Below are 49568 nucleotides of genomic sequence, written 5' to 3'. Positions count from 1 at the left end.
AAGGGGTCACACCTGTTCCCATACCGAACACAGAAGTTAAGCCCTTCAGCGCCGATGGTACTTGGTTGGAAGCGACCTGGGAGAGTAGGACGTCGCTGGTTTTTTATTTTTTGAATAAGCATACATACAATATAAAAAGACATGTTATAGATGGACTTCATCTGCAACATGTCTTTTTTATGCTTTTGGCTTCGTGGTTTGTAATCTCTATAGCTTATTTATCAATCCAGATATTTAGTAATAGACCTGTTCTAGAAAAAGCCCCTGAGCGGGAACTGTAATTCCGGCTGAAGCTCGAATATTGGAGCTAAAAACTTTATCTATATGAGAGATATCCTTTTCGCCCAGACCTATCTCTAGAAGGCTTCCGGTTATAATTCTGACCATATTGTAGAGGAATCCGTCTCCTACAAAGTCTATTCTGACCATATCGCCGTCTAAATGTACACTTAGCTCCGAGATAGTCCGCACAGTGGACTTCTTGCTCTTCTTAAGCGATGAAAAGCCTAGAAAGTCATGAGTGCCCACAAACTTAGAGGCGGCACTTCTCATATCATCCAGATTCAGAGGCTTCTCCACGTAATAAGAGTATTTTCTGTTGAAGGCAGAAGGCACATCGCCGTTCCAGATATAGTAGCTGTACTTTTTAGATACAGCATTGTACCTGGAATGGTATCTTTCGCCGACGTCTTCCACGGACTTCACGACTATATCTCTAGGAAGATAGGTGTTTAGATAACTTCTCATTTCCAGCACATCCATATCAGATTTTGTCTTGAAGTTTGCCACTTGGTTTCTAGCATGGACTCCTGCGTCTGTCCTTCCAGAACCAGTTATCTCGGTTTCAGCCCCGACCATCTCGGAGATAACCCGCTCCAGCTTCCCCTGTATAGTATTGTCGCTGTCTTTAAGGCGCTGCCAGCCGCTATATCTTCCTCCATCATATTCAACTACAATTTTTATATTTCTCATAATACACCTCTTTCTATAAAGATTATATCAGCTATTCCGGATTTTTTAAATTAAATAGATCAGAGATATATTGCCTAGAAATATGCGCTATGATATATTTATATACAGGTGACAAGACAGCTATATTAACAGCGAGGAGATGGCAAATTGAAAAACATATTAGATGAAATAATGGAACTGAAAAAAGAGAGAGATGCTATAATACTAGCTCACAACTATCAGATACCTGAAATACAGGACATAGCAGATGTAGTGGGAGATTCCCTAAAGCTGAGCCAGGTAGGAAAAGAGAGCGAGCAGAGGACAATAGTGCTCTCGGGAGTGCGCTTTATGGCAGAGAGCGCCAAGATACTTTCTCCGGAAAAGACGGTGCTGCTTCCAGCAAGCGACGCTGGATGCCCTATGGCAGATATGATAGATATAGACAAGTTAAGAGCTTTCAAGGCGGAGAACCCAGGAGTTCCAGTTATGTGCTATGTGAACTCATCGGCCGATGTAAAGGCAGAGAGCGATATATGCTGCACTTCGGCCAATGCGCTGAAGATAGCTAGAAGTTTGGAGAGCGACAAAATACTATTCGTTCCAGATAAATGCCTTGGAGGGTATATAGCCAAGATGATACCGGAGAAGGAGTTTATACTGTACGACGGATACTGCGTGACGCACAACAGGATAAAGAGGGAAGAGGTCTTAAAGATAAGAGAGCTATATCCGGAAAGCCCTATACTGGTTCATCCGGAATGCTCGTCTGAGATAGCTGATATGGCTGACTTTGTAGGAAGTACTTCACAGATAATAAGCTATGCTAAAAACTCGGACAGCAGAGAGATAATTATTGGAACAGAGATGGGGGTAATGCACAAGCTTCAAAACGACAACCCAGACAAGAGCTTCAAGCTGCTCTCACCGTCGCTCATATGCCCTAATATGAAAAAAACCACATTAGAGGATATAAGGGATGCGCTTAAGTATGGAAGAGAAGAGATAGTCTTGGATGAGGACATAAGGGTTAGAGCGGAGAAGAGCCTAGACGATATGCTGAAATTAAGTTGAGGAGATGTTGAAATTTGAAAAGTCACTATGACGTTATAGTAGTCGGAACAGGGATAGCAGGGCTTTTCACAGCCATAAACATAGAGAAGAAAAGCGTGCTTCTGGTTTCAAAGTCCAAGGTGTTCAGCGGGAACACACCCCTTGCCCAAGGTGGCATAGTGAGCTGCATATACAAAGACAGCCATTTCAGTGACACTGTGAAGGCGGGCTCGTACTACAACAAAAAAGAGGCTGTGAAGGCGATAGAAGAGGACTCAAGGGAAAACATACAGAAACTGATAGAGCTTGGGGTGAACTTTGAAAGAGACGAGAACGGGGAGCTGAAGTACACCAGAGAGGGTGGACATAGCGAAAATACGATTCTCTACGTAAAGGACAGAACGGGCCGAGAAATAGTGGAGACTATTGCGGAGACGGCGCGCCAGAGAGAGAATATAGAGATTCTAGAAGACACAATGGTCACAGAGATAGTAGAAGAAGGCGAAAGAGTCGCTGGAGTCAAGCTCATATCAAAGTCGGGGAGATACTTCGAAGTAGAAACAGATCATCTTGTCTTGGCCACAGGCGGGATAGGAGAGCTTTACTTGAACACCACGAACTCAGCTGAAGCCACAGGCGATGGGATAGCCATAGCCTATAGATCAGGGGCGAAAGTCAAGGACATGGAGTTTATACAGTTCCATCCAACTTCTTTTTATCTGGAGAGTGAAAGCAAGAGATTCTTGATTTCGGAGTCTCTGAGAGGGGAAGGAGCCAAGCTGATAAATGAAAACGGCATTAGGTTTATGGACAATTACCATGAGATGGGTGAGCTTGCCCCTAGAGATATTGTTTCACGTGGAATATACAGAGAGCTGTCTGAGGGCAGAAAAGTATACTTGGATATAAGGCACGAAAGCGAGGAGCATCTAAAAAACAGATTCCCGACAATATATGAAAACTGCCTGAGGGTGGGGATAGATATCTCCAGGGACTTGATAGAGGTCAGGCCCGCAGAGCACTATATAATGGGCGGAATAGAAACCGATCTAATGGGTAATACTAATATAACCGGACTCTACGCCTGCGGAGAGTGTGCCTGTACAGGGGTGCACGGAGGGAACAGGCTCGCAAGCAATTCCCTTTTGGAGGGGATAGTCTTTGCAAACAGGATAGCTCAAAATATAAACAAGCTTGAAAAACTGTCTTTCGAAGAGCAAGAAATTGAAGGACGTGGAGAAGTACAGGGTGATGAACTAGGCTCGGAGTTCTACAATCAAAAGAGAGCTTTAGTTAAAAATATCATGGAGTCTAAACTCGGGATAGTTAGAACCGACATGGGAATATCTGAGGCGATAGAGGAGCTTAAATCCTTAGAAAGTTCGCTTTTAGGCAGAGAGTCCTGCACGGTTGAGTACAATGAAATCCTGAATATGATAACTGTGGCTAAGCTTGTGGCCTATTCTGCAAAGTGCAGGAAAGAGAGTCTGGGAGCACATTATATAGAGAGGGGAGAAATGATATGTTAAATAAACTAGCTGTAAACAAGATAATAGAGGTTGCAATACTTGAGGACATAAACGGGATAGACAATACAAACGACTACCTTCTAGACAGGGAGAGCATGGGAGAAGCGTCGGTTATATTCAAGGAATTTGGGATAGTATCAGGGCTAGATGTGCTTAAATGGGTTTTCGAGATGGTAGACGAGGAAATAGAGGTGGAGTTTAAAAAGTCCGACGGAGATATAGTTCAGAGCGGGGAGGAAGTAGCAGTCATAAAAGGAAGGCTTATAAGTATACTCAAAGGAGAGCGAGTTGCGCTCAATTTCCTCCAGAGGATGTCGGGGATCTCGACTATGGGTTACACTCTCTCAAGCCTTGTAGAGGACTACCCTGTGAGGATATCGGACACCAGAAAGACTACGCCTGGGCTTAGGCTGCTTGAAAAGTACGCCGTCAAGATAAGCGGTTGCTACAACCACAGGTACAGCCTTTCGGACTCGGTGATGATAAAAGACAATCACATAAAGGCTGTGGGGAGCATAGAGGAAGCGGTCAAGAGGGTCAGAGCAGAAGTGTCCCACACAATAACAGTTGAGGTTGAAGTAGAGAGTTTGGATCAGCTGAAAGAGGCCCTAAAGGCGAAGGCGGATATAATCATGCTTGACAATATGACGCTTGAGGACATGAGAATGGCCGTCTCAATAAACAAGGGAAGAGCAGTGCTAGAGGCTTCGGGGAATATAAGCGAGGAGAATATAGTCAACATAGCGCAGACAGGGGTGGATATAATATCGGTTGGAGCCCTTACTCATTCAGCGAAAAGCATAGATATATCGCTAAATATAGTCTAGAGGTGAGAAGTTTGAACACAGAGGAAAGAAGAAGATGCATAGGGGAAGAGCTAAATAAAAGCGAAGGTCCGCTTAAGGGTACAGAGCTTGCCAAGCTATTTGGAGTCTCAAGGCAGGTTATCGTACAGGATATAGCAATACTCAGAGCAGAAGGGCTACCGGTTATAGCCACTCCGAATGGATACATAATAATAAAGCCTTCGGAGAACAATCTATTGAAAAAGGTGGCTGTAAAGCACTCTAGGGAAGGGCTTGCAGACGAACTTGGCATAATGCTGGACTATGGAGCCAGGATAATAGACGTAGTGGTAGAGCATCCTGTATACGGGGAGATAGTGGGAAATTTAAATATAAACTGCAAAGAGGACTTGGTGGACTTTATGGATAGGATATCAAAGCAGGACATAGAGCCGCTTTCAGCTCTTACAGAAGGGATACACATCCATACAGTGGAAGTCCCAAACGAGGAGACTTTCGAGAAGATGATGGACGAGCTTAGAAAGTATAATTTTTTGGTCTAAGGGGTGGAAATTTGAAAAATAAAAACATAAGAGAGTACGCTATAAAAGTCCTGAACGGAATGGCGCTTGGGCTTTTCTCATCGCTTATAATAGGGCTTATATTAAAGCAAGTTGGGATTTTCACAGGACTTGAGCTTCTAGAGAGGCTGGGGCAGCTTGCCCAGTACACAATGGCTCCAGCGATAGGCGCAGGGGTGGCGTATAGCGTGGGAGCGTCTCCACTTGGAATATTTGCAGGAGTCGTGGCTGGATCGATTGGCGGCGGAGGCATAAGCATAAACCCTGAGGGTGTGGCGAGTATATCCATAGGGGAACCTGTGGGGGCACTGCTCTCCTCGCTTGTAGGAGTGGAGATCTCAAAACTCGTGAGTGGCAAGACAAAGCTGGACATAATACTAGTGCCTGCAGTGACCATAGTTACAGGAGGGATAGCCGGATACTACCTTGCTCCGATAATATCTTCGTTTATGAAAGCCGTAGGGGAAGTCATAAACTTTGCAACCATGCAGCAGCCGGTGGTTATGGGCATACTTGTATCTGTGATCATGGGCTTTATACTTACCATGCCCATAAGCTCTGCTGCAATCGGAATATCACTTGGTCTCAGTGGCCTGGCTTCAGGAGCTGCCATAATAGGCTGCTCCTGCCAGATGATAGGTTTTGCTGTGATTTCATTTAGGGAAAATGGGTTTGGAGGCTTTATAGCCCAAGGGCTTGGGACATCTATGATACAGATATCCAATATAGTCAAAAATCCAAAGACGCTTATACCACCGATAGTGGCATCGGCAATACTTGGTCCTGTTGGGACTACTGTTTTCAAGATGGAGGGTGACAGCATAGGTTCAGGAATGGGGACAAGCGGACTTGTAGGCCAGTTTTCCACATTGAGCGTCATGGGACCCGAGAGCATATACAAGATAGCTCTGCTTCACTTTATACTGCCAGGAATAATCTCCTACGCAGTTTACAAGGTTTTAAAGAAAAAGAACTGGATAAAAGACGGAGACTTGAAACTATACAGTCTGCAAAAAGAATAGCAGCTAGGGATATTCCCTAGCTGCTATATTTATATACTAGAACTTCGGTTCTTCAAGTTTTACGCCGGCTACGTATCTTTCAACTATGTTTCTGTCGTCACCGATGTAGATATATCTCTGAAGTCTTTCCTCTATCGATCTTTCGTTTACGTCAGCAAGGCTTGAGTCGTCTATTACAAGCGCATCGAACTCATAACCGGATTCGAAAGATCCCACTTTGCCGAAGAACTCTCCGCCACCTTTAGTTGCAAGGTAGAACAGCTCTGGAGTGTTTAGAGGCTTGTAGTTTTCATCCACATAGACCCATCTCATGTTTGAAACTTGAGCAGATACAGCTATAACCGAAGCCATGGACACATCATGTCCACCTGATATGTCAGTTGCAAGCCCTACAGGTATGCCTTTAGTTATAAATTCCCTTACAGGAGCTATACCGCTTGAAATGTTCAGGTTAGAATAAGGAGAGTGTGCTACAAACACCTTGTTCTTGGCCATAAGTTCCATCTCTTCAGCCGTATTCCATACACAGTGAGCCATTACAGTGGGAACATCTCCACCGAATAAGCCGTACTTCTCATACACACCTGCATAAGAAGAGCATTCAGGGTGAAGTTCCTTGACCCACTCAACTTCTCCTCTGTTTTCAGACAGGTGAGACTGGACCTTTACACTGTACTTTCTAGCAAGCTCTCCTAACCCTTCCATAAGCTCTCCAGTACATGTAGGCACGAACCTAGGCGTTATGATAGGCTTTATGTTCTCATACTTGTCTATAGTGGCCTTTATGAAAGACTCAGTGTCCTCTATAGATTTCTGAGTGTCCTCTATATAGAAGTCAGGACAGTTTCTGTCCATATTCACCTTTCCTACTAGAGCTCCTAGACCAACCTTGTCCATAAGATCCATAAGCAATATAGTTGACTCATTGTGTAGCGTTGCAAATACTACAGATCTTGTAGTTCCATGCTTCCAAAGCTCGTATACAAAGTTTTGATAAGCTTTCTTGGCAAAATCGATGTCCTGGTACTTAGACTCCTCTGGGAAAGTGTAGACTTTAAGCCACTCTAGTAGCTCCTTGTCTATACCAAGCCCTCTGTTTGCAAACTGAGGAGCGTGAAGGTGTAGGTCTACAAAACCTGGGATTATAAGCTTGTCTCCATGGTCGACTACTTCTGCAGCGGAATACTCTTCTGGCAAGCTCTCAAAAGTGCCTACTACGTTCTTTCCTTCAAATACAACATATCCGTTTTTAACTATTTTATACTCCCCAAATGAAGGAGTGAAAACTACATTCCCTTTTAAAGCTTTTAAATTACTCATTAAAATCACCTCGAATTAGTTTTTGTTTTCAAATACATACCCAAAATCAATACAAAGCTTCTTAAATCGTCATTTAAAACTCCTCTCAATAATGATCCCTCAGCCCAACCCGTACAAATCGTACTAATATTTAGAAAAGAAAAGGAACTTTTCCCTGGAGAAAAATTCCTTCCAACAATATATTCATCAGAAATAATTCAAATATTTTGCATTTTTTAAAACTCTAAGTCAGTACAAGCCTTAGTATGAATATCACCGCTAGAACGTACATAACTGGCGATGCTTCTTTGACTCTACCTGAAAGCAGCTTTGCAGCAGAGTAGCTTATTATACCGAACATAAGTCCGTCACCTATACTATAAGTGAGCGGCATCATTATTATTGTAAGGAATGCAGGGAAAGCCTCTGTGATATCGTCAAAGTCGATAGAAAGCACAGATCCAAGCATAAACGAACCAACCATTATCAGCGCTGGAGCAGTAGCAGCTTCAGGAATCGCAGTGAAAAGCGGTGCGAAGAAAAGCGCTATTGCAAACAGTATAGCTGAAGTAAAAGCAGTAAGTCCAGTTCTACCTCCAACAGAGATACCAGATGCAGACTCTGCAAAAGTAGTTATAGTACTAGTTCCAAGACAAGCACCAAGCGTAGTACCAACTGCATCGGCAAAGAGCGCAGGTCTTACACGTGGAAGCTTTCCTTCGTCGTCTAGCATATTGGCTTTAGCTGCCGTACCTACAAGCATACCTATAGTGTCGAAAAGGTCGACGAATAGGAAAGTCAGAGTTACCATAAACATGTCGAAAGTCAGTATTTCACTCAACCCAACCCTTGTGAACGCGAAAGCCGTAGGCGCAAGCGATGGCGGAAGACTGAAAATCGAAGACGGCATCTGAGTTACCCCTAGAGGTATACCCACTATAGTTCCAACTAGAACAGCTATCAGAAGCGCTCCTTGCACGTTCTTAGCCATAAAGAATATAGCCACTAGAAGTCCAACTATTGAAACTATTACTGTAGGAGAAGTGACTTCTCCTAATGCCACAAAAGTAGCTTCACTTGAGACTATAAGCCCAGACCCTTTAAAGCCTATAAAAGCTATAAAGAGACCTATACCAGCTGAAACAGCGTGTTTCAGTGTAAGCGGTATAGCGTTGACTATTGCCTCACGGACATTTACGAAAGTTAAAAGAATGAAGATTACACCTTCGATAAAGACTGCCGTAAGTGCAAATTCCCAAGAATGACCCATTCCGAGCACAACTGAATAGGCGAAGAATGCGTTTAGTCCCATTCCAGCACTCAGTACAAATGGATAGTTAGCGTAAAATGCCATTATCAAAGTTGCCACTATGGAAGAAACGGCTGTAGCTGTGAAGACAGCGCCTTTATCCATACCAGCGTCCGCAAGTATTAGCGGGTTTACAACTAGAATGTACGCCATTGTTACAAATGTTGTGATTCCAGCTGTAATTTCTACCTTAGAGGTAGTTTGGTTTTCTTTAAGCTTAAATGCTTTTTCGAAAAAACCTACTGAAGCTTGACTCATTGTAAATCCCTCCTAAAAAATAATAGTCCTACCATTTCACTCTATACCCGTTTTCTTTTACGGCAAAAGCCTTTTTTAATATGAAAACCTTTTCATAAAACGAATGATAAGATAAATTTATTTTATCATAGGAAGCTGGAGATTGTGAAGGAAATAATAATTGAGTTTTTGTAACATAAGAGTTTTAAGACATAGATTAATACTATACAAGCTTGCAAAATCTTTAAATATGTCTAAAGAGATGGATATATGATATAATATTGTTCAAATAAAGAACAGAGGAGTGAACTTTACATATGCTAGACATAAAGAGAATCAGATTCAACTTAGAGGAAGTGAAGGCTGGCCTAGAGAAGAGAGGCGGGAACTACAACATAGATAGAGTGGTAGAGCTTGACGAGAGCAGAAGAAATATAATTGCAAAAGTAGAGGAGATGAAGGCAAAGCAAAACGAGGTTTCAAAGCAGATTCCGGCCCTCAAGAAGGAAGGCAAGGATGTGAGTGAAATACTTCGCGATATGAAAGAGCTTTCAAGCCAAGTAGGAGAGCTAGACTCTGAGCTTAAAGAGGTGGAAACTGAAATAGGCGAATTGATACTGACTATTCCAAACGTACCTCATCCTGATGTGGTTAAGGGCGACTCGGATGAAGAAAACATAGAGATAAGAAAATGGGGAGAGCCAAGGGAGTTTGACTTTGAAATAAAGGCCCATTGGGACTTGGGAACAGACCTTGACATACTGGACTTTGAGAGGGCCTCTAAGATAACTGGAGCTAGATTCACGCTTTTTAAAGGTATGGGGGCTAGACTTGAGAGAGCGCTTATGAACTTTATGTTAAACACACATACAGAAGAGCATGGATACAGAGAGGTGGCACCGCCTTTCATGGCGAACAAAGAGAGCATGACAGGAACAGGACAGCTTCCTAAGTTCGAGGACGATATGTTCAAGCTAGAGGGGAAAGACTACTATTTAATCCCTACAGCAGAAGTTCCAGTTACAAACATACACAGGGGAGAGATACTAGAGGAAGATCAGCTTCCAATCTACAACACGGCTTATACTCCTTGCTTTAGACAGGAAGCAGGGTCAGCGGGAAGAGATACTAGAGGAGTCATAAGAAACCATCAGTTTGACAAGGTGGAGCTTGTGAAGCTGGTAGAGCCAAGCACTTCATATGACGAGCTTGAAAAGCTTACGAACAACGCAGAGAAAATACTACAGCTCTTAAAGATACCTTACAGGGTAGTGGCGCTTTGTACTGGAGACTTAGGCTTTTCTTCAGCCAAGACTTACGACATAGAGGTTTGGATGCCTAGCTACAACAGGTATGTAGAGATTTCATCTTGCAGCAATTTTGAGGACTACCAGGCCAGAAGAGCCAACATAAGGTACAGATCTTCAGAGTCAGGAAAAGTGGAATATGTGCATACATTGAATGGGTCTGGACTTGCAGTGGGAAGGGCTTTTGCGGCGGTGCTTGAAAACTTCCAAAATAGGGATGGAAGCATAGATATCCCAGAGGTACTAGTGCCTTACATGGGCGGAATAGATAAGATAAGATAATTCAGGCTATTGATTTTAGATATACCTATTCAGAAGATAAAACTGAATAGGTATATTTGGCATAGGAGGTACGGTTTGAAAAATAAAATATTTCAATGGCTGGTTGTGTTCATGCTTTTATTCACTACAGCAGGGACATCGCTGGCTGAAGACTTAGAGTTAAATACGAATGCTGTGCTTGGAGTGGATTATAGCACTGGGGACATAGTCTACAACTACAATGGAGATGAAAAAATAGCGATAGCTAGTACCACAAAGCTTATGACTTACCTTGTCGTGAAAGACGAGATAGCAAAAGGCAGAAGTAGCTTGAAAGACAGAGTCACAGTTGACTCGGAAGTTGCAAACACCGGAGGGTCTAGCTTTCTCCTGAGAGAAGGTGAAAAAGTGAAAGTGGAAGATCTGCTAGAGGGCATAATGATAGTCTCGGGAAATGACGCCTGCCTGGCCCTTGCAAAGCACTTTGGAGGCTCTGAAGCTGGGTTTGTAGAGATTATGAATCAAAAGGCAACAGAGCTTGGACTCGACAACACTGTTTTCTACACTTCAAACGGACTTCCAGACAAGGATGGAAACGAGAATACTATGACAGCTAAAGAGCTGTACAAGCTGAGCGCCCATATACTCTCAAAGTACCCTGAGATAATAAGTACGACTGAAAAATCAAGTTTGGTAATCGAGGAGAGGAATTTCTCCGGGAAAAACACAAACCCTCTACTCGGAGTCGTAAAAGGGGTGGACGGACTCAAGACGGGGTATACTGACAAGGCTGGAAGATGCCTTGTGGCCACAGCGGAACAGCAAGACGGCAACAGGGTCATAGGGATAGTCATGGGAGCTGACAGTGAGCAGTCAAGGCTTGAGAAGTCCAAGAAGTTGATGGAAACTCTTATAAACGACTACAGCAGAATCAGCCTATATTTAAAGGAAGAGACAGTTGGCGAGCGAAGCATAGGAAGCTCCAAACACCAGAGAATCGAGCTATATCCAGTGGAAGACGTGGAGGTATTCTTGAAAAAAGACGATGACGTCCCAAAGCAAGAGGTTGTAATGAAGTCAGACATAGAGCTTCCAATAGAGCCAGGGGATGTAGTGGGAACTCTACACTTGAGCTATGGAGATGTGGAGAAGGATATAGACCTCACGGTGAAATCAAAGATAAGCAGGTTTAAGCTGATCAGAATAGGGATCTCCAACTTCTTTAAATCGCTTATATAGAGAAATATATTTGACAAAGGTGAGAGTTTAGTATAGAATTATTATCTGTAAGATGTGCTTCCGTAGCTCAGGTGGATAGAGCGTCCCCCTCCTAAGGGGAAGGCCAGGGGTTCAAATCCTCTCGGGAGCACCATTGAAAAGGTGAAAATATGGAGAATTACTTTATGAAGCTGGCCTATGAAGAGGCTAAGAAGGCCTTTGAAATAGGAGAAGTTCCAGTTGGAGCTGTGATAGTAAAAGGGAATAAAGTAGTGGGAAGAGGCTACAATGTAAAGGAAAGCTCGAAGGACCCTACTGCCCACGCAGAGATGATGGCCATAAGACAGGCCAGCAGAACACTGGGTGGCTGGAGACTTATAGGATGCACCATGTACGTGACGCTAGAGCCCTGTCCTATGTGTGCAGGAGCCATAGTGAACTCCAGGATAGACAGGATTGTAATAGGCACAAGAGATAGCAGAATGGGTGCTTGCGGCTCGAATTTGAACTTGCTTCAAAATAGCTTCAGCAACCACAGAGTTGAGATAAAATGGGATATAATGAAAACTGAATGCTCAGGTATACTGAGTGAATTTTTTAAGATACTTAGAGAGACTAAAAATATGAGAAACTATTTTTAGTCTCTTTTTTAATGCAAAAAAAAGTGGCTTTCGCCACTTTTCTATTCGCAGAACTTATGGTGAAGAGCTTTAAGCGCTTCTTCTCCTTTTTCCTTCTCTATTATGCAAGATATCTTGATTTCAGCAGTGCTTATCATCTGGATGTTTATCCCAAGATCAGAAAGCGTCTGGAAGAAAGCAGAAGCTATATCCGCACTTCCGGCTATGCCAGTCCCAACTATAGACACCTTCACCACGTCTTCATCATAAACGACTTTTGTAGCTCCAAGCTCTTCGCTCACTTTAGAAGTAACTGCAAGGGCGTCCTGAAGATCGTCCGACTTTACAGTGAAAGTTATGTCGTTTACATTTTTCTGAGTTACATTCTGTATTATCATGTCAAAGAACACGTTGTTTGCAGCCAGTGCAGAGAAGAGTTTGAACGCTATACCTGGTCTGTCAGGCACCTCTAAAACTGAAATTTTGACTATATTCTCATCCATTGTAACACCGCTTACTATTGCTTTTTCCAAAGCACTCACCTCCACGACTTCTGTTCCAGGATTTTCGTTTAAGCTGGAACGAACTATTAGTTTCATATTGTTTTTACGAGCTAGCTCGACCGACCTAGGGTGAAGTACCCCAGCTCCAAGGCTTGCAAGCTCAAGCATTTCGTCATACGATATTCTGTCTATCTTCTTGGCCTCAGGCACTTTTCTAGGGTCTGTAGTGTAGACACCGTCGACATCTGTGTAGATCTCGCATTTATCCGCCCCAAGTGCACATGCAAGTGCCACTGCAGAGGTGTCAGATCCACCTCTTCCTAGAGTGGTTATGTCGCACTCTTCGTTCATACCCTGGAATCCTGCAACCACCACGATGCCATGGGCTTCAAGTTCAGAGAGAAGTCTCTCGTTCTGTATCTCTGTTATCCTGGCGTTTCTGTGGTAGCTAGTCGTCTTGACCCCGCACTGAGGGCCAGTAAGAGATATGGCATCGTGCCCAAGGCCACCAATGGCCATAGCAAGCATGGCTATTGAAACCTGCTCGCCACTTGAAAGGAGCATGTCCATCTCTCTGCTAGACGGGTTTATATTCACTTCCCTGGCAAGGTCCACCAGGTGATCTGTGGATTTTCCCATGGCAGAGACAACTACAACTACTTTGTTTCCGGCCTCTTTTGTCGCGATGACTCTTCTGGCCACGTTTTTAATTCTCTCGGGAGTTCCAACCGAAGTCCCACCGTATTTTTGCACAACTATATTATCCATATATCAAGACTCCTTTAAGTTAAATGTTCAACTGATCTATTGAAACAAGGCTTTCACTTTCGATTCTAAGGTATGCAAAAGTCTTTTTGGCAAGCCCCAAGTCTTCTTTTGCAAGCTTCTCTATTCTGTTTGAAGAGATTCTCTCAGTCACGATTATTATGTCTCTTTCAAGCTCTTTGTACTTGCACTGCACTCCAGAAGCGTTCAGCTTTTCCACCACAGCGGCCTTGTCCTCTTCTCGGTCTACAGAGACTCTCAGGTAGTGAAGACCTGTAAAGAGATTGCCCTTGTCAGAGGATATAGACTTGTCCACTTCGAACTTAAACTCGCTGTAGTTTTTCAGGATTATATCTATTATGTCCATTACAACTGCGTTTCCAGTAGGCTCTTTTCCAGCTCCTTTTCCGTAGAACTCAAGCTCGCCTAAATTGTCGCCCAGCACGTCCACCAAGTTGAAAGCGTCCTTTACGGATGCGAACATGGAGTTCTCCTCCACTAGTATAGGCTCTACGATTGCAGAGAAAGAGTTGTCTCTTCTAGTAGAGCATCCTAGAAGCTTAGGCACAAAGCCCATCTTCTTGAACTCCACCACGTCGATAGTCCTTATGGAAGTTATTCCGTAGCAGAGCACGTCGTCTATGCTGGCATGTGTTCCGTATGCAAGCGACGCAAGTATAGATATCTTTCTGGCAGCGTCGTATCCTTCAACGTCATCTGTAGGGTCTGCCTCTGCATAGCCGTACTTATGGGCAAGTGAAAGGGCTTCTTCAAAGCTCAAGTCCTCGTCGTACATCTTTGTAAGTATGAAGTTTGTAGTCCCGTTCAGTATGCCCTTTATGTCGTCTACCTTGTTTATCTTCAGGATTTCCTTAAGGTTTTTGATTATAGGGATTCCACCGGCAACGCTGGCCTCGTAGAGCAGCCCGCAGTTGTTTTCCTCTGCAAGCTTGTGAAGCTCTTCCATGTGAAGCGAAATCACGGCTTTGTTGGCTGTAACTACGTGCTTTCCGGCTTTAAGGGCACGGACTATGTAGCTGTAGGCCTTGTCTATGCCGCCCATAACCTCTACAACTATGTCTATCTCAGGGTTGTCCAGTATGTCGTCAGGATTTTCAGTCATAACTCCTTCAGCCACGTCAAGACCCCTGTCCTTTGAGCTGTCTCTTACCAGAATCTTAGCTATCTCTATATCCTCGCCTGTAGCCTTTTTCAGCATATCGCTTCTGTACTTCACTATCTCGTATACGCCAGAACCAACAGTTCCAAGACCCAAAACACCCAATTTAATCATAATATATCTCCTTTCAAATCTGTTATATCGTTAAGCTCGGAAGCGTTCTAAAATAAACAGCTTGAGCTCTCGTGTCAACCGATAAAAAACACTTGTCTTTTACTGAAAAACATTATATCATATATCATATATTATTAAAACAACTTTTTTAAACTATTTGGGCGAGCATATTATAGTATAATAAATAGATAGATTCGAATAAGGGTTTAAATACAACGAGGGGTGAGCATATGAGCATGGAATACAAAAGCACTAGAGGCGGCGCAGCTGTGAACTGCGTGGAAGCCATAATAAAGGGAATAGCAGATGATGGAGGACTTTACATACCGTCTGAAATACCGAAGCTAGACAGAAGCCTTTCAGATTTGAAGACGATGGACTACAGGTCGCTTGCAAAATACGTAATAGGCAAGTTCTTTCCTGATTTTACACCAGAGGAGCTTTCGGCCTGTGTAGAAGGGGCGTATGACGAGAAGTTCAGCAGAGAAGAGATAGTTCCAGTGGAGTCTATAGAAAAAGCCAATTTCCTAGAGCTATACCACGGACCTACGCTCGCCTTCAAGGACATGGCGCTTTCAATACTGCCGTACTTCATAAGCACAGCTATGAAAAAGCTAAGCTATAGCGACGAAGTGGTGATACTCACAGCGACTTCAGGAGACACAGGCAAGGCTGCGCTAGAGGGGTTCAAGGACGTGAACGGAACCAAGATAATAGTCTTCTACCCTAAGTCGGGAGTGAGCGAGGTACAGGAGAGACAGATGATAACCCAAGAAGGGGACAACACCTTCGTAGTCGGAATAGACGGAAACTTCGACGACGCCCAAAACGGGGTAAAAGAGGCATTCAACAACGAAAGCTTTAGAAGCGCATTGAAGGCAAGCGGATATGAGTTATCTTCTGCGAACTCCATAAACATAGGAAGGCTTGTACCACAGGTTGTATACTACTTCTACGGATACATGGAGCTTCTAAGAGCAGGCAAGGTATCGGAAGGAGAGTCTATAAACGTAACAGTGCCTACCGGAAACTTTGGAAACATACTGGCGGCGTACTACGCAAAGTCAATGGGGCTTCCTATAGACAAGCTTGTATGTGCTTCTAACGAGAACAACGTGCTGTTCGACTTCTTCCAGACTGGAGAGTACGACAAGAACAGAGAGCTTAAGCTTACTATATCTCCTTCTATGGACATACTGATATCGAGCAACCTAGAGAGGCTGCTATATGAGATAAGCGGAAAAGACAGCGCAAAAGTTTCTGAGATGATGGAAAGCCTAACGAAAACAGGCAAGTACACATTAGATGAAGATATAAAGTCGAAGCTAGAGGACTTCTACGGAAGCTACACTGACGAAGCTGAGACTCTAGAGACTATAAAGCAGGTCTACGAAAAGCACGGATATGTGATGGACACTCACACTGCCGTAGCCTACGCTGCCTATGAGAAGTACCTAAAAGAGACAGGGGACGACAAAGAGATGCTTATAGCGTCGACGGCAAGCCCGTTCAAGTTCACAAGGTCTGTGGCTGGAGCGCTTGGACTAGATACAGAGGACAAGTCTGACTTTGAGCTCGTATATGAGCTTTCAGAGAAGACAGGACTCGAGATACCTAAGAGCATATACAAGATAGAGGAGCGTGAAATACTTCACAAGGAGCTCTGCAAGAAGGCTGAAATGAAGGAAAAGATAAAGAAACTTTTGAATGTAGGTGAATAAGATGATAGAAGTGATAGTGCCAGCTACAAGCGCAAACCTAGGGCCCGGATTCGACTGTATGGGGCTAGCCCTAAACCTTTATAACAAGTTTACGTTCCAAGAGCTGGAATCGGGGATAATAGTCGAGGGTACTGAGAAGAGCTTCGAAGACGAAGACAACCTTATATATATAGCCATGAAGAAATGTTTTGAAAAAATTGGGTACGAGCCGAGCGGAATAAAGATAACTTCGGAAACAGATGTTCCAGTTTCAAGAGGGCTTGGAAGCAGCGCAACTTGCATAGTGGCCGGAATAATAGGCGCAAACGAGATGACTGGAAGAAAGCTAAGCCGACAGGAGATACTCGAGCTTGCCACAGAGTTAGAGGGGCATCCAGACAATATAGCGCCTGCACTGCTAGGTGGGTGCGTGACGTCTGTATACGAAGACGGCAAGGTTTATTCAAGCAAGGTGAGGGTAAAGCACGGACTCAAGTTCTATGCTCTCATACCTAATTTCAAGCTGTCCACCCAGAAGGCCAGAGGTATACTTCCAAAAGTGGTGAGCTTTGAAGATGCAGTATACAACGTAGGCAGGGTTGCGCTTATGACCTCGGCGCTTGCAAACGGAGAGTTTGAGATGCTGAGAGTCGCCGGAAAAGACAGGCTCCACCAGCAGTACAGAGGCGGACTTATAGATGGATACGACTCCATAATAGAGGAGAGCGAGAATGCAGGGGCCTACGGAGCTTTTCTAAGCGGGGCAGGACCCACTATACTAATAGCTGTAGATGTAAACGACAGAAGCGTCTACACCAAGCTGAGATCCCATGTAAACAATCTAAAATACTACTGGGACATAAAAGAGCTACACCTGGACAAAAGAGGAGCTATAGTAAAGACTTACTAGGGTGGATTCTCTTTTAGACGGTGATGCCTTGGGGGGAGTTATAGAGATGTCTGATAGATATCTAGTTATAGATAAAGAAATACTTCCAGACGTATTTGAAAAGGTCATGATGGCCAAAGAGCTTCTGAGATCTGGAAAGGTCAGAGAAGTTACGGAGGCCACTAGAACTGTTGGAGTTAGCAGAAGCACCTTCTACAAGTACAAGGACAAGGTGTTTTCCTACTCTGAAAATGAAGCTGGAAAAAAGGTCATAATCTCCTTTATGCTGAACCATATGCAGGGAGTGCTTTCAAATGTGCTTCAGGTGATATCGGCAAATGGAGGGAATATCCTTACTATCAACCAGGAAATACCGATAAACCATATCGCCAGCGTCAATATCACGATAGAATCAAACGGACTTACAAAGTCCCTAGATGAGCTTATAGGCGAGCTAGACAGCATACTGGGAGTCCAGTCTGTCTCGGTTCTAGCCATGGAGTAGTTAATAAAATGCAATAAAACTGTTAATAAAATATCAATTCTTGAAAATGAAAACCATATATTATACTATGATGACAGGGAGTCCTAGGATATACATAAGACCTCTATATCAACTGTATACAGGGTTTGCAACTCCCCTGATTTAAAATCAAGACGAAGGTTTTTCATATAAAAAAGGAGGAATTTTGAATGGGTAAAAAAACGGCACTATATGACATGCATGTTAAGCATGGCGGAAAAATAGTAGAGTACGCAGGATGGGAACTATCAAGCGACTTCGCAGGACTAGGACTTGTAGCAGAGCACGAAGCAGTTAGAAATGCAGTTGGAGTATTCGACGTTTCTCACATGGGAGAAATAGAGATCCAAGGGCCAGAGGCTGCTAAATTCATTCAGTACCTTATGACAAACGACCTAGACTCTATAGGAGCAGGACAAGTTATATACACTTACTTCTGTTATGAAAACGGTGGAGTGGTTGACGACCTTCTAGTTTACAAGCGTAGCGAGGAAGATCTTCTTCTAGTTGTAAACGCTGCTAACATAGACAAAGACGTTGAGTGGATAAACTCACACGCTTCAAAGTTCGATGTAACAGTTACAGACAACTCTCCAAACGTTTCAGAGATAGCTGTTCAAGGGCCAAAGGCTCAAGAGACTCTTCAGAAGCTAGTTGACTTTGATCTAGACGAAATAAAATTCTTCCACTTCAAAGAGAACGTGAAGCTTGCAGGAGCTAACGTGCTTATATCTAGAACTGGATACACAGGTGAAGACGGATTCGAGGTTTACTTCGGACACGACGACGCTATAAAAGTTTGGGAAGCTGTATTCGAAGCTGGAGAAGAGTTTGGAATCCAGCCAGTTGGACTAGGATGTAGAGACACTCTTAGATTCGAGGCTAACCTTCCACTTTACGGAAACGAGCTTACAGCAGACAACACTCCTATAGAAGCAGGATTTGGATTCTTCTGTAACACAGCTATAGAAGCTGACTTCATAGGTAAAGACGTGCTTGCTAAGCAAAAAGAAGAGAACAAGAACAAGACTTTAGCTAGAAAAGTAGTTGGATTCGAGATGATAGACAAGGGAATCCCAAGACACGAGTACAGAGTAGAAGTAGATGGAAAAGACATAGGATATGTAACTACAGGATACGCTGCTCCATCTGTAGGAAAGACTATAGGACTAGCTATGCTAGACAAGGACTACACTGCAATTGGAACAGAGATAGAGATAGTTATAAGAAAGAAAAAAGCTAAGGCAGTTGTAAGAGACAGAAAGTTCCTAGAAAGACACAACAAGTCTAAGTAATTTAACCTAAATAGGCATCCGTCTGCAATCTAAAATGTTTGAAACTGTAGCAGAAACGATATATAATGTATTTGGGTTTGAGACGAACCTATAAAGGTGAAAATAAAAAATTAAAACAAAAAATGAGGAGGAATTGCAATGAGCAAAATAGTAGAAGGACTATTCTATTCAGAGGACCACGATTGGGTAAAAGTTGAGGGAGATGTAGCTATAGTAGGTATATCAGATCACGCTCAGCATCAACTAGGAGAAATAGTTTACGTAGAGCTACCAGAGGTAGACGACGAACTATCAGCAGGAGACACTTACGGAGTTATAGAGTCAGTTAAAGCAGCTTCAGACTCACACTCACCAGTTTCAGGAAAAGTTGTAGCTATAAACGAAGAGCTAGAAGACAACCCTGGAGCAATAAACGAAGATCCATACGCTAACTGGGTAATAAAAGTAGAGCTAAGCGACAAGGCTGAGCTAGACAACCTAATGGACTCAAAGCAGTACGAAGGATTCTGTGCAGAATAATTTAAAAATGATTTAACTTTCTAAGTATAGCGACCTTTTTCTAAGTTTCGATTAAGAAATAAATATTAGAAAGAGGTCGCTATAAATAAATATACTTATAATACCGAGGAGGAATATGCATGCATAGATATATACCTAGCACTAGTGCTGAGCAGCAAGAACTGCTTAAGAGCATAGGCGCTAACTCTATAGAAGATCTTTTTGTGGATATACCATCAAATCTAAGATTTAAAGGCGACCTTAACATAGGCGAAGGTCTTTCAGAGCTAGAGCTTACAAAGCACATACAGGAGCTGGCTAATAAAAACGAATCAGGACTGACTTGCTTTATGGGAGCAGGGGCATATGACCACTTCAGCCCTTCTGTTATAAACCACATAGCCCTAAGACAGGAGTTCTTTACAGCATACACTCCTTATCAGCCAGAGATCAGCCAGGGAACTGTTACAGCTATATTCGAGTTCCAGACAATGATGTCAAGACTTACTGGAATGGAAGTTACAAATGCATCTATGTACGACGGACAGACTGCTACTGCAGAGGCTGTTGCACTTGCTTGCGAAAACACTAAGAGAAGCAAGATAGTTGTTTCAGCTGGACTTGGAAAAGACACTATAGAAGTTATAAAGACTGCTGACGAGACTAAGGGAATAGAGATAATAGTTGCTCCACTTAAAGACGGAGCTACAGATATAGAAGCTACAAAAGCACTTATGGGAGATGACGTTGCAGGACTAGTTGTAAAGAGCCCTAACTTCTTCGGAATAGTTGAGGATCTAGGAGCACTAGAGGCTGTAGCACATTCAGACAAGAAGTCTATGTTCATAGTGAACACTGACCCATCTTCACTTGGAATACTAAAGGCTCCAGGAGAGTTCGGAGCTGACGTAGTAGTTGGAGAGGCTCAGACACTTGGAATACCAATGTCATTCGGTGGACCATACCTAGGATTCCTTTCTGTAAACAAGAAACTAGTTAGAAAGATACCAGGAAGAGTAGTTGGACAGTCTACAGACGCTGAAGGAAACAGAGCGTTCGTGCTTACACTTCAAGCTAGAGAGCAGCATATAAGAAGATACAAGGCTACTTCAAACATCTGTTCAAACCAAGGACTTATAATGCTTATGGCTACAATCTACATGAGCCTTATGGGAGAGCAAGGACTTAAGGAAGTTGCTACTCAGAGCATGCAGAAAGCCCACTATGCTTACGAGAAGCTTGTCGCTACTGGAAAGTTCAAGCCAATGTTCCCAGGAAAGCCATTCTTCAAGGAGTTTGCACTAGTTGCTGACGCAGACGTTAAGAAGATCAACGAAGAGCTACTTAAGAGCGGCATACTTGGAGGATATGAGCTAGGAAAAGACTATGCAGAGTATGGAAACGGAGTTCTTATAGCTGTTACAGAGAAGAGAACTAAAGAAGAAATAGACGAGCTAGTTCGTATAATGGAGGCGATCTAATATGAATAAAAGATACAACAAAGTTATATTTGAAGTGTCATCAGAAGGTCGTAAGGGATATAGCCTTCCTAAGCTAGATGTAGAAGAGAAGAGCTTAAGTGAGCTAATGCCTTCAGACCTTTTAAGAGAAGGTAATGTAGGACTTCCAGAGGTAAGCGAGTTTGACGTAGTTAGACACTACACTAATCTTTCTAAGCTGAACTACGGAGTTGACGAAGGGTTCTACCCACTAGGATCTTGTACAATGAAGTACAACCCTAAGGTAAATGAAGACATGTGCAGACTAGAAGGTTTCACTACACTTCACCCACTTCAGCCTGAGTCTACAGTACAGGGAGCTCTAGAGCTTATGTACGACCTAGATATGAAGCTTTCAGAGATAGCTGGATTCGCTAGAACTACTCTACAGCCAGCTGCAGGAGCTCACGGAGAGTTCACTGGACTTATGGTTATAAAAGCTTACCACAAGAAAAACGGAGAAGCAGAGCAGAGAACTAAGATAATAGTTCCAGACTCGGCACACGGAACTAACCCATCTACTGCATACGTTGCAGGATTTGAGATAGCAGAAGTTAAGTCAAATGACGACGGATCTGTAAACGTAGATTCTCTTAAAGAAGTAATAGCTGAGAACCCAGGAGCTATAGCTGGACTTATGCTTACAAACCCAAGTACACTTGGACTATTCGAGAAGAGCATATGTGAGATAACTAATCTAGTGCACAATGCAGGTGGACTTTGCTACTATGACGGAGCTAACATGAACGCAATAATGGGTAAAGTAAGACCTGGAGACATGGGATTTGACGTTATGCACTACAACCTACACAAGACTATGTCTACACCACACGGTGGTGGAGGACCAGGATCAGGTCCAGTTGGAGTTAGAGAAGACCTAGTTGAGTTCCTACCTACTCCTGTAGTAGAGAAGAAGGGCGACGAGTTTATACTAGACTACGACAGACCTAACTCAATAGGAAGACTTAAAGGATTCCACGGACACTTCGGAGTTCTAGTTAGAGCTTACGCTTACGTACTTGCGAATGGATCAGATGGACTTAAGCAAGTAAGCGAGATGGCTGTTCTAAACGCCAACTACATGATGAAGCAGCTTAAAGAGAAGTACAAGCTTCCAATAGACCAAGTTTGCAAGCATGAGTTTGTACTTGGAGGAATAAAGGACACTTCAACAGGAATCACTACTCTAGACGTAGCTAAGAGACTTCTAGATTTCGGATACCATCCACCAACAGTTTACTTCCCACTTATAGTAAACGAGGCGATGATGATAGAGCCTACAGAGACAGAGTCTAAAGAGACTATGGACGAGTTCATAGCTATACTGAACAAGATAGCTGACGAGGCTATATCTAATCCAGAGATACTAAAGTCTGCACCTCAAAACACTCCAGTTGGAAGAATAGACGAAGGTAAAGCAGCTAAAGACCTCGTATTAACTTACCAAGGATAAATTTATACAAATTTCATACAAATTTCGCTATAAATTTCACACAAAAGGTATGGAGAATAAAGCGAATCTATACTATAATAGAAATGTATAGAAAAAACAAATACATTTCTAGGAGGTAATTTTAAATGTTCGCACAAGATGGTAATGTAGAAAAAGCTCTAATAGACAGCTTAACAGCGTCTATAGCTGATAGAAAAGCTAATATATGTGATACTTGAGACGCCGTAACTGTAATGGCACTTCCGTGGGGAGTGAAAGAACCTGTGGCTATAGAGTACTCAGAAGCTGTATCAAAATATATGGAGTCAGTTGACGAAGTAGAAGTTGAAGGACAAAAAGCTAAGATACTAAAAGCTGGTGTAAAAGAGAGAAACGGTGAAGCAACACTTATCTACAGATATCAGTTAGTTTAATGAAGATACCCTCTTGTAACAAGAGGGTATTTTTAATTAAAAATAGGAGATGTTCGAAATTGAAATTACAAGTATTATCTCTCGGAAAGCGTGACTACAACGAAACACTTAAATTGCAGGAAGAGTATTTAGATAAAAGGCAGAAAGATGAAATAGAGGATACGCTTATCTTAGTGGAGCACAATCCAGTGCTGACACTTGGAAGATCTGGCAAAAGGGAAAATATAATAGCTTCAGATGAAGCGCTTAAAAGTGAAGGAATCGAAGTCGTAAATATAGGAAGAGGTGGGGACGTAACCTACCATGGACCGGGGCAGATAGTGGGATACCCCATAATAAATTTAAAGGGACATAGACTTGGAGTTAAAGACTATGTGTACAATATAGAGGAAATGATAATAAGGCTAACTCATAAGGAGTATGGGTTGGAGTCCTACAGAGACGAGATAAACAATGGAGTATGGGTGAACAACAAGAAGATAACGGCGGTTGGATTTTCTGTAAAGAGATGGGTTACCATGCATGGGTTTGCGTTTAATGTGAACACAAATCTGGACCATTTTAAATATATAGTGCCTTGTGGAATAACAGGAAGAGAGGCAACTTCGCTAGAGTTCGAGCTTGGAGCTAAGCAGGACTTCAAAGATGTAAACGAGAAGGTTTTAAAGTATTTCTGTGAAGTATTTAATTATGACGAAGTTGAATTCGTAACGGAGGCGTAGAGATGATTATAAAGAGAAAACCTGAATGGCTTAGAATAAAGAAAAGAGAAGGAGAAAATCTGGGATATGTAAAGCATATACTGGAGGACCTGTCTCTTAACACCGTATGTGAAGCTGCAAACTGTCCGAACAGGGCAGAGTGTTTCAGCAAGAGAACGGCCACTTTTATGATACTTGGAAGAGAGTGCACTAGAAACTGTAGATTCTGCAACGTGAGCAGCAATCCTGTAGAGGCTGTAAATCCAGAAGAGCCTGAGAATGTAGCAGAGGCAACTGTAAAGCTGGGACTTCAGCACGTGGTTATAACTTCGGTTACAAGGGACGACCTAAAGGACGGTGGAGCTGAGCATTTCGCCAAGACTATAAGAGCCATAAAAGAGAAGGATCCAAAGATAATAGTGGAAGTGCTTATACCAGACCTGCAGGGAGATGTAGACGCCCTTAAAGTAGTTGTAGATGCAAAGCCGGATATACTGAACCACAATATAGAGACAGTTCCAAGGCTATACCCTGATGTAAGGCCGATGGCGATATACGAAAGGTCACTTGAAGTGCTTGAGAACAGCAAGAAAATTGATCCTAACATGCTCACAAAGACAGGTATAATGCTAGGTCTTGGCGAGAAAGAAGAGGAAGTAATACAGGTTTTCAAGGACTTGAGGGAAAAAGGGTGCGACTTCCTGACGGTAGGACAGTATCTGCCACCTTCAGATGAGCATGTTGAGCTTGTGGAGTACGTTCATCCTGACCAGTTTGAGAAGTACAAAGAGGAGGCATTGGCGCTTGGATTTAAGTTTGTGGCATCAAGCCCTCTAGTTAGAAGTTCATACAAGGCAGCGGACATGTTTGCTGCTTCGGAATCAGCAGAATAAAAGAGCCTAGGGCTCTTTTTTTCTTAGAAAAGTATTTTAAAACATTTGTAATCTTCTAACTGTGGGTATAATGATGTATAATCAGGTTATTAGGCCGCAAGGCCTTAGAGCAGAGAGGATGATTGTTATAAAAAAAACTAAGTGTATACTCGTTCTAATTGCTCTTGCAATAGGACTCACTGGGTGCAACTGGAGGGTATCGCCTGAAGAGCTGCTTGAGCCTCCAAAATTGTTCGAAGAAGACGAGAGAATAAGCAGCATGCTGGAAGAGAGCTTGTCCGAGGATGCTAAGCTTGAAAATATAAGTTCAGACCAAGGGCTTTCGGCTGTGAAGAAGTCGGATATAGATGGAGACGGGAAAAACGAAGTACTTGTTTTTTACTCAAAAGAACAGGAAGGCTCTCTTCACATGAGCGTATTTGAAGAAAGCGGAGGAAGCTATGAAGTCGTGTTGGAAGAGGAAGTTCCGGGAAGATTGTTTGAAGAAATGATGTTGGCCGATGTGACGGGCGACGGCCTGAAAGAGCTAGTGATAAACACATCGGACAAGAGGTCCCAGACTGGGAGATACAAGATGAGCATATACTCCTACAGAAAGGACCCCAACAAGCTTTTCGAGATAGACTACAGCAAGTACGTCATATACGACCTAGACAAGAATGGAAGCTCCGACATTATAATACTCAACCAAGAGGAGAGGGCTATATCGGTTGACTACTACAGCTTTAATCGAGGAAGCAGTCAGATGGAGTTTATAAGCGAAGATCTTTTAGACAAAAGAGAAGTCGTGGACATGTCGGCAGTTGAGCGAGAAGGTGGAAATGCAAGGGTGGCGCTTGAGTTTTACAGCCAAACAGAGGAAATGGAAAGAGTGTTTCTGGAATTAGATGCAGAGGGTAAGCTAAAAAGTGAGGAGGAGGATTAGAAATGGCCAAGGTTTTAGTTCTAGAAGATGAGGATGATATAAGGGCGTTTATAGTTATAAACCTTAAGCGCGCAGGCTATGAGGTGCTTCAAGCAGGGACAGGAGAAGAGGCGCTTGAAATAGTGGAGCAAAATGACGATATAGACATGGCAGTGCTTGATGTCATGCTTCCAGGCATAGATGGGCTAGAGGTATGCAAGAAGATAAGGGAAAAAGACAGGACCATGGGAATAATAATGCTCACAGCTAAATCCCAAGAGCTCGACAAGATATCAGGGCTTACTATGGGGGCGGACGACTACATGGCAAAGCCTTTCAGCCCAGCAGAGCTTGTGGCGCGGATAGATGCGGTGGTCAGAAGGGTAGAGCTCTTGAAGGGAGATGGCAGCGGGAAGCTGGAGTCAGGACCTTTCAAAATAGATCCGTCTGCTAGGGTAGTCTACAAGAACGGGAAGGAAGTCGACCTTACACAGATAGAGTACTCTATAATAAAGCTTTTCATAGAGAACGAAGAACAGTCGCTTACGAGGGAGGACATACTGAACAACGTATGGGGAGAGAACTACTTCGGAGACCCTAAGATAGTCGACGTGAATATAAGAAGGCTCAGAAGAAAGGTGGAAGACGACCCTTCGAACCCTAAACACATAAAGACCGTATGGGGGTATGGTTATAGATGGAGAAAGGAAGACTAGAGTGCAAGGAATAAAAAAGAGATGGGTCTATAACTATGTGATAATAATACTGGCAGTGCTGATGGTGCTGGAGATAGGCTTTATGATTTTCATAAAAAACTACTACTACGGCGATATATCCAGAAGAGTTTCAGACAGGGCTGTCGATACAACTCAATTCTACCATATATACCTAGACAGCAGCGACTACACTCTAGAGGAGATAGCCGACAGGATGGTCAGAGATTTTCCGAGAAGAGATGACGAAAGCCTTGAATTTCAGATAGTCGATACTTCGGGGGATGTGATAGTGAGCTCGAGCGGGTTCTACGTGGATAGAACAATAGACACAAGCGACTATACAGAGGCACTGAAGGGAAATCTCGGGACCTGGCAGGGCAGGGACCCCGAGACAGAGGAGAGGATAATGGCTGCGTCTAGCCCGATAGAGAGAGCTTCTGGAGAAGTGATAGGCGCCATAAGGTATATCACATCGCTTGAAGAGGCGAACAAGACTATAATAAAGATATTTATGGTGTCTATGCTCTTCGTGCTGCTGACGGTGGCTATGATGATGATGATGAGCGTGCTCTTCAGCAAGTCCATCATAAACCCGCTTAACGAGATAAACGAAGTGGCCAAGAAGATGGCTGAAGGACAGTTTTCCGAACGTATAGAGAAGCACTACAACGACGAAATAGGTGAACTCGCAGACACCATAAACTACATGGCGGGGGAGATAGTAAACAGCGCCAATCTGAAAAACGAGTTCATATCCTCTATTTCGCATGAGCTCAGGACTCCACTCACTTCCATAAAGGGCTGGAGCGAGACAATAGTCACTGGGGACTTCGAGGACAAGGAAGAGGCGAGGCTTGGACTCAACATAATAATAAAAGAGACTACAAGACTTTCACAGATGGTCGAGGAGCTGCTGGACTTTTCAAAGATGGAGAGCGGAAGGATAGTGCTCCACCTAGAGGATGTGGACATAAGGTCGGAGCTAGAGGACATAGTCAGCATAGCCAGGCTGAGGGCTAAAAAAGACGGTATAGACTTGCTATATCATCGGACAGAGGAACTTCCGCTAGTCGTGGGAGACAAGAACAGGCTGAAACAAGTTTTTATAAATATAATAGATAACGCCATAAAGTTCACTCCAGAGGGCAAAGACGTATACGTAGAAGCCGACAGCGACGAGGAATATGTCTACGTGAAGATAAGAGACGAGGGCATAGGGATTCCGAAAGAAGATTTGGACCATATATATGAGAAGTTCTTCAAGGGAAAGAGCAAGAAGTCGGGAAGCGGCATAGGTCTTGCCATAAGCAAAGAGATAATGAATCTGCACAAGGGAGAGCTTAGAGTTGACAGCGAAGTTGACGAAGGAACTACTGTTACACTTGTAATACCCCTGAAAGAGGAGGCCTAGCCTCCTCTTTTTTACTTTAAGTTTAGTTATAAGGCTTCAAGTTTTTTGATCTCCAAAATTTTGCTGTTGTTAGAAAACAAGATATCACTTCCACTTGCTTGACATTGCCCTATGAAGTATAAAGAACATGGCAGTGTAGAGAAGAAAAGATATAAGCTTGTCCTCGCTATACCTTCCCATTCCCCAAAATGTCATCAAGAGTCCGAATAAAGCTGAAAAAGCCGCGCTTACAAGCACGCTTTTAGATTTCTTACTTAATTTCAATCTGATCCCCCATTTCGAATTGTATAAAAAGAGGTTACTACTGCAGGCGGATATTGTCAACTTCACGAGCTATTGTCAACTAAGAATAAATAACGGGTTGACAATGGTTAGGCGAGAGATTAGAATATAGTATAGCTTAGCTGATCATAAAATTTGAAGAGGTGATTTTTTTGAAGACAAAAGACATGATACTTGTGGCGATGTTCGCAGTACTGACAGCAGTTGGAGCATTTATCTCAATACCTATTCCACCGGTGCCTGTGACACTTCAGTTTCTGATGTGCATACTTTCAGGTGCAGTACTGGGAGCCAAAAAAGGCGCTATGTCCCAGATACTCTACGTATTTATGGGGCTTGTAGGACTGCCGATATTCGCAGGGGGAAAAGGGGGAATAGGGCATGTTATGAGCCCGACTTTCGGATACCTTATAGGGTTTGTAGTCTGCGCATTTATAGTGGGAAAAGCTGTTGAAAGCTCAAAGTCATTCAGCATAGCGAGGGCTTTTGGCGGAGCGCTGATAGGGCTTGCGCTTACTTACGTAATAGGAGCATCATATCTATACGCGATACTCAACTACGTCTTAGAGAGCCCTATAGATATAATGGGAGCTGTGAAAGTAGGAGTGCTACCGTTTGCGCTTAAAGACGCCATAATAGCCGGAATAGGTTCGGTAGTGGCCGGTGTGCTGATACCAAGGCTTAAAGAAAACGGATTGATAGGGGAGAAATTGTAGATGAACGAGTACAATCTGATTGATTCTGTAAAGAAAAAAGCTCTAGAGGGGATTGACGTAGACAGGCAAGAGGCCATAGAACTCCTAGAGATGTGCGACAGCGAGGAAGTGCTAGAAAAGCTGTTCGAAGCGTCCGGAGAGGTACACAGCTATTTCAACCAAAACATGTTCAATCTCTGCAGCATAGTGAGCGGTAAGCATGGGAGCTGCTCTGAAGACTGCAAGTTCTGTGCGCAGTCTGCGCACTACAACACCGGTATAGAGACTTACGGTTTAAAGGAATACACTGAGATACTGGGAAGCGCAGGAGAAGTTGAAAGAGAGGGCGTGCGCAGGTTTTCCATAGTCACAAGCGGCAAGAAACTCGGAAGTGGGGAATTTCTAAAGGTCGTGGATCAGTACAGGAAGCTTTCGAAGGACACAGAGCTCCATCTCTGCGCGTCTCATGGAACACTTGGATACGGGGACATGGTAGAGCTTAGGGAGTCTGGAGTTCAGATGTACCATCACAATCTAGAGACAAGCAGAAGCTACTATGAAAAAATATGCACTACGCACTCCTACGACGAGAGGTTAGAGACCATAAAGTCAGCCAAGAGAGCGGGGCTTAAAGTCTGCTCAGGCGGGATATTTGGTATGGGAGAGTCCAGAGAAGACAGGATAGATATGCTGTACCAACTCAAGGCGCTAGACGTGGATTCAATTCCAATAAATATACTCTGCCCTATTCCAGGAACTCCACTTGAGAATATGGAGACCATAAGCCCCATGGAAGTGCTGAAGACCATAGCTGTCTACAGGCTGGTGCTTCCAAGTGTAGAGATAAGGTACGGCGGAGGCAGGAGCAGTCTAGGAGACTATCAGAAGCTAGGGATGAAAATAGGAGTCAACGGCATGATAACAGGTGACTACCTCACAACCACGGGAAGCGACATGCAGAGGGACAAAGAGCTCTTGGAATCTGAAAAATTGAAACTTTTTTAGAGCAGGCATATCTATACTATCTCTTGAGAATGTGCTAGAATATTAACGGGATTATAATTAGCATATGACTGATAGCAAGCTTGAGAGGGGAAATGGATATGAAGAGTTTTTATATACCTGGGCTTGGGGAGCTCAACATAGACTACATAGTCTTTGACTACAATGGAACTATAGCGATAGACGGAAAGCTGATAGACGGAGTTGCGAAAAAGATCCAGATGCTGGCTAGGGACTACGAAGTATACGTGCTTACAGCGGACACTTTTGGAACGGCCGAAGTCGAGTGCGAAGACCTAGATGTGACTATAAAGACCATAAACTCAGAGGATGTGTCTACCTACAAGAGGAAAGTGGTGGAGTCGCTAGGAGATAAAAACTCCATATGTGTGGGGAATGGATACAACGACATAGAGATGTTCAAAGTGGCAGGGCTTTCGATATGCACTATGCAGAGCGAAGGCACTAGCGGCAAGCTTTTTATGTACTCTGACATAGTCACCAAGTCTATTTCAGATGCCATAGATATAATAATGTCTCCGAGCAAGATAAAGGCTACACTTAGAGGATAGGTCTGGATTGACTTATTCTCTAGAATAGTGTATAATTGCCATTGTAAAAGGAAAGATGGCTGAGTTGGTCGAAGGCGCTCGCCTGGAACGCGGGTAGGCAGGTAACTGTCTCGTGGGTTCGAATCCCACTCTTTCCGCCAAAAAAGAAAATATTTTTGCCATGCTAGATGGGGAGGTAGCGGTGCCCTGTAACCTGCAATCCGCTATAGCAGGATTGAACTCCTATTGGAGGCTTGAGTATTTTGGGGTCTGCCCCAAGTAAGTGGTGTTGAAGTTTGGGTCCTACGCAATAGAAGCTCATGAACCCCGTCAGATCCGGAAGGAAGCAGCGGTAAGTGGTCACTTTTATGTGCCGTGGGGTCGCCTGAATGGAGCTAACTGCTTGGGTAACGTTTGGGATCTCAAGTCGAATTTGGGTGCATGGCTCTTAAATAGCTAAATAGAGACTCTATAAGGGTCTCTTTTTTTGTGCATAAAAACATATTAAAAAGTCGAAATATTTTAGTTGACAAAGACAAAGCTGGCTGCTAGAATTAAACCAAGTAATTCGGTAAGAAATTCAGGGAATTGATATGCGGACAGGAGGGAAAAAAATGGACTACAGCAAATACATAGATATATACAGCGATAAAGTTGAAGAGTACAGCGAACTAGGAGAGAGCATACTTCCCTTCAAGAGCTTCGGAGCAAAGTCCGGTGTGTACCAGGAAAGGTGTGGGACTAGCTATATGGTAAGGCCGAGAACTACAGGCGGAGTTATAGACATCGACATACTAAAAGCTGTGAGGGATATATCCTCTAGGTATTCAGACGGCAGCATAAGGCTTTCCACAAGACAGGACTTCCAGTTTCACAAGGTCGAGCTTTTCGACACAGTGAGTGTGATGAAAGAACTTGAACGTGTAGGGCTTTACTCCATAGGGTCAGGCGGAAACACCACTAGAAACGTGGCAGCATCACCTATGTCCGGGCTTCAAAAAGACGAAGCTTTCGACATAACGGAATACACCAAGATAGCTGGAGAATACCTTTCGCAGGACGAGAACAACCTGGCACTTCCTAGAAAGTTCAAGGTTTCATTTTCCTCGGGAGAGCGAGACAGCGGAAGCGTGACTTTTGCAGATATAGGATTCTTGGCGAAAGTCGAGAACGGGAAGAAGCTGTTCAAAGTCTACGGAGGCGGAGGTCTTGGACCTGCGGCAAGGATTTCGATGGTTATAGCAGAGTCGATATATGCATCCGATATGCTCTACTACCTAGACGCAATGGTTGAGTTCTTCAGGGCAGAGGGAGACAGAGAGAACAGGGCAAAGGCGAGGCTAAGGCATCTTGTGAAAAAATACGGAGAAGATGAGTTCAAGTCAAGATATGCTTCATACCTTGAAGCTTCCAGGCAAAAAGACCTCGCATTTAAAGTAGAGGAAATGCCGGAAAAAGAGAGGCCTTGGGCCAGCAAGACGAGAGTCAAAAGCGTATTTCTGGAAGAGACAAAGCAGGAGGGCATATACGGAGTATATATCCATCCTCAGGGCGGAAGGCTTACCAAAGAAACTCTAAACACGGTGGTGGAGTTCCTAGAGAGCTTGGACCATGGTGTGGAGCTTAGAATCACCAATACCCAGTCGCTTCTGCTCAGGGACTTAGGTGGCAGAGAGGCCAAGGATATAATAACGCTGATCAGAAAAGAGATCTCCGACGCTGAGATAATGAAGTCGGTATGCTGCGTAGGCGCAGATACATGCAGAGTTGGAATAAACTCTTCACAAGGGCTCCTAGATGATATATACAGAGAGCTTAGAAAGCTGGACCACAAGATAAGGAGAGAGCTTCCAAAGCTTCATATCTCGGGATGTCCAAGCTCTTGCGGGCAGCATCAGATAGGAGTGCTTTCGTTCTCTGGGAAGAGGAAGAACATAGATGGGGAGTCGAGAGAGTCTTACGCAGTTTACTTCGGAGGACATCTGGGATACGAAGTAGAGCCGAAGTTCGCCGAGCGATACGGCGACATACTTAGGGAAGACATACCTCTCTTCTTGAAGAGCTTGGCAAAGCTTAAGTACAGCTCGGGAATATCCGATATATATGAGTTTTTAGAAGAGAAAGACAGCGAGATAAGAGCGCTGATAGAAAAGTACGGAGTTTAGGTGGTGATATAGTTGAAGAATATAGTTTGGCATAGCGGCAAGGTAGACAGGCAAAGGCGAGAAGAGCTCTTGAACCAGAAGTCAAAACTGCTTTGGTTTACAGGGCTTTCGGGCTCTGGGAAGTCCACTGTGGCGAATCAGGTGGAGGAGAGGCTTCACATGATGGGAAAGCACACTTACCTGCTGGACGGAGACAATCTGAGGTTTGGGCTGAACGGAGACCTTGGATTCTCACTAGAGGACAGGAGAGAGAACATAAGACGTATAGCTGAAGTCGGCAAGCTCTTTTTAGACAGCGGAGCTATAACGCTCTGCACCTTTGTATCTCCAACTAGAGAGATAAGGGATATGGCTAGAGACATGGTCGGTGAGGACTTCGTAGAAATCTACATCAAATGCGATCTAGAGATATGTGCAGAGAGAGATCCTAAGGGGCTTTACAAGAAAGCCATGAGCGGGGAGATAGAGGACTTCACAGGGCTTAATTCGCCCTACGAAGAGCCGGAAAATCCGGAGCTGGTACTGGAGACAGACAGATTCAGCGCAGAAGAACTCGCCGAGAAAGTTATCTCATACCTTGGATACAAGGAGGGTGAAAATGAAGACAGTTAAGCTAGAGACAGATGTGCTGATAATAGGCGGCGGAGCTGCTGGAGCCTACGCAGGCATAAGGCTGGGCGAAGAGAGTGGCAGAAGTGTACTCGTGGTGGACAAGGGGAACATAGTCAGAAGCGGATGCATGGCGGCTGGGGTAAACGCGCTGAACGCCTATATAAACGAAGGGCAGACAGCCGAAGACTATTTGAACTACGTGAAGAGAGAGTTTAAAGACGTGGTCAGAGAAGACCTAGTGTACTCCATGGCGAAAGGGCTCAACAAGGTGACAGAGAAAATAGAGTCGCTTGGGCTGCCGATACTGAAAGATGAAAGCGGAAACTACATTCCAAGAGGCAAGAGAAGCATCAAGATAAACGGCGAGTACATAAAGCCGATACTCTACAATGCACTCAGGGCCAAGCAGAATGTGAGGCTACTGGAAAACACGAATGTGTTTGACTATATCCTAAAACAGGGTAAAACGATAGGAGCATATGCGTTTTCTGTGAAAGACGACATATTCTACGTAATAGAGGCCGGAGCGACCATATGCGCAACAGGAGGGGCTTCCGGAATATACAGGGCCAACAACCCAGGGCACTCAAGGCATAAGATGTGGTACTCTCCATTCAACACAGGAGCAGGATATGCCATGGGACTTAGAGCAGGCGCCGAGATGACTTCGCTCGAGATGAGGTTTATGGCATTAAGGTGCAAAGACACAATAGCTCCCACGGGGACTATAGCTCAGGGAGTAGAGGTGGAGCATATAAACTCGAGAGGGGAAGTCTATGTCAAGGGCAGATGCTCTACGGCAGATAGGCTTAAGCTGACTATAGAGGAGAACAAAGAGGGCAGAGGGCCATGCTACCTCAAGACGGAGGGTATGGATTCAGAGACTGAAAACCAGCTCTACAGGGCATACCTCAACATGGCACCTTCCCAGACGCTTAAATGGTTCGAAGACGGCAGAGGGCCCTCAGAGGCCAACGTAGAGATAGAGGGGACAGAGCCCTATATAACTGGAGGACATTCGGGAGCTGGCTACTGGGTAGACGGAAACAGAAGGACGACACTGGAAGGTCTATATGCCGCAGGAGATGTGGCGGGAGGCAGCCCCAAGAAGTACGTGACAGGGTGCTTTGTAGAAGGAGAGCTGGCTTCAAGAGCCGCAACAGAGTATCTTGATTCAAAAGAAGGCCAGAGGGACTCAGTCGACATCGAGGAAGCTGAAAGAGTTAAGAGCTCTTTGGAAAAGCATCTAGTACATGAGGACTGCCCTTACAGCATAGAGGAAGTGGAAGAGAGCCTTCAGAAGGTTATGGACGAATACGCAGGCGGGATTTCAAAAAACTACAGCTACAGCGAATCGAGGCTTAAGATAGCGCTTGAGAAGCTGGAGCGGATGGAGAGCCTTATACATGGACTGAAAGCGAAAGACAACCATGAGTTGATGTTCATTCAAGAGCTGAAGGATAGGCATATAGTGGCAGAGGCCCTTATACACCATATGATGGCAAGAAAAGAGAGCAGATGGGTGCCTTACCAGGAGCATCTGGACTACAGGGGCGAGAGCGAATACTACGGGAAACATTACGTGAATTCCGAGTATTCAGATAAGATATTTAGAATAAAGTACAGACGTATAGTTGGAAAGGACGAGAGATATGAGCATAGCGATAGATAGGCAGAAGTGCATAGGCTGCTCTAGATGCGTCAAGTCCTGCCCAGGGGGGCTTATATATCAGGATGGGGAAGACAAATCCTATATAAAATATCCAAAAGACTGCTGGGCTTGCATGGCGTGTGTGAAATCATGCCCAACTGGAGCCATAAGCTGCTATCTAGGAGCTGAGCTTGGCGGAAGAGGCGGAAAGATGACAGCCAGAGATTCTGTGGACAAGCTGGAGTGGAAGATAGAAGCAGGGGGAGCAGAGACAGAGATAGTAGTGGACAGAAGAGAGTCCAACAAATACTAAAGGGGGGATAGACAATGAAATTAAAAAAAATATCAGGACTGGTATTAGGGCTCATGATAGGAGTGCTGGCTGTGACAGGCTGCAGTTCAGGCAGCGGAAGCGGAGACAAGGGAGAAACACCTGAAAAAGTAAATATAGGGTTCTTTCCGAATATAACACATTCGCAGGCGCTTGTAGGAAAGGCTGATGGAAGCTTCCAGAAGGCCATAGGAGAAGATGTGAAGCTTGAGTGGCATCAGTTCAATGCCGGGAATGAGGCTATAGAGTCGCTTTTCGCAGGGAATCTGGATATAACATATATAGGGCCGGGGCCCGCAGTGAATGGATTTATAAAATCAGATGGAGACCTGGAGATAGTGGCCGGGGCTACACACTCTGGAGCGGTGCTTGTAGTTGGGAAAGAATCAAACATAAAGAGCGTAAAAGAGCTGGCAGGGAAAAAGGTGGCGGTTCCTAACTACGGAAATACACAAGACGTAACACTGAGAGCTGCGCTTTCAGATGCAGGGCTCAAGGACACGAACAGCGGCGGAGACGTTGAAATAGTTCAAGCCAAGAATCCCGATATAAAAGTGCTCTTGGAAAGAGAAGACATAGATGCGGCATTTGTGCCAGAGCCTTGGGGAACTAGACTGGAAATTGAAATAGGTGCCAAAGTACTGCTAGACGAAAATCAGACGTTCAGAAACGGAGAGTACTCTTCGGCAGTCGTACTGGCTAGAAAAGATTTCGTGAAAGAGAATCCTGAGCTGGTTGAAAAGATACTGGCAAACCATGTAGAGCTTACAGACTATATAGTTGGGAATCAAGAGGAAGCCAAGAAGACTATAGTGGGAGAGTTGAAGTCACTTACAAACAGCGAGCTGCCTAAAGAGGTCTTAGATGGAGGGTTTTCAAGGATGACGGTATCATACGATCCACTTTCAGACTCTGTTGTAGACATGGCTAAAATATCTAAAGAGAATGGATTCATAGAGGAGGAATTGAAGCCGGAGGGACTGTTCAACTTAAAAATACTGGATAAAATACTGGAGTCGAAAGGAAAAGCGACTATAGACTAAGAGGGAAAGAGGTGCGAGCTTGTTAAAGGTAGAGAATGTAAGTAAGGTATTCAACTCGAAAAGAGGAACTGCAAAGCCTCTAGAGAAGGTATCACTAGACATAAAGAGAGGGGAGTTTATATGCCTCTTAGGACCTTCCGGCTGCGGAAAGTCAACGCTGCTGAATATAATTGCAGGGCTTGAAAAAGCTTCAGAAGGAGAGGTATACCTTAGAGACAAGAGAGTAGAGGGAACAGGAGTGGACAGAGTTGTTATGTTTCAGGAGTCTGGACTCTTCCCTTGGCTGAATGTGATGGGAAACGTGGAGTTTGGAATGAAGATAGCGGGCGTTCCTAAGGAAGAGAGGGAGGAAAAGGCCCTCAGATACCTTAAGATGGTCCACCTGAGCAAGTTCAAGGACGCATATATACATGAGCTTTCGGGAGGGATGAGGCAGAGAGTAGCACTTGCAAGGGCATTGACCCTGGATTCGGATGTGCTTCTGATGGATGAGCCATTTGCGGCGCTTGACAGCCAGACCAAGTCGCTGCTTCAGCAGGAGCTTCAGAAGATATGGTGGGAGACAAAGAAGACTATCATATTCGTAACCCACAACGTGGAGGAGGCAGTGCTCTTGGCCGACAGAGTAATAGTGATGTCTGCCAATCCAGGAAAGATAAAGCGAGATATAAAGATAGAGCTTTCAAGGCCTAGAAAGCTGGAAAGTGTAGATTTGACATATGTGGCATCTGAAGTGATGAAAGTACTTAAAGAGGAGGTGGAAAAGGTTGCAAGCAGAGAATTCGATAACGACTGGAATATTGAGAAAGACAGCATTCTATATAGTCCTGATAGCGATATGGGCGCTGGTCTATAAGCTTGGAGTAGATGTGCTGGAGGTCTGGAAGTCATATGCATTTCCATCTCCAATGTCCGTTGTAGAGAGCGTAGGCAAGCTGATGGAAAACAATGTGATACTGATAGCGATAGTGGCAAGTCTGAAGAGGCTTATAATAGGGTACGGATTCTCAATACTTGCTGGACTTGCTATAGGCTTTCTGCTCTACAGGTTCAAGCTGCTAGAAGAAGCGCTGTCACCTGTGATACTTGGACTTCAAGCGCTTCCGAGCGTATGCTGGATACCTTTTGCCATGCTTTGGTTCGGTATAGGAGAGTCAGCAATCATATTTGTAACGGCTATGGGGTCGCTTTTCGCCATAGCGATAGCCACAGAGGGAGCTATAAAGAATATACAGCCCCTCTATATAAAGGCTGCCAAGACGATGGGAGCAAGCGGAAACAATCTGTTTTTAAAGGTTATAATACCGGCGGCGCTTCCGAATATAGTGTCTGGACTAAAGCAGGGCTGGGCATTCGCCTGGAGATCCCTTATAGCTGGAGAGATGATAGCATCAACTACAGGGCTAGGCCACACTCTTATGGTGGGAAGAGACTTGCAGGACATAGGAAGAGTAGTCGCGGTGATGTTTGTAATAATAGCCATAGGGCTGCTGCTGGACAAGCTTATATTCGCAAAGATAGAGAGACAGATAAGGACAAGATGGGGACTAAACTAGAGGAGGATTAAAAATGGATCATTTAGACAGACTTGAATCACAGAGCATTTATATACTTAGAGAGGCATACAAGAAATTCGGAAAGCTGGGAATGCTTTGGTCGATAGGGAAAGACTCGACTGTAATGCTCTGGCTTGCACAGAAGGCGTTCTTCGGACACTGCCCGTTTCCGCTTATACACGTAGACACAAAGTACAAGATCCCGGCCATGATAGAGTACAGAGACAGGCTAGCAAAGGAGATGAACCTTAATCTTATAGTAAACACAAACCAGGATGCCATAGATTCCGGAATGGGTCCTGACAAGGGAAGACTCGTATGCTGCAAGGCCTTAAAGACAGAGGGGCTTAACCAGGTAGTGAAGCAGCATGAGTTTGAAGGGCTGATACTTGGAATCAGAAGAGACGAAGAGGGAAGCAGATCCAAAGAGAGAGTCTTCAGCGAGAGAAGCAGCGATGCAGAGTGGAACTACACAGACCAGCCACCAGAGCTTTGGGATCAGTTCAAGACGGATTTCAAGAAAGGAAACCATATAAGAGTCCATCCTATACTACACTGGAACGAGCTCGACATATGGGAGTATATAAAGAGGGAGAACATACCTATAATAGACCTTTACTTCTCCAAAAATGGAAAGAGGTACAGAAGCCTTGGATGTGCACCGTGCACAAACCCTGTGGACTCTGAAGCCAGCAATCTAGATGAGATAATAGAGGAGCTGAAGGCGACACAGGAGACAGAGAGATCAGGAAGGGCGCAGGACCAAGAGGATGCGCATGCGATGGAAAAACTCAGAAAAGAAGGATATATGTAAAAGGGGGAAGTAGAGATGAACAGAGAGAGCTTAAACATAGTGGTCGTAGGCCACGTAGACCACGGAAAGTCTACACTTATAGGAAGGTTGCTTTACGATACAGATTCACTGTCTAAAGGAGCAATAGACAAGGTAAAGAGGATATCGGCAGAGAAGGGCAAGTCTTTCGAGTACGCATACCTGCTGGATGCATTTGAAGAAGAGCAGAAGCAGGGAATTACTATAGACACGACGAGGCTTCAGTTCAAGACAGACAAGAGGGACTACGTGATAATAGACGCCCCGGGTCATGTGGAGTTTCTGAAAAACATGATCTCGGGTGCAGCAAGTGCCGAGGGAGCCATACTGATGGTGGATGCAGAAGAGGGCATAAAGGAGCAGTCGAAGCGACACGGCTATATACTTTCGCTGCTCGGCATAAAGAAGGTGTATGTGGCTGTAAACAAGATGGACCTGGTGGGCTACTCGCAAGACAGGTACAGAGAGATAGAGAGGGACTTCAACGAATTCCTGAATCCGCTTGGGGTGAATCCTATAGAGTACATCCCTATATCGGCCTACTACGGGGAGAATATAACGGCGAAGTCGGGTGAGCTCAGCTGGTACGAGGGCGAGAGCATAATAGAGGCCATAGACTCGCTTGAAAAAGAGCCTGAAGCGGAGCAGAAGGAGCTGAGATTCCCGATACAGGATGTCTACAAATTCGATCACAGAAGGATAATAGCTGGAAGGATAGAGTCGGGAAGCATAGAAGTTGGAGACGAGATAACGATCCATCCGTCTGGAAAGCAGACAAGAGTCAAGACGCTGGAGTATTGGCAGGAAGGCGACAGAAGCGACGTGGCTAAAGCTGGAGAGTCCATCGGAATAACTGTTGAAGACGAGTTCTTCTACAACAGAGGCGACTTTATAACACATAGGGAGTCGAGTCTTAGCACGGGGAACAGGTTCAGAGGGAACGTGTTCTGGCTTGGAAAAAACGATTTGGTTCCAAACAAGAAGTACAAGCTGAAGCTTTCGACGGCCGAGGTGGAGTGCCAGATAGAGACTATAATAAAGGCAATAGACGCATCTACGCTAGAGGAAGTTGAAAGTCCAAGCGGAATAAAGAAAAACGACGTGGGAGAAGTGATCGTAAGAACCAAGTCAGAGATAGGCTTTGACCTCTTCAACGAGCTTGAGAGTACCGGAAGATTCGTAATAGTGGACGACTTCGACATAAGCGGAGGCGGGATTATACTCGGGCAAGAGGAGAGCGAAGCTGAAAACGCGGCTGAAGAAAACCACATATGGAGTGTAGACAAGAGCGATCTGGAAAAGATAAAAGAGGTAGAGTCTGCTATAATTGGGCTGGGAAAATACCCTGAGCGGATAGAGCATAGCGAGAGCGTACTGTCTTTAATAGAGAAAATAAACCATTCGCTTAAGAGTGGGAACTCTCCTGTAGTGCTCGTATAAAAGTAAAAGCAAAATATTGTCTATACAGTTGACTGGAAATTCAAGATATGGGATGATAGGAAAGTATGAAAAAATCGAGAGGAGACAACGATGAAATTCAAAAAAATAAGCACACAAATCATATTATCCATAGTCCTAGTATCTGTAGTTTTATCTCTCACAATAATAGGGATAAGTTCTCAGAGAAGCTCAAGGCTACTGGAAGAGGAAGCCATGAAGAATGTGGGATTGCTCACTAGCGCCAACAAGGAAAAGCTGGATCTAGTGCTGGAAAAAGCCTCAAGTTCAGTAAATGGACTAAGCCCCGTGATATCCGGAATAGTAGAGAAAGACAGGCTAGGTGAAGCAGGATACCTGGACTCAGTAGATCAAACCATATCTGGGATAGTAGAGGAGACTGCATCTAAGACGAAGGCACTGAGCTTGTACTTCTACTTTGATCCAAACTTAATTGGAGGCTCTAGAAACATCTCGTTCTCGTCGAAAGACGGCAAAGCAGTCAGAAATGCGCAGCTTCCAATGGAAAGCTTCGACAAGAACGATCCAGGGATGGACTGGTTCTACAAGCCGATAGAGAGAAAAGTAGGCTACTGGTCAGACCCATACTACTGGGAGCCCCACAAGCGAGATATAGTATCGTATACTATACCTGTATACAGCGGAGACACGCTGCTTGGCGTCATGGGTGCAGATATAGACTTCAGCATATTCAACAACGCCATAAACAACATAAGTGTATACGATACAGGATACGCCTCGCTGATTTCCTCGGAGCTTGAATTCCTGGTGCATCCAGAATACAGTATAGAGGATACTCTTGAGAGCGTAGGACTTGGAGATCTGGCTTCAGTTGTGAAATCCAGAGCGCTTGGGACTGGAGAGTTCAAGCTAGAAGGCAAAGACGAAATAGTGGGATACGGAGAGCTACAGAATGGACAGCTCATACTCACAGTAGTTCCAAAGTCGGAAGTGCTTGAAAAGGCAAACGACATGAGCAACACCTTGATGGCCGTGGCGGCAGGAGCTATACTTCTGTCTATAGGAGTAGGACTTGTTGTAGGAAAGCTTATATCTAAGCCGATACTTCAGGTTTCAGGACTGGCCATAACGACTGCCAATCTTGACTTAAGGTATGACGATTCATACGACAATTTGCTGGATCGAAAGGACGAGATAGGCAAAATGGCAAATGCATTCTCTGAGATGCGAGGGTCCCTGAGAGATCTATCTTTAAACCTGGACGAAATAGTGGACAAAGTTTCAGGAGATGCAAAAGTCTTGGCCTCGACTACAGAGGAAAGCTCCGCATCTATAGAGGAGCTGGCGGCTTCTGCCGACGAACTCACAAGTGCGTCGAACAATCAGCTAGACACCACTGCAAATGGGATGGAGATGCTGAATGCTTTGGCAAACCACATAAGAGAGACAGTAGAGGAAGCTGACAACGTGAAGGACGTCATAAGCGGAGTCGGAGAGTCGAGTAAAGCTGGAAAGGAATCTCTAGAGAAGCTCACAGAGAGGATACAGAGCACATTGAGCTCCACGCTTATGCTGGTCAAAGATATAGACGATTTGTCCAAAAAATCTGAGAATATAGGGGATATAATAGAGACTATAAAGTCTATATCGAACCAGACAAATTTGCTGGCGCTTAACGCTTCCATAGAAGCTGCAAGAGCTGGAGAAGCTGGAAGAGGATTCGCAGTCGTAGCTGAAGAGATAAGAAAGCTTGCGGAGGAATCCGAAGAGTCTACTCAGAGCATCAGGACTATTGTAGAGGAGATGCAAAAGAGCATATGCGTTGTAGAGAGAGAGATGAACGAGGCAAGCGAAGTTGTGGAGTCCACCTCAGAGTCATCTAGCGAAGTGTCAGCCACATTCCAAGAGATAGAGGAAAGCGTCTCTAGGGCGGCCGAGACTACAGACTTGTTCATAGACAGGATCATGAACATAAGGGGAGATAAAGAGGCCCTTATAGAGTCTATGGAAGAGATAGCTAGTGTAACCAAAGACAATGTAAGCTCTACAGAGGAAATGAGCGCCTCTATAGAGGAGCAGACAGCTTCCATGGAGGAGGTTTCCACTATGGCTACAGAGCTGGAGGCTATAGCTGAAAAGCTGAAAGTGGAAGTAGACAAGATAACGCTTTAGCCCATGCATTACAAGAAGAGGACGCCTTTCAAGCGGCCTCTTTTTTTAATTTTAAATATTCTACAGCGGCTTAGTGTGATAAAATATTAGATATAAACAGCTAACACTCGGAGACTAGTATTTTAAAAGACCACAGAAGACATAGCAGATGCTGGCCCGTCACAAGAGGAGGAGTTAAAATTGTTTCTATTTAAAAAATCTGAAAACGATTTCACAAAAGAAGATGTAAAGAGCCTGCAGGAGCAGAAACTGATCTCGGCTTTAAATTCGCTTTTGGCAGACAGAGCAGAGTACCTGGAAGTTGAGGACTTAGACAATTCAGAGATATCGAAAGCTTGGAATAGTCTGGTGAAGAAAGTGATGGAAGATAAGCACGAGCAGCTTTCAAAGATGAACCTACTGCTAGAAGAGATAACCAGGATGGACTCCATGAGAGACATGCTTAAAAGCGTAGAAGCCCAAACAAAATCGCTTCAGAACATGGTTGTAAACAGCAAAGAGCTGAGTGCCTCTATAGAAGATGTTTCAAGCATAGCGCAGGAAGTGGCGGGACATACAAACGCCACTAGAAAAAACACTGAAGTCGGAGTTCAGAATATGGAAAAGTCCATGGACTTTGTGATGGATTCATTTGAAGCTATAAAGAAGGTCAACGAGGACATGGTGGGAGTAAAGGAGAAGACTCAGGCCATAACTCAGATAATAGACATAGTCAAGGGCATAGCAGATCAGACGAACCTGCTCGCGCTGAATGCAGCCATAGAAGCGGCAAGGGCCGGAGAGCATGGGCGAGGGTTTGCGGTAGTAGCAGACGAAGTCAGAAAGCTTGCCGAGCATACAAAAGTCTCGGTTGAAGAAGTGCATTCCAATATAGTGGAGCTTCAAGGGGCAATCGACGCATCTGTTGTCAAAATGGAGAGCACTTCCTCGCAGCTTGACTCAGGTAAAGGTCTTGTGGACAAGGCTTTAGAGACTATAAATGAGATAGGTGACTCTATACAGGAGATAGACATGACCATAAATCAGGTCGCTTCGAACACAGAGGAGCAGTCAGCTGTTACAGAGTCGTTTGCAGAGCTTATAACGAATGTGGCCTCGGAAGCCGATTTCCTTTCAGACAGCTGTAGGCAGACAGGTCAGGCCATATACACAGCCAGCAAGGATCTAGATGCAATAAGGATGGGCGTGGCAAAAAACAGCAGGGGACTGCTAAGGGATTCGGATATGATAGATGTATACAAGATAGACCACGAAGTTTGGAGATGGAGGGTCTACAACATGCTGCTTGGAAACGAGAAGTTCGACGACAACAACGTGTTTATAGGGAACTACAAAGGATGTAGGCTTGGAGAGTGGTATTACGGAATAGGGTGCGACAAGCTCAAGGGGATAAGGGCTTTCGACGAGATGGAGAGGCCGCATATTGAATTCCATGAAACTGCGAAAAAGGCAGTTGAGCTTTACAACAGAGGAGATTTGACAGGAGCAGAAGAGGCTTTTTCAAGGATGGACAAATGCTCTATGGAAATATTCAAATACCTAGAGGAAATAAAGCGAAACATAGACTAGACAGTGAAATCATATATATATTATAAAGAGCGGGCTTGGGATGCATTTCTCAGGCCTGCTCTTTATGATAGGAAAAAACTATACTAAATATGATATATATAGAAAAAAGGAAAACAAATTTGGTGGAAGCAAAAAAGCTATAACCGATATTATTATGATGGAAGAGCGAGGACTACTAGAGGAGTGAGTGAATTGGATATAGATAGAATAATAAGGCTTGAGAGCGCTAGCTTGAGTGATCCAGGGCTTTTTTCGGACACCATAAGACCATATATAAGGGGAAAAGCGATTCTGATTTTAGACGGAAATGATAGTTTAAGCAAAGGACATTTCCAGCAGATTGGACTAGATGTAGTTGAAGGCGTGGACAAAGTGGAGGATTTAAGCGATTATGAAACCGTGCTTTTCATGACTAAAGATGTAAGCAGAAATTCAATTGACTCCATATATAGATTTGCAACACGGGATTCCGATAGCTACATGCTACTTATATCAGAAGAAAATACGGACATACCTGACTATCCAGCTCCAATAGGCAGCTATGACAGCTCGGACGTGGTCTTTCTTATAAAAGAAGCAGGTGAAGAGCTAGTGGAACTTGATACTGAAGAGAGGGAGGTGGAGCTCCAAAGTAGGACACATTACTCTGAGCTGCTTCCAGTGGAGTATCTTCCGTCAGCAGAATACATGGAGATATACAGGGCTTCAGTCGAAAAGTACGGAAAAGCGGTTGCAAAAGCCGTTGGGATTACCGCAGAAAAGATACTGAGAGTTAGAGGTAAAGAGCTAGTTCTTGTATCGCTTGCAAGAGCCGGAACACCTGCAGGCATTCTGATAAAGCGATACCTACAAAGCAAATACGGCCTAGATATTCCTCGCTACTGTGTATCTATAATAGGTGGAATAGGAGTGGACCAAAATGCGCTTAAATTTATAGCACACTATCAGAGCGATAAGGAGATACAGTTTATAGACGGCTGGACTGGGAAGGGATACGTAAAGGACGTGCTAGAAGAGAGCGTTGCGGAGTTCAAGCAAAGGGAGAGTTGTCCAAAAGGGCTTTCCTCAGAGCTTGCGGTGATTTCGGACCCGGCACACTCAGTCAGAGTATATGGCACAAGAGAGGACTTCCTGATTCCGAACGCCTGTTTTAATTCCATAATCTCGGGGCTTCTCAGTAGGACTGCATACAGAGAGGATTTGATAGGCAAGAGAGACTTCCACATGGCCAAGTACTACAGAGAGCTAGGCCATATCGATATTTCGATCAGTTATATAGAGTCTATAGAGTCGCATTTTGAATCGGTGTATGAGGAGTGCGAGCTGGAATCATCAGGGTTTGAGCTGGATGGAGAAATTCCTGACTTAAGTGGAAGAAAAGAGATAGAATCTCTTATGGAAGAGTTCGGCATAGAGGATATAAATATGGTGAAGCCAGGAACTGGAGATTCTACTAGGGTACTCCTTCGAAGGGTGCCTTGGAAAATATTGATAAAGAAGGATTCCAAGAACATAGATCATATAGTACAGCTTGCAAAAGAGAGAAATGTAGAGTTGGAAAACTATCCTCTTAAAGCCTACGACTGTTGTGGAATAGTCAAAAATGTTTTTTGAAAAACCGGAGAACTATACGGTTGCTTTTGATATAATCAGTTTATACTTATGAAAAGGTGGTTAAACGGACTATGTCATACAAGGCTATATACAGAAGATTCCGTCCAAAGAGCTTTGAGGATTTGATTGGACAAGAACATATAAGCACAATACTCAAGAACCAGATAAAGACAGACAATATAGCGCATGCATATCTGTTTTCAGGTATAAGGGGGACGGGGAAGACTTCGGCTGCCAAGATATTCGCCAGGGCTGTAAACTGCACAAGCCCCATAGAGGGAGATCCATGCAATAAATGTGAGATATGTTTAGCCTCCCTAGACGAAAGCCTTATGGATATAGTGGAGATAGATGCGGCTTCCAACAACAAAGTCGAAGACATAAGAGAGCTTAGAGAGAGCATAAACTACCCGCCGTCCAAAGGCAGGTACAAAGTCTACATAGTAGACGAGGTTCACATGCTCTCCACATCAGCCTTCAACGCATTTTTAAAGACGCTTGAAGAGCCCCCTTCCTATGTCATTTTTATACTCGCTACTACGGAGCAGCAGAAAATACCTGCGACCATAGTCTCAAGGTGCCAGAGGTACGAGTTCAAGCGCATATCTTCAGAAGATATCTCGAAAAACATGGCTAAAATATGCAGTGAGCTAGACATAAGCGTAGAGTCTAGGACCCTAAGGCTTATAGCCAGAAACTCCGAAGGGGCTATGAGAGATGCTTTGAGCATACTAGACCAAGTGGTAGCAATATCTGATGGAAAGATAGAGTACGAGGAAGTGCTTGAATCTCTGGGTTCTGCAAGTGGGGAAGTGCTGCTGTCGTTGGTGGACAGCATAGTAGAGAGAGATGCCGCAGAGCTGTTTGGAAAGATAGAGAGCACGATAAAGTCAGGGAAAGACTCGACACGCCTCATAAAAGACATGATTTCGTATTTCAGAAGCATGGTGATCGTAAAAGCCGGGTCGAACTACAGAGAGATACTGGACGAACCAGAAGAGGTGCTAGATGAAATAAAGAAGCGCTCCGACAAGTTTGGAATGGACAGGCTTATGGACTGCATAGACATACTGAGCGAGGCCGAGGCGACGATGAAATACGCCACACAGCCTAGGATAACCCTGGAGATCACAGCGATGAAGCTGCTAGAGGCTGGCGAGAGGGAAGCGATGATTGCCAGGATAGAGAAGCTTGAGAACATGATAAAGTCTGGGAAAATAGAGGTGTCCAAGGCTACAAGACCAGAAAGCAGAGAGACAAAAGTCCCTCCAAAGGAAGTCAGGAGAGAGGAAAAGTCTCAATCGCCAGATGAAATTGGGAAAAAAGAAGCTGAACTGTCTTCAAAAGAGCTATCGTTTAATGATATACTAGACGAGTGGTCAGAAGCGCTAAAGTACGTAAAGAAGAAGAAAATAGCCCTACATGCTCTCTTGGTGGAGGGCAAGCTGGTGAAGCTGAAAAATGGAGTGCTGACAATCCAGTTTGGGGACCAGTTTGGTTTTCACAAAGACGCCATAGAGAAAGAGCACAATAAAAGGGCTGTAGAAGAGATATTAGCCGACTACTTTAAGTCTTCTCTGACCGTGAACTTTATAATGGAAGATGAAAGTGGGCCAGAGGAAGATGAGGAAGATCTGCTACAAGATGTTGTGGAGATCTTCGGGAGTGAAAAGCTGAAAGTAGAAGATTAAATACATTGAAAACAGGGAGGAATTAGATATGAAGATGCCAGGAATGGGAAACATGAGCGGAATGATGAAGCAGGTTCAGAAGATGCAGAAGGACATGGCGAAGCTTCAAGGTGAGCTAGAGCAGAAAGAAGTTGAGATAACAGCAGGTGGAGGGGCCGTAAAGGTAGTTGCCAACGGTAAAAAAGAGCTTGTGGCTATAGAGATAGATAAAGATGTAGTAGATCCAGACGACGTGGAGATGCTTCAGGACCTAGTTCTAGCAGCCACAAACGAGGCGCTTAGAAAAGCTGAAAAGATGGTTTCAGATGAAATGCAGAAGATAACAGGTGGAATGAACATACCGGGACTTTTTTAGGAGAAGAGCTAATACAGCTCTTTTTTGATTTAAGGAGGAAAAATTTTTGGAATACTTAGCAAATACAGTTGTGGAGCTTATAGAGGAGCTTTCCAAGCTGCCAGGGATAGGGAGAAAGACCGCCCAGAGACTGGCTTTTCACATAATAAACAAGAGCGAAGACGAGGCCATGAAGCTTGCAAATGCAATAGTTAAGGCCAAGCGAAATACAAAGTACTGCAGTATATGCTGCAACCTTACTGATGTGGATCCGTGTACAAGCTGCGCTAGCAAAAAAAGAGATAGGTCTGTAATCTGCGTGGTGGAAGACCCAAGGGATGTAATGGCAATAGAGCGAACTAGGGACTACAACGGAATGTACCATGTGCTCCATGGGAATATCTCACCTATGGATGGAATCGGGCCGGAGGAAATAAAGGTAAAAGAGCTGATTATGAGGCTTAACGATCCAGAAGTAGAAGAGATAATCCTGGCCACAAATCCCACTATAGAGGGGGAAGCGACTGCGATGTATATATCTAAGCTGGTAAAGCCCATGGGCATAAAGGTCACAAGGCTTGCATACGGAATACCTGTAGGAGGAGACTTGGAATATGCAGACGAGGTTACGCTTTCTAAGGCTATAGAGGGAAGAAGAGAGATATAGACTATGGATAGGGTATAGGTAGACCCTATCTTTTTTATTGCAAGAATAGAGATAAGCGATTTCTAAAGGCTCTAATCCCAATATATAATGTTGTTAAAAGGAATGGGAGCGGAGAAGCCATGAGAAGCTTAGACTTGGATTTTCTTAAAATTTGCGATGCAGAAACAAGAGAAGAGATAGTTAGAAAGAAGCTTGGTGAGGAGAAGTGCAGAGTTCTAGACAAGTACGGGCTTACCCTGAATAACAGGCTGTACTGGGAGAAGGTGCAGGAAAAGTACCCTACTCAAGAGCATTTTTCTTTAAAGCTCACAGTTAAGACGTCTACACTGGGAATAATATTTCATCTGCACAGACTTTGCTTTGCGAAGACAAAGTACTTTGAAAACAACTGGAACGACTACGAGCCTTGCAAGTACATATGGACAGAGGGAGGGTTTTCGCCTTGCGAACTCTATGACATGGAAGCTATAAGGCAGAAGGGCACAGGCATAGTTGTAGACCTTAGAGACCTTTCGAGAATCAAATGGCTGCACGAGTTTCAAGCTATGTGCAGAGAGCTGGAGCAGAGAAAGATGCAGCGGACATTCGACTTCAGAGACTCTAAAATGGCAAGTTTATAGATACACTGTAAAAACACTTTCGGATTTCATAGAGATGAGATTTTAGTGTATAATGTTCTAAAAGAGGTCAGGAAGTGATAGCATGGATATCATAATAGGATACGGAATAGGCATACTGGCAATATATATAGTAGCAAAGCTGCTCTCTGTACCGATAAGGATAATCAGTAGACTTATATTCAATGGAATAGCTGGGGGGATAACTCTTCTTCTGGTGAACTTTGTAGGAGAAATCTTTGGAATAACGGTGGCGATAAACGCTTTGAGCGCACTTATTGCGGGATTCTTTGGGATTCCAGGAGTAGTACTTTTGATATTTCTAAACAACGCATAAAACTAATGCGACACACTTCAGTGGATTTGAAGTTGTGTCGCATTAGTTTTTTCGCTTTAGACGGGTCTTTCTAGAAGGATTGTTGCGAGTATTTACCTTTGTAGGCCGAGTTCTTGGTTTCTTGTCTGTATTGCGCTTTCGCTTTTTCATAGGCCTAGGGTCTGGAGGTATTAACTTAATAATAGATCGCAGAGAAGTTCTCAAGTCAGAAAAAACTATCAAAAGAAAAAAGATAAAAACAATCAAGACTATAGCGAAGATTATGTACTTCAAATCAGATTCTCCTTTCTTATCTTATTAATAAGAGTATGTACTATGTAGATGCTTTTTCTCTATATATAATATACCATAAAAATCTTTTAACTAACAGTTGACACAAGTATGAAGTCCATGGTAAGATAGCAAAGTTGTCTCTTGAGGGAGGCGCACTGAAACAGAGAATTAAAGTTTCAGAAAAGAACTAAAAAAGAATAAAAAAGCTATTGACACCATGAACTGGTTGTGATATAGTAGATAAAGTAGTCAGCGGGGAACAAACGCTGGCGACGATGAACTTTGAAAGTTGAACAGTAAAAAGCAAGTTAATTCCTTAAGATCGCCCGCAAGGGAGATCAAATTAACGGATGATCAGACATCCAAAAAAACTGAAAAAACAGTCAGCAAGACTGACCAAGATAAACTTTTTAAATGAGAGTTTGATCCTGGCTCAGGATGAACGCTGGCGGCGTGCTTAACACATGCAAGTCGAGCGAGAGAACTCGAAGGAAAACTTCGGTCGGAATTCGAATGATCTAGCGGC

The 49568-nt window shown here is 44.0% G+C and carries 48 protein-coding genes, 2 tRNA genes, 2 rRNA genes and 1 other RNA gene; 47 read left to right on the top strand and 6 right to left on the bottom strand.

Going from position 1 to position 49568, the window contains the following annotated elements; all coding sequences use genetic code 11:
* Nucleotides 1-101 (top strand): 5S ribosomal RNA (gene rrf / locus EUAN_RS10340); the annotation flags it as partial.
* Nucleotides 102-234: 133 nt separating this feature from the next.
* Here rrf and truA read toward each other — a convergent pair.
* Nucleotides 235-972: a tRNA pseudouridine(38-40) synthase TruA gene (gene truA / locus EUAN_RS10335; protein ID WP_071064331.1), complete on the bottom strand. Its 738-nt coding sequence runs from the start codon at nt 970-972 to the stop codon at nt 235-237.
* 147 nt (nt 973-1119) lie between these two features.
* On the opposite strand from truA, the gene nadA reads away from it, so the two are divergent.
* From nadA to EUAN_RS10310, 5 genes are read left to right on the top strand one after another with little or no spacing between them, the layout of a single operon-like run.
* On the top strand, nt 1120-2025 hold the full coding sequence (nadA, locus tag EUAN_RS10330; protein WP_245674490.1) for a quinolinate synthase NadA: 906 nt from the start codon (nt 1120-1122) through the stop codon (nt 2023-2025).
* A gap of 14 nt (nt 2026-2039) precedes the next feature.
* Nucleotides 2040-3533, top strand: coding sequence for an L-aspartate oxidase (gene nadB / locus EUAN_RS10325; RefSeq protein WP_071064330.1), 1494 nt, complete (start codon nt 2040-2042; stop codon nt 3531-3533).
* Nucleotides 3527-4360 (top strand): carboxylating nicotinate-nucleotide diphosphorylase, encoded by an 834-nt coding sequence (gene nadC / locus EUAN_RS10320; RefSeq protein ID WP_071064328.1) that lies wholly within the window; start codon nt 3527-3529, stop codon nt 4358-4360. Before nadB ends, nadC begins: the two co-directional genes overlap by 7 nt.
* A 2-nt stretch (nt 4361-4362) precedes the next feature.
* Nucleotides 4363-4881, top strand: a complete 519-nt coding sequence (locus tag EUAN_RS10315; protein WP_211266355.1) for a transcription repressor NadR — start codon at nt 4363-4365, stop codon at nt 4879-4881.
* 11 nt (nt 4882-4892) lie between these two features.
* Nucleotides 4893-5921, top strand: coding sequence for a PTS sugar transporter subunit IIC (locus tag EUAN_RS10310; RefSeq protein WP_084655900.1), 1029 nt, complete (start codon nt 4893-4895; stop codon nt 5919-5921).
* A 36-nt stretch (nt 5922-5957) separates the two neighbouring features.
* On the opposite strand, the gene guaD is transcribed toward EUAN_RS10310, so the two are convergent.
* Together guaD and EUAN_RS10300 are read right to left on the bottom strand one after the other, a co-directional pair.
* The gene (guaD, locus tag EUAN_RS10305) at nt 5958-7241 is read right to left on the bottom strand and encodes a guanine deaminase (protein WP_071064323.1); all 1284 of its coding nucleotides are present in this window, start codon (nt 7239-7241) and stop codon (nt 5958-5960) included.
* 223 nt (nt 7242-7464) lie between these two features.
* The gene (locus EUAN_RS10300; RefSeq protein ID WP_071064321.1) at nt 7465-8787 is read right to left on the bottom strand and encodes an NCS2 family permease; all 1323 of its coding nucleotides are present in this window, start codon (nt 8785-8787) and stop codon (nt 7465-7467) included.
* A gap of 296 nt (nt 8788-9083) precedes the next feature.
* Here EUAN_RS10300 and serS point away from each other — a divergent pair, with 296 nt between their 5' ends.
* The 4 genes from serS (at nt 9084) to tadA (ending at nt 12193) form a co-directional block, all read left to right on the top strand.
* Entirely contained in the window at nt 9084-10355 is a 1272-nt protein-coding gene (gene serS, locus EUAN_RS10295) for a serine--tRNA ligase (protein ID WP_071064319.1), read from the top strand.
* 75 nt (nt 10356-10430) lie between these two features.
* Nucleotides 10431-11573 carry a D-alanyl-D-alanine carboxypeptidase family protein gene (locus EUAN_RS10290; protein ID WP_071064317.1) on the top strand — a complete coding sequence of 381 codons (1143 nt, stop codon included), beginning with the start codon at nt 10431-10433 and terminating at the stop codon, nt 11571-11573.
* 56 nt (nt 11574-11629) lie between these two features.
* A tRNA-Arg gene (locus EUAN_RS10285) sits at nt 11630-11706 on the top strand.
* 16 nt (nt 11707-11722) lie between these two features.
* Complete coding sequence (gene tadA / locus EUAN_RS10280; protein WP_071064315.1) at nt 11723-12193, top strand: tRNA adenosine(34) deaminase TadA; 471 nt, start codon at nt 11723-11725, stop codon at nt 12191-12193.
* Between the two features lie 41 nt (nt 12194-12234).
* Here tadA and EUAN_RS10275 read toward each other — a convergent pair whose 3' ends face one another.
* Nucleotides 12235-13443: an aspartate kinase gene (locus tag EUAN_RS10275; protein ID WP_071064313.1), complete on the bottom strand. Its 1209-nt coding sequence runs from the start codon at nt 13441-13443 to the stop codon at nt 12235-12237.
* A 19-nt stretch (nt 13444-13462) separates the two neighbouring features.
* Complete coding sequence (locus EUAN_RS10270; RefSeq protein ID WP_071064311.1) at nt 13463-14734, bottom strand: homoserine dehydrogenase; 1272 nt, start codon at nt 14732-14734, stop codon at nt 13463-13465.
* 230 nt (nt 14735-14964) lie between these two features.
* On the opposite strand from EUAN_RS10270, the gene thrC reads away from it, so the two are divergent.
* The 13 genes from thrC to EUAN_RS10210 all read left to right on the top strand — a co-directional run bounded on the left by thrC (nt 14965) and on the right by EUAN_RS10210 (nt 27629).
* Nucleotides 14965-16455 (top strand): threonine synthase, encoded by a 1491-nt coding sequence (gene thrC, locus EUAN_RS10265; protein WP_211266354.1) that lies wholly within the window; start codon nt 14965-14967, stop codon nt 16453-16455.
* Nucleotide 16456: 1 nt separating this feature from the next.
* Nucleotides 16457-17344 (top strand): homoserine kinase, encoded by an 888-nt coding sequence (gene thrB / locus EUAN_RS10260; RefSeq protein WP_071064309.1) that lies wholly within the window; start codon nt 16457-16459, stop codon nt 17342-17344.
* 1 nt (nt 17345) lies between these two features.
* Entirely contained in the window at nt 17346-17828 is a 483-nt protein-coding gene (locus EUAN_RS10255) for an ACT domain-containing protein (RefSeq protein ID WP_245674489.1), read from the top strand.
* Between the two features lie 188 nt (nt 17829-18016).
* Complete coding sequence (gene gcvT / locus EUAN_RS10250) at nt 18017-19141, top strand: glycine cleavage system aminomethyltransferase GcvT (protein ID WP_071064307.1); 1125 nt, start codon at nt 18017-18019, stop codon at nt 19139-19141.
* A 138-nt stretch (nt 19142-19279) separates the two neighbouring features.
* Nucleotides 19280-19660 (top strand): glycine cleavage system protein GcvH, encoded by a 381-nt coding sequence (gene gcvH / locus EUAN_RS10245; RefSeq protein WP_071064304.1) that lies wholly within the window; start codon nt 19280-19282, stop codon nt 19658-19660.
* 119 nt (nt 19661-19779) lie between these two features.
* Nucleotides 19780-21120, top strand: a complete 1341-nt coding sequence (gcvPA, locus tag EUAN_RS10240) for an aminomethyl-transferring glycine dehydrogenase subunit GcvPA (RefSeq protein WP_071064302.1) — start codon at nt 19780-19782, stop codon at nt 21118-21120.
* A gap of 1 nt (nt 21121) precedes the next feature.
* Nucleotides 21122-22591, top strand: a complete 1470-nt coding sequence (gene gcvPB / locus EUAN_RS10235) for an aminomethyl-transferring glycine dehydrogenase subunit GcvPB (RefSeq protein WP_071064300.1) — start codon at nt 21122-21124, stop codon at nt 22589-22591.
* A 233-nt stretch (nt 22592-22824) separates the two neighbouring features.
* Nucleotides 22825-23004 carry a hypothetical protein gene (locus tag EUAN_RS12495; RefSeq protein ID WP_143000721.1) on the top strand — a complete coding sequence of 60 codons (180 nt, stop codon included), beginning with the start codon at nt 22825-22827 and terminating at the stop codon, nt 23002-23004.
* Entirely contained in the window at nt 23004-23726 is a 723-nt protein-coding gene (lipB, locus tag EUAN_RS10230) for a lipoyl(octanoyl) transferase LipB (protein ID WP_281182097.1), read from the top strand. The genes EUAN_RS12495 and lipB overlap by 1 nt, the downstream gene beginning before the upstream one ends.
* A gap of 2 nt (nt 23727-23728) precedes the next feature.
* Nucleotides 23729-24598 (top strand): lipoyl synthase, encoded by an 870-nt coding sequence (lipA, locus tag EUAN_RS10225; RefSeq protein ID WP_211266353.1) that lies wholly within the window; start codon nt 23729-23731, stop codon nt 24596-24598.
* Nucleotides 24599-24716: 118 nt separating this feature from the next.
* On the top strand, nt 24717-25523 hold the full coding sequence (locus tag EUAN_RS10220) for a hypothetical protein (protein ID WP_071064290.1): 807 nt from the start codon (nt 24717-24719) through the stop codon (nt 25521-25523).
* A gap of 2 nt (nt 25524-25525) precedes the next feature.
* Nucleotides 25526-26218: a response regulator transcription factor gene (locus EUAN_RS10215; protein WP_071064288.1), complete on the top strand. Its 693-nt coding sequence runs from the start codon at nt 25526-25528 to the stop codon at nt 26216-26218.
* 1 nt (nt 26219) lies between these two features.
* A complete protein-coding gene (locus EUAN_RS10210) occupies nt 26220-27629 on the top strand; it encodes a HAMP domain-containing sensor histidine kinase (protein WP_071064338.1) in 1410 nt (469 codons plus the stop codon).
* Nucleotides 27630-27713: 84 nt separating this feature from the next.
* On the opposite strand, the gene EUAN_RS10205 is transcribed toward EUAN_RS10210, so the two are convergent.
* Nucleotides 27714-27893, bottom strand: a complete 180-nt coding sequence (locus EUAN_RS10205) for a hypothetical protein (protein WP_071064286.1) — start codon at nt 27891-27893, stop codon at nt 27714-27716.
* Nucleotides 27894-28063: 170 nt separating this feature from the next.
* On the opposite strand from EUAN_RS10205, the gene EUAN_RS10200 reads away from it, so the two are divergent.
* From EUAN_RS10200 to EUAN_RS10085, 24 genes are all read left to right on the top strand, one after another.
* Nucleotides 28064-28627, top strand: a complete 564-nt coding sequence (locus EUAN_RS10200) for a biotin transporter BioY (RefSeq protein WP_211266352.1) — start codon at nt 28064-28066, stop codon at nt 28625-28627.
* Complete coding sequence (bioB, locus tag EUAN_RS10195) at nt 28628-29611, top strand: biotin synthase BioB (protein WP_071064284.1); 984 nt, start codon at nt 28628-28630, stop codon at nt 29609-29611. It abuts the gene before it with no gap.
* Between the two features lie 98 nt (nt 29612-29709).
* Nucleotides 29710-30180, top strand: a complete 471-nt coding sequence (locus EUAN_RS10190) for an HAD family hydrolase (protein ID WP_071064282.1) — start codon at nt 29710-29712, stop codon at nt 30178-30180.
* 49 nt (nt 30181-30229) lie between these two features.
* A tRNA-Ser gene (locus tag EUAN_RS10185) sits at nt 30230-30320 on the top strand.
* Between the two features lie 18 nt (nt 30321-30338).
* An RNA gene (gene ffs / locus EUAN_RS10180) (signal recognition particle sRNA large type) lies at nt 30339-30604 on the top strand.
* 169 nt (nt 30605-30773) lie between these two features.
* A complete protein-coding gene (locus EUAN_RS10175) occupies nt 30774-32324 on the top strand; it encodes a nitrite/sulfite reductase (protein WP_071064280.1) in 1551 nt (516 codons plus the stop codon).
* A gap of 12 nt (nt 32325-32336) precedes the next feature.
* The gene (gene cysC / locus EUAN_RS10170; protein WP_071064278.1) at nt 32337-32936 is read left to right on the top strand and encodes an adenylyl-sulfate kinase; all 600 of its coding nucleotides are present in this window, start codon (nt 32337-32339) and stop codon (nt 32934-32936) included.
* On the top strand, nt 32923-34608 hold the full coding sequence (locus tag EUAN_RS10165; protein ID WP_071064276.1) for an adenylyl-sulfate reductase subunit alpha: 1686 nt from the start codon (nt 32923-32925) through the stop codon (nt 34606-34608). Before cysC ends, EUAN_RS10165 begins: the two co-directional genes overlap by 14 nt.
* A complete protein-coding gene (locus tag EUAN_RS10160) occupies nt 34589-34900 on the top strand; it encodes a 4Fe-4S dicluster domain-containing protein (protein ID WP_071064274.1) in 312 nt (103 codons plus the stop codon). The genes EUAN_RS10165 and EUAN_RS10160 overlap by 20 nt, the downstream gene beginning before the upstream one ends.
* A gap of 14 nt (nt 34901-34914) precedes the next feature.
* Entirely contained in the window at nt 34915-35961 is a 1047-nt protein-coding gene (locus EUAN_RS10155; RefSeq protein WP_071064272.1) for an aliphatic sulfonate ABC transporter substrate-binding protein, read from the top strand.
* A gap of 19 nt (nt 35962-35980) precedes the next feature.
* The gene (locus EUAN_RS10150) at nt 35981-36817 is read left to right on the top strand and encodes an ABC transporter ATP-binding protein (RefSeq protein WP_071064270.1); all 837 of its coding nucleotides are present in this window, start codon (nt 35981-35983) and stop codon (nt 36815-36817) included.
* A complete protein-coding gene (locus EUAN_RS10145; protein WP_245674488.1) occupies nt 36762-37517 on the top strand; it encodes an ABC transporter permease in 756 nt (251 codons plus the stop codon). Before EUAN_RS10150 ends, EUAN_RS10145 begins: the two co-directional genes overlap by 56 nt.
* 13 nt (nt 37518-37530) lie before the next feature.
* Entirely contained in the window at nt 37531-38331 is an 801-nt protein-coding gene (cysD, locus tag EUAN_RS10140) for a sulfate adenylyltransferase subunit CysD (RefSeq protein ID WP_071064266.1), read from the top strand.
* A 15-nt stretch (nt 38332-38346) separates the two neighbouring features.
* Nucleotides 38347-39789: a sulfate adenylyltransferase subunit 1 gene (locus tag EUAN_RS10135; RefSeq protein WP_084655898.1), complete on the top strand. Its 1443-nt coding sequence runs from the start codon at nt 38347-38349 to the stop codon at nt 39787-39789.
* 90 nt (nt 39790-39879) lie between these two features.
* Nucleotides 39880-41940 (top strand): methyl-accepting chemotaxis protein, encoded by a 2061-nt coding sequence (locus tag EUAN_RS10130; RefSeq protein WP_071064264.1) that lies wholly within the window; start codon nt 39880-39882, stop codon nt 41938-41940.
* Nucleotides 41941-42120: 180 nt separating this feature from the next.
* Entirely contained in the window at nt 42121-43509 is a 1389-nt protein-coding gene (locus tag EUAN_RS10125; protein ID WP_071064262.1) for a methyl-accepting chemotaxis protein, read from the top strand.
* A 64-nt stretch (nt 43510-43573) separates the two neighbouring features.
* The gene (locus tag EUAN_RS12975) at nt 43574-43696 is read left to right on the top strand and encodes a hypothetical protein (protein ID WP_281182096.1); all 123 of its coding nucleotides are present in this window, start codon (nt 43574-43576) and stop codon (nt 43694-43696) included.
* Nucleotides 43697-43701: 5 nt separating this feature from the next.
* Entirely contained in the window at nt 43702-45123 is a 1422-nt protein-coding gene (locus EUAN_RS10120) for a cysteine protease StiP family protein (RefSeq protein WP_211266351.1), read from the top strand.
* A gap of 71 nt (nt 45124-45194) precedes the next feature.
* Nucleotides 45195-46814: a DNA polymerase III subunit gamma/tau gene (gene dnaX / locus EUAN_RS10115; RefSeq protein ID WP_071064260.1), complete on the top strand. Its 1620-nt coding sequence runs from the start codon at nt 45195-45197 to the stop codon at nt 46812-46814.
* Between the two features lie 28 nt (nt 46815-46842).
* A complete protein-coding gene (locus tag EUAN_RS10110; protein WP_211266350.1) occupies nt 46843-47169 on the top strand; it encodes a YbaB/EbfC family nucleoid-associated protein in 327 nt (108 codons plus the stop codon).
* Between the two features lie 46 nt (nt 47170-47215).
* Entirely contained in the window at nt 47216-47815 is a 600-nt protein-coding gene (gene recR / locus EUAN_RS10105; RefSeq protein WP_071064258.1) for a recombination mediator RecR, read from the top strand.
* Nucleotides 47816-47934: 119 nt separating this feature from the next.
* The gene (locus EUAN_RS10100; RefSeq protein WP_071064257.1) at nt 47935-48435 is read left to right on the top strand and encodes a hypothetical protein; all 501 of its coding nucleotides are present in this window, start codon (nt 47935-47937) and stop codon (nt 48433-48435) included.
* A gap of 82 nt (nt 48436-48517) precedes the next feature.
* Entirely contained in the window at nt 48518-48769 is a 252-nt protein-coding gene (locus EUAN_RS10095; protein WP_071064255.1) for a pro-sigmaK processing inhibitor BofA family protein, read from the top strand.
* A 683-nt stretch (nt 48770-49452) separates the two neighbouring features.
* A 16S ribosomal RNA gene (locus EUAN_RS10085) occupies nt 49453-49568 on the top strand; the annotation flags it as partial.

The sequence above is a fragment of the Andreesenia angusta genome (assembly GCF_001855385.1).
GTDB lineage: Bacteria > Bacillota > Clostridia > Tissierellales > Gottschalkiaceae > Andreesenia > Andreesenia angusta.
Note: the sequence above shows the minus strand (reverse complement) of the source record. Positions and strands in the feature narration are given on the sequence as shown.

What these genes read in the sequence shown, in the direction of transcription:
- gcvPB (WP_071064300.1), top strand. Translation starts at nt 21,122, where the DNA reads ATGAATAAAAGATACAACAAAGTTATATTTGAAGTGTCATCAGAAGGT.
- EUAN_RS12975 (WP_281182096.1), top strand. Translation starts at nt 43,574, where the DNA reads ATGATAGGAAAAAACTATACTAAATATGATATATATAGAAAAAAGGAA.
- EUAN_RS10095 (WP_071064255.1), top strand. Translation starts at nt 48,518, where the DNA reads ATGGATATCATAATAGGATACGGAATAGGCATACTGGCAATATATATA.
- EUAN_RS10215 (WP_071064288.1), top strand. Translation starts at nt 25,526, where the DNA reads ATGGCCAAGGTTTTAGTTCTAGAAGATGAGGATGATATAAGGGCGTTT.
- dnaX (WP_071064260.1), top strand. Translation starts at nt 45,195, where the DNA reads ATGTCATACAAGGCTATATACAGAAGATTCCGTCCAAAGAGCTTTGAG.
- EUAN_RS10165 (WP_071064276.1), top strand. Translation starts at nt 32,923, where the DNA reads ATGAAGACAGTTAAGCTAGAGACAGATGTGCTGATAATAGGCGGCGGA.
- guaD (WP_071064323.1), bottom strand. Translation starts at nt 7,241, where the DNA reads ATGAGTAATTTAAAAGCTTTAAAAGGGAATGTAGTTTTCACTCCTTCA.
- nadC (WP_071064328.1), top strand. Translation starts at nt 3,527, where the DNA reads ATGTTAAATAAACTAGCTGTAAACAAGATAATAGAGGTTGCAATACTT.
- bioB (WP_071064284.1), top strand. Translation starts at nt 28,628, where the DNA reads ATGAACGAGTACAATCTGATTGATTCTGTAAAGAAAAAAGCTCTAGAG.
- serS (WP_071064319.1), top strand. Translation starts at nt 9,084, where the DNA reads ATGCTAGACATAAAGAGAATCAGATTCAACTTAGAGGAAGTGAAGGCT.
- EUAN_RS10110 (WP_211266350.1), top strand. Translation starts at nt 46,843, where the DNA reads ATGAAGATGCCAGGAATGGGAAACATGAGCGGAATGATGAAGCAGGTT.
- EUAN_RS10100 (WP_071064257.1), top strand. Translation starts at nt 47,935, where the DNA reads ATGAGAAGCTTAGACTTGGATTTTCTTAAAATTTGCGATGCAGAAACA.
- lipB (WP_281182097.1), top strand. Translation starts at nt 23,004, where the DNA reads ATGAAGATACCCTCTTGTAACAAGAGGGTATTTTTAATTAAAAATAGG.
- cysD (WP_071064266.1), top strand. Translation starts at nt 37,531, where the DNA reads ATGGATCATTTAGACAGACTTGAATCACAGAGCATTTATATACTTAGA.
- EUAN_RS10130 (WP_071064264.1), top strand. Translation starts at nt 39,880, where the DNA reads ATGAAATTCAAAAAAATAAGCACACAAATCATATTATCCATAGTCCTA.
- EUAN_RS10300 (WP_071064321.1), bottom strand. Translation starts at nt 8,787, where the DNA reads ATGAGTCAAGCTTCAGTAGGTTTTTTCGAAAAAGCATTTAAGCTTAAA.
- gcvT (WP_071064307.1), top strand. Translation starts at nt 18,017, where the DNA reads ATGGGTAAAAAAACGGCACTATATGACATGCATGTTAAGCATGGCGGA.
- truA (WP_071064331.1), bottom strand. Translation starts at nt 972, where the DNA reads ATGAGAAATATAAAAATTGTAGTTGAATATGATGGAGGAAGATATAGC.
- EUAN_RS10155 (WP_071064272.1), top strand. Translation starts at nt 34,915, where the DNA reads ATGAAATTAAAAAAAATATCAGGACTGGTATTAGGGCTCATGATAGGA.
- EUAN_RS10220 (WP_071064290.1), top strand. Translation starts at nt 24,717, where the DNA reads ATGATTGTTATAAAAAAAACTAAGTGTATACTCGTTCTAATTGCTCTT.
- thrC (WP_211266354.1), top strand. Translation starts at nt 14,965, where the DNA reads ATGAGCATGGAATACAAAAGCACTAGAGGCGGCGCAGCTGTGAACTGC.
- EUAN_RS10270 (WP_071064311.1), bottom strand. Translation starts at nt 14,734, where the DNA reads ATGATTAAATTGGGTGTTTTGGGTCTTGGAACTGTTGGTTCTGGCGTA.
- EUAN_RS12495 (WP_143000721.1), top strand. Translation starts at nt 22,825, where the DNA reads ATGGCACTTCCGTGGGGAGTGAAAGAACCTGTGGCTATAGAGTACTCA.
- gcvPA (WP_071064302.1), top strand. Translation starts at nt 19,780, where the DNA reads ATGCATAGATATATACCTAGCACTAGTGCTGAGCAGCAAGAACTGCTT.
- tadA (WP_071064315.1), top strand. Translation starts at nt 11,723, where the DNA reads ATGGAGAATTACTTTATGAAGCTGGCCTATGAAGAGGCTAAGAAGGCC.
- EUAN_RS10190 (WP_071064282.1), top strand. Translation starts at nt 29,710, where the DNA reads ATGAAGAGTTTTTATATACCTGGGCTTGGGGAGCTCAACATAGACTAC.
- lipA (WP_211266353.1), top strand. Translation starts at nt 23,729, where the DNA reads ATGATTATAAAGAGAAAACCTGAATGGCTTAGAATAAAGAAAAGAGAA.
- EUAN_RS10275 (WP_071064313.1), bottom strand. Translation starts at nt 13,443, where the DNA reads ATGGATAATATAGTTGTGCAAAAATACGGTGGGACTTCGGTTGGAACT.
- thrB (WP_071064309.1), top strand. Translation starts at nt 16,457, where the DNA reads ATGATAGAAGTGATAGTGCCAGCTACAAGCGCAAACCTAGGGCCCGGA.
- EUAN_RS10160 (WP_071064274.1), top strand. Translation starts at nt 34,589, where the DNA reads ATGAGCATAGCGATAGATAGGCAGAAGTGCATAGGCTGCTCTAGATGC.
- EUAN_RS10135 (WP_084655898.1), top strand. Translation starts at nt 38,347, where the DNA reads ATGAACAGAGAGAGCTTAAACATAGTGGTCGTAGGCCACGTAGACCAC.
- EUAN_RS10175 (WP_071064280.1), top strand. Translation starts at nt 30,774, where the DNA reads ATGGACTACAGCAAATACATAGATATATACAGCGATAAAGTTGAAGAG.
- gcvH (WP_071064304.1), top strand. Translation starts at nt 19,280, where the DNA reads ATGAGCAAAATAGTAGAAGGACTATTCTATTCAGAGGACCACGATTGG.